We start from the raw sequence: 56,599 nt of genomic DNA, 5'->3' as shown, positions 1-56,599 counted from the left end.
ATCGCCCGCGCCGCTGCCCACCGCGCCCACGTAGTCGGCGTCGTAGACCTTGTGGAAGACGGTGGGCGGCAGGGGAGTGGTGACCAGCACCTCACCGCGGCGCGGGCGGATGTCCAGGGGGACGCCGAGCCGCCGGGCCACCTCGCCCGCCCACGGCCCGGCGGCGTTGACGAAGACATCGGCCTCCACCGGTCCGTCCGCCGTGCGCAGCGCCGTCAGCCGGCCGCCGCGCGTGACGGCGCCGAGTACTTCGCAGCCGGTACGCAGACGGGCTCCGGCCCTTCGGGCGTCGGTGAGCAGGGCGGTGGCCGCGCCGGCCGGCTGCACCTGCGCGTCGTCGGGGTAGTACACGGCGGCGGTGCGTCGCTCGGTGAGGAAGGGCTCGGCCTCGGTCAGGGCGGCGGAGTCCATCGGCTCGGCCCGTACCCCGGCCGCGCGCTGGGCCGCGGCGAAGGGCAGCAGGGCCTCGGCGCCCTCGGGCGTGGTGGCCACGACGATGCCGCCCTTGGGGTCCCACTCGACCGGGTCCGCCTCCGTGTCCGTGTCCTGCGGGGAGGGTGTCCGCCGGGCGATGGCGGCCAGTACCTCGGGCCACAACCGGCGGGACAGCTGGGCGAGTTCCAGCTCCGGACCGGGGCCCTTGTCGGAGAGGAGGATGTTTCCCTCGCCGTGCGAGGTGGTCGCCGCGGCGGCCCCGGCACGGTCCAGTACGAGAACGTCGAAACCGGCGACGGCCAGTTCGCGGGCGCAGGCGGCACCGATGATCCCGGCACCGACGATGACGACTCGTGTTCGGTTCACCGGACCTCCACGTTCTGCATAACGAACGAAGTTGAGGCTATGGCGAGGTGCCGGAGGTGTCAACGACACCTCTTGGTACTGCTGCCGGCACCGCTGCTAGTGAGGCGTGCCCGACGCCTCGTGCGGGGCATCGCCCCCGGATCGGTAGTGCAGGAGCAGCACCGACCGCACCGGCCCGTCGTGCGCCGCGTAGCGGTGCGGCAGGGAGGCGTCGAACGACACGTAGTCGCCGGGTCCCAGCTCCACCTGGTGACCGTCCACCTCGACGGAGAGCGTGCCGCTCTGCACCACGGTGTGCTCGGTGCCGGCGTGACCGAGCGACGGCTGCCGCGCGTCGGCGCGTACCTGCTGGTCGTACACCTCCATGATGACCCCGCCCGCCTCGATCCGCCGGAGCGGGCGCAGGTCCACGCCCTCGCCGCTCAGCACGTCCACGTCGGCGGCCCGCACCACGGTCATCGCCTCCGCGTGGCCGGTGTCCAGCAGGTCGGAGATGGGCACGCCCAGGGCGCGGGAGAGGCTGAAGACCGTCTCGATGGTCGGATTGCCGGCGGCCGACTCCAGCTGCGACAGGGTTGCCTTGCCGATCCTGGACAGTCGCGACAGCTCGGAGAGCGACAGGCCGCGCTGCTTCCTCTCCCGGCGGAGATTGGCGGCGAGCGTGCTTCGGACCGGGCTGCTGGGGGGCATCGGGCGATCTCCTTCGACCGTCAGGTCGGGTCTGGTCTGTTCGCTTCAGTGGGTGGTGGGGAGGTGGTGGGAGGGGAAGTGCGTTCGATATTACGAACGATCTCCGGTGAGGGGCATCGTACCGACACCCGGGTGGCGGCGGGTCTTCAATGTGGTGACGCCTGAGATCAGCGGCGGGGGAAGCTCAGCTCCGCGCCGGCGAGGATTCTGTCGAGTTCCGGGCCGGCCAGGTACCGGCGGTCTCCGTGCGACATCTCCCAGGACGCGTTTTCCGGCTCCTTGGGGACGGTGATTCCGAAGTCCGGGTCCGCCAGCCGTTCCGCCAGGGCGAAAGGGACCGCGTCGGGCAGCCACTCGGCGTACGTCAGAGGCGCCTGCGCGTGACAGCTCTTCCACGCGGTGACCCAGCGAAACGCCTCGTCGTTCGCGAACAGTGCCGACCGCCGTAGCAACTGGCTTGCCACCACCGCCGATTCAGGTCTGTCCACCTCACCGGTATCGCGCGACCACCGGGGGTTCATCGCGAGCCAGCCCACGCCCCGGGCTTCTATCCACCTCGCCATGACCGGGTCCACCGGACGTAGTCGTGGCCGTGGATACGGCGGGTGTGCGCGGGCGGTAAGGGGCGACCGTACCCGTACGACGACACGCGCCCCCGGAGTCGTACGCTCGTCCACCAGTTCGTACCGGTCCCCGGCGGGCAGGTCCCCCTCGATGAAGCCCACGTCGGCGAGGCACCGGGTGAATCCGTGGGAGTGGACCACCAGTTCCAGCCCGGTCGCGGTGGGCCGCACCTTCTCGATCCCCAAGGACGGGGCGTAGTCACGGAAGTAGAGAGGGGGCATCCAGGTTCTCGGGGCGGTGCCCGAAGCGCTCGCGAGGGCGACCATGATCCGTGACTCCAGCAGACGCTGGTGCGCGTCCGCCGCCTCGGGCAGCGGGGTCCGGCAGGCGCGCAGCGCCTCGCACGCCTCCTGGTAGCTCTCGCCCGTGTACGCCGTCCGCCGTCGCGCCAGTTCCTTGCGCGTCGTGTGCGGCATCACGAGGCCGTCTCGTCGCGGTCGCCGCGGATCTCCCCGCTCCACGCGCGTACTTCGCGCAGCAGGGTGTGGAAGTGCTCGTACCTTGAGGGACGGAACACCGCGGTCACGCCGAAGAGCAGGAGCAGCAACGACGTACCCAGCAGCGGCAGATGGACGAGCACCGAGTTGAGCGCTCGCGCACCCCGAAGTGCCGGAATAATTGGCCACATGACTCAACCCGTTCTCACCAACCCGGCTTGGCGATCACTGGTCAGGAGTCGGGAACCGACCGTGCGCCGTCGTGGAATCCAGGGGGCCCGAGACCCTTCGGCCGTCTCCTCGGGAAGTTCCGGGCTCCCGAACGGCCTGGCTTCTGTGTCGCCAGGATTCGGACGCTAGCACGGAACGGCGAGCCGCAGAAAGGGAATTGGCACAATCGACCGTCAATCGACCTTCACTGAGCACGCTCGCCGAGCACGCCCGCCGGGCCGGCCGCCGGTACCCACCAGGTGGTCACCCCGTGCCGAAGGGAACCGTCAGCCACGGGCTGTCCGGCGTCGTCGTCAGCGCCCGGTGGGCGTCGAGCACGGTCGTGTACCAGGGGCCGAACTCCTCCTCGTCGAAGTGCAGACACCGCCCCAGCACATAGCCGGCGGAGAACTCCTCCCACGAGCCGTACGCCGCCCGTGCCGCCCCCGACGCGCGCTCAAGCGCCGCGTACATCTCCGCCTCGGTGGCGTACCGGGCACCCCGGCCCCAGCGCGCCATCTTGGAGCCGCGGCCGATGTCCCACGCGGCGACCGACCGGACGACACCGTCGGGCGGCAGGAGACCGTCGGCGCGGAAGCGGGACTCGTAGCGCAGCAACTTGCCCACCAGGGAGCGCAGATGGGCCACGAAATCGTCGAACTCGGGGTCATCGGTGGACGTTCCGGTGCGGGCCGCCTGGTCGCGCAGCGTGGCCTCCACGCAGTCGCGCCACTGCTCGGGGTCGACGCGGGCGCCCTGCGCGTCGATCAGCGCCGCACGCGCGCCGAGGACGAAGTCCCAGTACCACGGGCTGACTTCGCGCTCCAGCAGCCGCTGCTCTATCCCGAGCCAGTCCTCGCGGTCATGGACGTCCCACGACTCCGAGACGCGCTCCCGCTCACCCTGGTAGCCCATGCCGTGCCAGTACGTGGTGTTCCACGCGTCGCCGTTGGTGAAGCACAGGTGCGCGCCGCAGGCCAGACCGTGCAGCAGCGGTCCGGTCGGCAGGACGCCGGAGCGCCGGGTCACCACACGGTCCATCAACTCGTCGGAGGAGAACAGCTCGTGGTGCAGGTCCAGCCAGGCGTCACGCTCCTCGTCGTCGACGGGGAAGTGCTGCTCGCAGGGTGTGGCCGGATTGACCGCGAGGATGTCCACACCGGCGGGGAGTATCTGAGCCAGCTCGCCCAAGGTCGCGTACTCGTAGACGAGATACGGGTGGGGCCGGGGCAGCACGCCCGCCGTGAAGACCGTCGCCACCGTCCGGCCGTCGGGGACGTCGGTGGTGAGCATCGCCTGCTTGCCCTCGTCGGCCGCCGACGGCTCTTCGAGCCTGGCCGGGTAGTAGGCGCCCTCGATGGCGACGGCACGCAGATACGCCAACGTGTCGCCGGTACTGGCCAGCCTGTACAGATACTGCTCCAGATCGGCGGGTGCCTGCCAGCGGGTGCCGTCCTGCGGGGTGGGGACGATCGGGAAGAACTCGTCGTGGACCTCGTCCTCGGTCGCCGTGTGCATGGGGTCCCCTCCGCGCCGTACCGGTACCGGCCTGGCTCAGGCCGCAAGATCGTCTCCCTACGGTACCGGGACCGGCGAACGCCTCTGCCGACGGCCCTCGTACCGTCAACCGCCTCCAGGCGAAGGCGATATGGCGGCCGTCAGCCGACGGGCTTCTCCCAGACCGAGACGTGCCGGACGCTCTCGCCGGTGAATGGCTCCCGCTGCCGGCCCTCCCGCCGGTCGCACAGCCGCATCCCGGCGAGCTGCGCCATCAGGTCGAGTTCCGCCCGCCAGACGTACCGGAACGGCACCGACCAGTAGGAGCCGCGCCCGTCGACCACCTCGACGTAGTTGGAGCTCATCTCCTGCGTCGCGACGTCGTAGACGTCGAACGACCAGCGGGTGGGGCTCACATGGAACGGCACCAGGTTCTGGCCGGCCGGGAGCTTGCGCAGCTCCGGCACCATGGTCTCGATGACGAAGCGGCCGCCGATCGCGTCGCCGCCCGGCTTGGCACCCATGCGGGCCACCATCGCCCGTGACAGATCGATGGCGTGGACCGGGACTCCGCGCTCCGCGAGGGGGAGCGCGACCCGGCCCGTACGGATGCCGAGTTCGAGGACCCGGCCCCCGCCGGCGAGACCCGCCAGCAGATCGGCCCATCGGGGCCAGGGTGTCCGGATGGAACTCCCGTGCCTCCGGATTGTCGTACGTGGCCGCCAGGCGCTCGCCGAAGTACCCGTCCTCATCGTCCATGGGCCGGACCGCGGGGCAGCGAAGGCCGGGGCGCCCGCGATTTACCGCGCGTATCGCGTCACCCGCGTCACCCGAGTCATCCGCGTACCCGGCTGCCAGCGCGTGTTCTTCTCCATCGCCGGGATGTGGCTGCTGGGCGCCGTGGTGCCGGCCGCCTTCCGTCCCCGTATGAGGCAGGCACGGATCAATCCCGGACAGTCGGCGCGACCGGCGAAGGCGGTGACCTGAGCCTGAACTCTTCTGCTCCTTACGTCAGTCGCTGCCGAGCCCCGGCAGTGCCCGCAGGAAACGCAGTTGCTCCAGATCCTGGAAGTAGCCGCCGCCCTCGTGCCGGTTCCACGGCCAGACCCGGATGTCCTTCGGCCCCGACCAGTGGTTGTACGCCGCGAATACCGTGGACGGTGGGCAGATGTCGTCCGTCAGCGCCGCCGAGAACAGCGCCGGGGCGCCCGCGCGGGCCGCGAAGTTGACCCCGTCGAAGTAGGACAGTGTCCTGAACACCCGCTCCGCAGACTCCCGGTGGGTGCGCAGATACGTCCAGATCTCCCGGTACGCGTTGCCCTCCACGACCTGGAGCGCGCGCCGGTAGTGGCACAGCGAGGGCTGGTTGACCAGTGCGGCGCTCACGTTGTCGCTCAGCGCCGACGCGGCCAGCGCGATGCCGCCGCCCTGGCTGCCGCCGGCGATGACGATCCGTGCCGGATCGACCGCCGGATGGGCGCGGGCGGCGTCCACGGCCCGGACCGCGTCGGTGAAGACCCGGCGGTAGTAGTAGTCCGCCGGGTCCTCGATGCCCCGGGTGACCATGCCCGGCGACGACGCGCCCCCGCTGCCGTGCGGGTCGCCCGTCGCGCCCGGCTGGAGCGAACCGCCCTGGCCCCGGGTGTCCATCAGCAGATGCGCGTATCCGGCGGAGGGCCAGGTCAGCCACTCGTACGGGAAGCCGCGCCCGCCGCCGTACCCGAGGAAACCCACCACGCACGGCAGCGGTCCGGTGGCGGAGGCCGGGACCAGCAGCCAGCCGGCGACCGGGTCGCCGCCGAAGCCCGGGAAGCTCACGTCGAAGACGTTCACCTCGGTCAGGCAGGCGTCGTACGGCGTGAAGACGGGCGGCCGGTCGTGGCTCCGCGCCTGGTCGAGGGTGTCGGCCCAGAAGGCGTCGAAGTCCGACGGCTCCTCCCGGTCGGGGAGGTAGCCGCGCAGCTCCTCCAGGGGCAGGTCCATCAGCGGCATGGCGGCGTTTCCCTGTTCGCAGGTGGGTGGTTCAGGCGCGGTCGGCGCCGTGCACGGTGAGCGTGTCCGGTGCCTCCACGTGGACCCGGCCCGCCGCGTCGAGCCGTACGGCCACCGGCGCGCCGGCCACCCGCAGACCGGTCAGGTCCAGCGGGCCGATGCCCTCGGCGGCGCGGGGCGAGAAGCGCAGCGTGCCGGCCGGCACATCGGCCTGAAGGCCGAGCGCGGCCTGGAGCAGGGCGACGGCGGACGCCGCCGACCAGGCCTGCGGGCGGCACGAGGCCGGATACGGGGCGGGCGCGCTGTCGGTGGCCGAGCCGTGACCGGCGAACAGTTCGGGCAGCCGCCCCTCGAACGCCGCCGACGAGGCGACCAGACCGCCGGCCAGCGACGCGGCCTCCGCCGGGAAACCGGCCCGGACCAGGCCGTGCACGGCGATGGCGGTGTCGTGCGGCCAGATCGATCCGATGTGGTACCCGAAAGGGTTGAAGCCGGTCGAATTCGTACTCAACGTACGCAGTCCGAACCCGGAGTTCAGCTCGGGTCCCGCCAGCCGGGCGGCGAGCAGCGCGCTCTCCTCCTCGTCGAGCAGACCGGTGCCCAGCAGATGCCCGAAGCCCGAAGTGACCGAGTCCACCGGGCGCTTGGCGGCGTCGAGCGCCACGGCCGGGTAGCGGCCCGTCTCGTCCTCGACCCAGAAGCTCTCCCGGAAGCGGCGCTTGAGCCGGTCCGCCCACTGCTCCCAGCGCTCCGCGCCCGGCCGCCCGAAGGCGCGCAGCAGCGCCGCGCCGCCCATCGCGGCCTCATAGCCGTACGCCTGGACCTCGCACAGGGCGATGGGGGCCTCGGCGAGCCGGCCGTCGCGCCAGCGGATGGCGTCGCCGGAGTCCTTCCAGCCCTGGTTGGCGAGCCCATGGCCCGAGACGTCGATGTATTCGAGCAGGCCGTCACCGTCCGCGTCGCCGTACGTGGCCAGCCACTCCAGCGCGGCCTCGGCGTGCGGCAGCAGATCCCGTACCTGCTCGGGGTCCAGGCCCCAGCGCCAGGCGTCGTGCAGCAGGATCACCCACAGCGGGGTGGCGTCCACCGTGCCGTAGTAGACCGGCGGCAGCGACGGACCCTCGTTGAGCTTCAGCCCCTCGCGGCGCACCTCGTGCAGGATCTTGCCGGGCTGCTCGTCGCTGCGGGCGTCGGTCGTGGTGCCCTGGCGGCGCGCGAGCGTACGCAGCGTGCCCGCCGCCAGTTCGGTGCCCAGCGGCAGCAGCATCCGCGCCGCCCACAGCGAGTCACGGCCGAACAGGGTGAGGAACCACGGGGATCCGGCGGCCAGGAACTGGTCCTCCGGGTGCTCCGGATCGGCCAGCAGCAGCCGCTCCAGATCGCCGACCGACCGGGCGAAGAACTGGTCCATGCGGTGGTCGGCGCTGCGCAGTGCGGTGGGTGACCACGGCACCGCGTCGCGCGCCACGGCCGGGAAACGCAGGGGCTCGTCGTCGGTGACGGTGCACTCCAGAGCCGTACGCCACGACTCGCGCGCCGCCAGCGCCACCTCGAACCGCAACTCGCCCGCGCCCGCGTCGATGTGGGGGGAGCCCGACGAGGCGCGCAGCCGGACGGCGACCCCGTCCCGGCGCCAGGCCAGCGCGTCGCCGTCGATCGCGTCGCCGTCGATTTCGGCGGGCAACGCGGGCGACGGACGGCCGGACTTGACGTCGATCATGCTCGCGAGATCGCTGCCCGCGGCGACGACGACCACCACCCGTATCTCCTTGACGCCCGCGTTGGCGATCTCCAACTTCTCGCGCAGCACGCCCGGTTCGACCGAACGCACGCGGTGCAGCGTGACTGCCGGGTCGGCGGTGTGCTCGCCGACGCCGCGCAGCACGGCGCGGAAGCCCGTCCGGTCGGCGGCGGCGAGGGTGTTGCTGACGGGGAGGACGGGCACGCCCTCGACCCGGACCGAGAGTCTGGAGAGCAGCCGGCGGTCACCATGGAAGAACCCGTCGGCCCCGCCGGCGATGTCACCGGCCGGCCGGGACAGCACCAGGCTGGGCGCGTAGAGCGTGGTGCAGACGTCGTGCAGAAAGGGCTGAAGACCCTCGGTGACGACGTCCGCGGGCGGCTGGTGACCGGTGGGGTTTCCCTGGACGACCGTGTTCACTGTGTGGCGCCTCTCGTGATTTGGATCGATCAAAATTCACCTTAACCCTTGCCAAGCTGCCATGGGGAAGAGTTTTATCGATCCATTGCAGCTGCGGCGCCGCATTTCGAGCGGCTGCCGTCCGAGGAACGGAGGCCGTTGGTGGCACGTACGACGTCGGCAGGCGGGCGCAGGTCGGGGCCGGTCACCCTGGCTCTTGTGGCCCAACGGGCCGGGGTTTCCACACAGACGGTCTCCAACGCGCTCAACTCACCCGAACTCCTCGCGCCCGCCACCCTGAAGCGGGTCCGCGAAGCGCTCGACGAGCTGGACTACCGGCCCCACCAGGCCGCCCGCTCACTGCGCACCCGCTCCAGCCGACTGATCGGTTACGGCGTCCAGCCCACGCCCCCCGGCCTGTCGACGCCCGTGTCCGACCACTTCCTGCACGCGCTCTCGGACTCGGCGGACCAGGCGGGCTACCGGATACTGCTCTTCGCCGCACCGCTGGGCGCCGACGACGAGGCCGAACGCTACGACGAACTGCTGCGGGAGCACTCGGTCGACGGGTTCGTCCTCAGCAACACCTACCGCGGCGACAAGAGGCCGGGCTGGCTGCACAAGAAGGCGGTCCCGTTCGTCGCGTTCGGCCGGTGGTCGGCGAAGGACACCGGCGACTGGGTGGACGTCGACGGAGCGCACGGCGCCGCCGCCGCCGTCGACCACCTGGTGGCGGCCGGGCACCGGAAGATCGCGTTCCTGGGCTGGCCGCGTGGCTCGGGCGTCGGTGACGACCGGGCCGGCGGCTGGCGCGAGGCGATGCGCCGGCACCAACTGCCGGTCCGTGACCTGCGGGTGTCGTCGGTGGACGACGTCGACGCCGCCCGCGGTGCGGTCGCCCGAGTCGTGGGCCGCGCCACCGCCGTGGTCGCGGCCAGCGACACCCTCGCGCTCGGCTGCTACCGCGCACTGCGGGACGCCGGGCTGAGCCCGGGGCGTGACGTGGCGGTCGTCGGCTTCGACGACTCGCCCGCCGCCGGTCTCCTCTCGCCCGGTCTCAGCAGCGTCCGCCAGCCGCTGGACGAGGTCGGGCGGGCCTGCACCCGGATCCTCATGGCCCGTATCAAGGACCCGGACTCCGCACCCGAGCGCGTGCTGCTGACGCCCGAACTGATCGTCAGGGAGAGCTCGTCGGCCGAACCCCGGCCCTGAGCCCTCCCGGCCCTGAGCCCAGGCCCTGAGCCCTCCCGGCCCTGAGCCTCACCCTCAACCCGGCCATCCCCGGCCTCCCGGCCACCGCCCCCGACAGCAAGCCCCCGACAGCGACAGCTGGAGAGAGAAGCAGATGAAGAAGAACAGAGCCGCGACTGCCGCCGCCGTGTGCGGCGCGCTCCTGATAACCGGATGCTCGTCCGACTTCGGCAGCGACAGCAGCGCCGAACAGGAAACCTCCGGCAAGCAGAAGCTCACCGTGATGATCGGCTCGTCCGGCGACGCCGAGACCAGCGCCGTCAAGGCCGCGGCCGCCGCCTGGGCGAAGAAGACCGGCAACACCGTGACCGTCACCCCGGCCCAGAACCTGGACCAGCAGCTCGGCCAGGCACTGGCGGGCGGCAAGCCGCCGGACGTCTTCTACGTCGGCTCGTCGGTCTTCGCCAACTACGCCAAGGGCAACTCCCTTTACGCGTACGGCGACAAGCTCACGGACAAGGAAGACTTCTCCGCCACGCTGCGCAGCTCCTTCAGCTACGAGGGCAAGTCCTACTGCGCCCCCAAGGACAGCTCCACCCTCTCCCTCGCGATCAACACCAAGATGTGGAAGGCCGCCGGGCTCACCGACGCGGACCACCCCAAGACCTGGGACGACCTGGCGAAGGTCGCCAAGAAGCTGACCACCGACAAGGTCAGCGGCCTCGTCGTCAACAGCTCGTACAACCAGCTCGGTCCCTTCCTCAAGCAGGCCGGCGGCTGGATCACCAACGCCGACCAGACCGAGATCACGGCCGACAGCCCCGAGAACGTCGAGGCGCTGACGTACGTCAAGAAGCTCCTCAACGACAAGGTGCTCACCTACCCCAAGCAGGTCGACGCGGGCTGGGGTGGTGAAGCGCTCGGCAGCCAGAAGGCGGCCATGACCATCGAGGGCAACTGGCTCTCCGGCGCGATGACCAACGACTTCCCGGACGTCGACTACCAGGTCGTCCCGCTGCCCGAGGGCCCCAAGGGCCAGGGCACGCTCTCCTTCAGCACCTGCTGGGGCATCGCCAACAAGAGCAGCCACCACGACGCGGCCGTCTCGCTCGTCGAGGCGTTCACCACCGCCGAGCAGCAGGTGAAGTTCGCCGACGAGTACGGCGTGATGCCCTCGCGCACCAGCGCGCTGGCGACGTACGCGAAGCAGCACCCGCAGGACAAGGCGTTCGTGGACGGCTCCGCCTACGCCCAGGGACCGGTCACACTTCCCGGCTTCACCAAGGTGCTTGAGCAGTTCGACACGGACCTGGCCGGTCTGGCCACCGCCGACCCGGAGAAGATCCTCGGCGACCTCCAGACCAATGGCGAGCAGATCCTCAAGAACAACGGCTGACGGACCGGTCCCACCCCGCACGACACCCGCCGGGGCGCACGGCCCCGGCGGGTGCGGGAGAGAGAGAAAGACAATGAGTCAGTACGGCAGCGGCAGCGGCTCTGTCGCGGCGCCGCCCGCCGCGGCCGAAGGCGGTGGACGGCGCCCGCGCCCGCGCCGCGGGTCGGCGTCCGGCATCAAAGGCCGGCAAGGACTGTGGGGTTGGCTCTTCGTCAGCCCGATGGTGCTGGTCCTCGGACTGTTCCTGCTGCTGCCCATCGGGATGGCCCTGTGGGTCAGCCTGCTGAACTGGAACGGGCAGTCCAACCCCTTCACCGGCGCCGCCGACTTCATCGGGGTCGACAACTACTCCAACATCCTGACCACCGACGGCCTCGACCGCACGCTGTTCATGACCTCGGTCCGCAACAACCTCTACTTCGTCCTGCTGGTCGTACCGCTCCAGACGATCCTCGCCCTCGCGCTCGCCGTCGCGGTCAACAGCCGCCGGATCAAGGGCAAGAGCCTCTTCCGGACGATCTTCTACTTCCCCTCGGTGACCAGCTCCATCGCCATCTCCACCGTCTTCCTCTTCCTGTTCCAGGGCAGCGGCGCCGTCAACGCGCTGCTGAAGTGGGTCGGCATCACCGGACCCAAGTGGTTCACCGACGCCAACGGCCTCGTATGGACCGTGCTCGGCGGCCTCGGCATCGTCGACCCCGACAGACCGACGGCCGCGCTCGCGTCCAACGGCTTCCTCGGACTGTCCTGGTGGGACTGGCTGTCCGGCCCCTCCATCGCGATGTGCACCATCATCGCGCTCATCGTGTGGACCTCGTCCGGCACCTACATGCTGATCTTCCTCGCCGCGTTGCAGGACGTGCCCGCCGAGCTGGAGGAAGCCGCCCTGCTGGACGGTGCCGGCCGCTGGCAGTCGTTCCGCAACGTCACCATCCCCGCGCTGCGGCCGGTGATCTTCCTGGTCCTCACACTCGGTCTGATCGGCAGCTGGCAGATCTTCGACGCCGTGTACGTGATGAGCCAGGGCGCCCCGGGCAACACCACCCTCACCCCCGCCTTCCTCTCCTACACCGCGGGCTTCCAGGACTCCGAATACGGCCGCGCCGCGGCCATCGCCTTCATCCTGCTGGCGATCATCATGGTGATGACCCTGATCCAGCGCGTGCTGCTGCGCGACCGCGACAAGCCGGCCAGGACGGGCAGGCGGTTCGGGGCCATTCGCCGGAGGGCTTCATGAGTACGGTACCGACGACCCCGCAGACGCGGAAGACCCCACCGGCGAGCCAGGCGAGCCCGGCGGACCCGGCGAGCCGGGCGGACACGGCGGCCTGGCGGCCCCGGACCACCGCGAGCAGTCCCGCCGGGCGGCGCGTGCCGCCCAGCACCGGCCGCCGGATCTTCCTCGCCTTCGTCTATCTGCTGCTGACGGCGGTCGGGCTGGCGTATCTGCTGCCGTTCGTCATCCAGATCGTGACGTCCTTCAAGACCGATCCGGACGCGGCGGCCAATCCGCTCGGCCTGCTGCCGAACCCGTTCTCGCTGGAGTCCTACCGGCGGCTGTTCGGGCTCGGGAACACGGGCGACGCCGTGCCGTTCGGCACCTGGCTGAGCAATTCGGTCCTCGTCACCCTGTTCATCACCGCCGGGCGGGTCTTCTTCGACTCGCTGGCCGGCTACGCGCTGGCCCGCCTCGACTTCCGCGGGCGCAACCTGCTCTTCAACGGTCTGCTGACGGTGATGGCGGTGCCCGGCGTGGTGCTGCTGATCCCGAAGTTCCTGGTCCTCAACCAGTTGGGCATCTTCGACACGTACGCGGGCATGGTCGTCCCCCTGCTGGTGGACGCGGCCGGGGTGTTCATCATGCGGCAGTTCTTCCTCTCCGTCCCGAAGGAGGTGGAGGAGGCAGCCAGGATCGACGGCGCCAGTGTCTTCCGCACCTTCTGGTCGGTCGTGCTGCCGATGGCCAGGCCCGCCCTGATCACCCTGACGATCCTGTCGTTCCAGGGGTCCTGGAACGAGTTCACCCACTTCCTGGTCGCCACACAGTCGCCGCAGTACCAGACACTGACGACCGGGCTCGCGTCCTTCGTCTCCGGCAGCCTGAGCAGCGGGACGCAGTATCCGCTCAAGCTGACGGCGGCCCTGCTGGCGACGATCCCGGTCGCGGTGCTCTTCTTCGCCTTCCAGCGCCACTTCGTACGCAGCGCGAACTCGGGTGCGGTCAAGGAATAGGTCAAACCTTCGCGGACCGGCTGCGATCGGGTCGGACGGATGGTCAGAATGTGGCATGGTCAACCGCCGTCTCAGCTACCTGCTCGACCGGGAGCCGGACACCGGCAGCGTCCGTCTTCAGCCGCTCCGGTCGCCCGAGCCCCCGCCGTCAGGGGGCGAACGGGCCGCCGAGGATGACGACCTGCTCGATCCGCTCGCGCAGGTGCGGCAGGTCATCGCCCTCACCCACCACTGGACGCCGCACGGAGCGTTGAGTTGCAGTCGGCTCCCGGACGGCGGCAGCCTCCTCTGCGACAGCCGTACGGATGGTGAACGACCCGACGAGCAAAGGCAGTTCATCGAAGCCGTGCACCTGCCCGCGGGTGCCGCCGGGTTCGACCCGGTGTGGCCGATCGACACCTGGCGCTCCCGCTCCTGGGACACCCCCGGCCCGGCCGACGGGCACGGGAACGTGCTGCCCGCGCCCGAAGGGCACTTCGACCCTCCGCTGCTCGTCCGGTTCGCACAGGAGCGTGCGGCGCGCGTCGCGCCGTTCCTCGCCGACGTACGACGCCTGTGGGCCGACCCTGCGGGACGGCAGATCGTCATCGCCGAGGAGGACCCGGAGACGGTCGTCCGCTGGATCGCCCTCGCCTGCGCGTCGCTGCCCGAACACCACGCCAGGGAGCTGACGTTCGTCACGCGCGCCGACGAACCCCACGAGGCGCCGCAGCAGATCGTCGGCATCGGCCCGGAGTCGGCCTTCGACCGGCACGACCCGCTGCTCGTCGAGCATCTGTACCGCGTCCACGACGGCCTCGGGGGACCGGGCAGCCCTTACGTCCCCGATCCCTGGGCCGAGTTGACGGCCGCGCTCTGGCGGTCGGGCACCCCGCCGGTCCCGCCGGCGTCCGGTGCGGCGGACGACGACGACCCGTTCGCCCTCGCGGCGCTCGTACCCCAACTCCTGCGGCTGGGAACGGCGTCGGGGGACGGGCTCACCGCACTGCGCGGAGACTCCCTGCGCGCCGTCGTCGCCACCCTCGCGTCGGCCGCCCAGGACCAGGCCCAAGGCTCCCCGGCCATGGAGGAGTTGACCCGCGTCTGCCAGGAACTCGGCAAGCACTGCGCCGATGGCGTCACCGACCCGCTGGCGCTGGCCCTCGCCCGCCGGCGGCTCGCCGCCGCCCTCGACCAGGACACGGGACCGCGGCACGACCCACTCGCCGGCCTGCCCCTCGGGGAGGCGGCACGACGGTCGCTGCGGTCCGAGTTCGGACCCCGATTCGATCAGGGCCTGGAGCGCGGGCTGCGCGGCCCGGTCGCCGCCTGGGCGGGACCACTGCGTCACGCGCTTGAGCTCCACGGCCACCAGGGCGCCGGCGTCGAGGACGCGGTGAACAAGCTCGTCCGCGCACTGCTCCAGCCCCGTGGTCCCGAGCGCGCCGACGCCGTCACCGTCCTGAAGAGCGTCGGCCACCACGGACTGAACCGGCGGGTCCTCGCGAAGATCGCCGCCGACACCACGGGCCGCCGGTCCCACCTCCTGCGCGAGTTGCTGACGTCGCCCCAGGGCGAATGGGTACGGTCCCACCGCGACATCGCCCCGCCCTCCGTACGCCTGGTCGAACAGGCGGTGTGGTGGGGCGGGTCGCCGCACCACCTGCGCGGTGTCGAACTGTTCGCGAAACTCGCCGAACCGGCCCCCGGCGCGGCCGTGTCCGCCGCGACGGACCCCTCGACACTGGACGCCCTGTGGGGGCTCGTCTGGGGAGCCGGCCAGCCCGAGCGGCCGGACTTCCCGCGTATCGTCCGGATCTGCGGCGCGGAGGCGGTCCTCGGCGCCAACCTCGGCACCCGGTTCCTGGCATGGCTCACCTCGCCCGGACGGTTCGACCGCGAACTGGTCGACTTCGCCCGTGCCGTCCACCGCAGGGCGGAGCTGACCGTACGGGAGCGCGCCACCGCCCAACTGCTCGTCGTCGCCGACGACTTCGCACGCACCAGCAGCTCACCCAGGGACGTCGTGGACAGCGTCGGCGAGCTGCGCCGGGCCGGCTCGCCGGTGGACCCGGCACTGTGGGACGGCGTCCAGTACCTGCTCGCCCGCGGCTTCGCCGGCCTCCCGCCGAACGAACTCTACGAGTCGGGTGCGCTGTCGTTCCTCGCCACCGCCGAACCGGCGTTGCAGCGGCACTACCGCGCCGCCGTGCTGGCCGATTTCGCCGACGAGGCCAAGGTGAGCCGCATGGCCGCGCGGCCCGAGATCGTCGCCGATCTCTTCTACGTCTGGCGCAAGGAGCTGACCAGAACCTCCCGCGAATGGCACGTCGTGGTCGAGGACTTGCTGCGGCAGACACTGGGCGTCGTGCTGCGCCGGATGAACGACGAACAGCGCGGCGTGGTCGCCACCCGACTGGTGGGGCGGTCGGACGACTGGCTCCGCAGGTGGCTGCGGTGGGCGAACGAGATCAGAGGCGGCGGCGCGTACCCCTCACCACCACCACCGCCCGCCCGCCGGCCCGGCCATGTCCCGGGTCAGCCACCGCCACCGCCGCAGCCGGGTGAGTTGCCCACGTACCCACCCGAATACCCGCCCGGATACTCGCCGTCGCACCCGCCGCGCTGACTGGAAGGCGCTCGATATCCCTGCTCAGCCCACCTACGGAGGAGCCCTCAACTAGGCTTTCGACCGCGGCTTTCAACGGCACCGGACCGCACCGCGGCACCGCACCACATCACACAGTTGGAACCAGGCGTGCGCGAACGGGACGCCTCGGGGGAGAGGACCAGCGTGACCATGATTCTCGACGTGCCCGGCGGCAGTATGGCCAGCCGCCCGGCACACTTCATCTGGATGCTCGACTGCTCGGGCTCCATGGGAGTGAACGGCAAGATCGGCGAATTGAACTTCGCCATCCGTGAGGCCATTCCGGAGATGCAGCAGGCCGCCGAGTCCAACCCGGCCGCCACCCTGCTCGTCCGCGCCATCTCCTTCGCGAGCGGCGCGAGCTGGCACATCCAGGAGCCCACCCCGGTGGACCGGTTCACCTGGGAGGACGTGCACACCTACGGCGGTACGGACATGGGCGCGGCCTTCCGAATGGCCGCCGCCGCGCTCCACACCCCGCCCATGCCGCAGCGCGCCCTGCCGCCCGTCCTGGCCCTGGTCTCGGACGGCCAGCCGACCGACGACTGGCGCTCCGGCCTGCGCGCGATCGACGACACACCGTGGGGCAAACGCGCCGTGCGGGTCGCCGTGGCGATCGGCGACGACGCGGACAAGAGCATGCTCAAGGAGTTCCTCGGCAACCCCGAACTCGAACCGCTGCTGGCCAAGAACCCCCGCCAACTGGCCGCCGCCATCCGCTGGATGTCCACCGCGGTGGTGAAGGAGGCCTCGGCGCCGAAGATCGAGGACGCCACCACACCCGCGAACGTCTCGCCCGTGGTGCCGCTGACCAAGGACGAGACCGACATCTGGTGAACGCCACCGGGACATCGACCGCTGCGTGGGAACTCCTCGACTCGGGCGTCAAAGGGGTCGCCAAGAAGTACAGCCAGGACCGGGGCACGGCGCTCACCACGGCCGACGGCCGCGCCGCCGTGCTGGCCGTCGCCGACGGGCACGGCTCGCGCGCCCACTTCCGCAGCGACCTCGGCGCGCGCTGGGCCGTGGAGGCGTTCACGACCTGCGCCCGGGTCTACGCGCACGAGGCGCTGCGACGCGGGGACGACGCGGCGAACTGGCCCCGGCTGCTCGCCGAGGCCCGCACGCTCCCGCAGCAGGTCGTGCACGCCTGGCGCCGCCGTGTCCTGCTGCACGAGGCCAACTCGCCGGCGCACGGCGGACATGCCACGCCGGCCGGCACGGCCCCGACCACCACGGGAACCGCCACCGCGCCCCCTGCGGGAGCCACCGCCGGCCCCACCGCCGGACCCGCCTCCGGGGCCGACCTCGCCGTCTACGGCAGCACGCTGATCGGCGCCGTCCTCACCGAACGGCTGCTGATCTGCTGGCAGTTGGGAGACGGCGACATCGTCCTCGTCGACCCGGACGGCACGACCCACATGCCGTTCTACACCGGCCCCGACATGGGCGACGAGACGGAATCGCTCTGCGAGCCCGAAGCCTGGCGCAAGGCGCGACTGCACTGGCAGCCCCTCACCGGCGGCCCGCCCCCCGGCGTGCTGCTCTCCACCGACGGACTCTCCAAGAGCTTCGCCGACCACGAGGGATTCCTGGCCTTCGCCAGCGGGGTCCGGTCGCGCGCCGCCTCCCACGGCGTCGCCGCCGTCCAGGCCCAACTACCCGACTGGCTCGGCCACGCGGCCAAGTACTCCGGGGACGACGCGACGCTGGCGGGCGCCTTCCCGGCCACCGGCCCCGGCACCGCGCGACCCCACCCCCACACCGACACGCACTGAAGCAGAGAGGTACAGCATGGCGAACGGCATGCTCGCAGCCGGACAGATCCTGGTCACCGAATCCGGGGACCAGATCACGGTCGCCGAGCTCTTCGGCTCGGGCGGCCAGGGCGAGGTCTACCGGGTGCGGACGCCGCACGGCGACCGGGCCGTGAAGTGGTACTACCCCCAACTGGCCGACGCCCGGCAGCGGCAGATCCTCGAAGGGCTCATCCACCACGGCTGGGGCGACGACCGGTTCCTGTGGCCGCAGATGGTCGTGATGGACCCCGCGGCCTCGTACCCGGGGTTCGGCTACCTGATGGACGTACGGCCCCAGCGCTTCCACGACCTGCCGGCGCTGTTCCGCCGTGACCCGTCCGTGGCGGCGACCACACTGCGTACGCTCGTCGCCGCCGCGCTGCACACCGTCGAGGCGTACTTCACCCTGCACTCCAAGGGCATCGCCTACCGCGACATCAACTGGGGCAACATCTTCTTCGACCCGGCCACCGGCGACGTGCTGGTGTGCGACAACGACAACGCAGTGGTGGACGGCGAATCCGCCGCCGTCGCCGGGACGATGGACTTCATGGCCCCCGAGCTGGTCCGCGGCGACAAGGGCGCGCTGCCCGGCATCCAGAGCGATCTGCACTCGCTCGCCGTACTGCTGTTCCTGCTCCTGATGAACCATCACCCCCTCGACGGCGCACTGGGATTGAAGATCCGCTGCATGGACGAGGCGGCCAAGCGCAAGATGTACGGCACCCACCCCGTGTTCATCTACGACCCCGCCGACACCAGCAACAGGCCCGTGCCCGGCGAGCACCCGACCGTCATCGCCACTTGGGGCGCGCTGCCGAAGATCCTGCGCGACCTGTTCGTCAAGACCTTCACTCACGGGCTCAACACACCGACGACGCGCGTCCGCGAGTCGCAGTGGCGGGACGCGCTGAGCCGGGTACTCGACGCGATCACGGTGTGCGCCTCCTGCGGCCGGCAGAACATGACCCAGCCCGACGGCCCCGCGCCCGACTGCTGGAAGTGCGGCAACGCCGTACTGCTGCCCCCGAAGCTCGAAGTCGTCACGGGCCGGGGCGCCCTGCGCACCCGGCGCGGCATCCGGCTCGACCCGAAGGCGCGGGTGTACGCGCACCACCTGGTCGACGACCCGGAGCGGCACGACTTCACCGCCGTGGTGGGGGAGATGACCGAACACCCGCAGCAGCGCGGCCGGTTCGGCCTCACCAACCGTACGACGTCCGGCTGGACCGTGCGCCGCGACGACGGCACGGTCCAGGAGGTCGGCCCCGGCCGCACGGTGGCACTGCGCCCCGGCCTGCTGCTGGAGTTCGGCGGCGGGACGGAGGCGGAGGTCCACGCCTAGGCTGTGTTTGAGAAGTCCCGCCTGCCGCGCGACGCCCGGCACGCACTCCCCCGTAGCCCCGAGGGGGCACGGAGGTGCCCCTCGCCGCGTTGTCTTCAGTCGCCCAAGTACGCCCAGCACGAGGCCCCGAAGTCCTAGCTCAGACACCAGGGGACAAGTAACCCACTGGTAGCTCTCTGGGCTTGGTGGCAGTGGTCTTCTTCGGCTGGCGGGGCAGGGTCTTCTCCCGGTCGAGGTGTCCGTACACCGTCGGCCGGGGGACACCGAACATGTCGGCGATCCGCTGGACGGTCTTCTCCCGCTCGTCGTAGAGCCGCTGGGCGAGCGCAGCCTGGTCCGCGGTCAGCCTCGGCCGGCGTCCGCCGATCCGGCCGCGGGCCCGCGCGGCGGCGAGCCCGTCGTTGGTGTTCGCCACGATCAGCTCGCGCTGCGGCTCGGCCGGCACGGACAGCATTGCGAACATCGCCCGCCCCTCCGTCGTGGAGGTGTCGATGCCCTGCTCGATGACGTACAGCTCGATGCCGCGCCCGCGCGGATCGGCGCCGAGGGTCACCAGGTGCGGCACGGAGCGGGAGAGCCGGTCGAGCCGGGTGACCTTCGGCGTGTCGCCCTCGCGCAGCAGCCGCGGGGCGAGATCGAGCTTCGGCCGGGATGCCTTCGCGCCACTCGCGAGATCGACATGAATGTTGTCGCGGTCGACGCCGGCCCGGATGGCGGGGCATGCCGGCTGCTCAGCCATGCCGACCGACCCTGGTGATGAGTTTTCGCGACCGCACCCGTCACATGTATGACCGGACAGGGTGAGACGGAAGGATGATGTGATGAGTGCGGACACCATGCTGGAGGAGCTGGGTATGAGCGGGCTGGGTACACACGGTCTGGGCGAGGCCGACGAGTCGGGGTTTTCGGGGCTGGCCGAGCGGCACCGGCGGGAGCTGCACGTGCACTGCTACCGGATGCTCGGGTCGTTCGAGGACGCCGAGGACACCGTGCAGGAGACGTTCCTACGTGCCTGGCGGCGGCGGGAGACCTTCCAGGGGCGGTCGACGTTCCGGGCCTGGCTGTACGGGATCGCCACCAACGCCTGCCTGGACCTGCTCGCCAAGCGCCGCCCCGAGCCCGCGACCGGCGGCGAGGCGCGGTGGCTGCAGCCCTACCCGGACCGGCTGCTCGACGAACTGCCCGCGGGTGAAGTGGACGAGCCGGAGACCGTCGCCGTCGCGCGGGAGACGATCGAGCTGGCGTACCTGGTCGCGGTCCAGCACCTCGCGCCGCGCCCGCGGGCGGTGCTGATCCTGCGGGACGTGCTCGGCTGGCCGGCGAAGGACGTCGCGGAACTCCTCGGCGACTCCGTCAACTCCGTGAACAGCGCGCTGCAGCGCGCCCGGGCCGGGATGCGGGAGCACCTGCCCGCGGAGCGGCAGGACTGGACCGGCGGAGAGGAGGACGCCACCATGCGTGAGCTGGTGCGCCGCTACACCGAGGCCAGCGTGGCCACGGACGTCAAGGCGCTCGCCTCGATGCTGCGGGACGACGTCCGCTTCTCGATGCCGCCCACGCCCGGCCTGTACGTCGGCCGTGACGCAGTGGTGAACTTCTTGATCGAGAGCGGCTTCGAGGGCATGACCGGCCTGCGCGCCGTTCCCACCTCGGTGAACCGGCAGCCCGCCCTGGCCTTCTACCTCTGGCAGCAGTCCGAGGGCGCGTACCTGCCGCTGACGATCGACGTCCTGCGCGTTACCGGCGGGACGATCACCGAGATCACCACGTTCCACGACGACCAGTTCCCGCGGCTCGGACTGGCCGAGCGCCTGCCGGCCGACGGCACCGAGTAACCCGGTGCAAACGCTCGCGCTGCGCGCCGGCGCACGCGTCGCCGTGATCGCGGAGGAATGGCACAACGCGTTCTGCGTCGTCACCCGTGGCCGGGTGCGGCTGGAGCTACGTGACGGCGAGCCGGGGCCGGTCCTCGGACACGACGCCGCGTTCTGGCTCCGCGGCACCGGCGTCCGCGCCCTGCACAACCCCTACCGTCGCACGGCCAGGGTGCGCATCATCACTCCGCCCGGAAGCCGGGCCCTTACCGAATGACGAGAGGAACGACATGAACAGCATGAAGGAAACCGCCGTCGTAACCGACCCGGGCGCCGACCGCACCAGCCACCCCCACCGACTCCGCCGCCTCGTCGGCACCGGCTTCATCGCCACGCTCGCAGCGGCGGCGGCCACCACTCTCGCCGCCGCGCTCGCCCGGGCCGCCGGCGCCGACTTCGAGGTTCATGGTGGCGAGACCATCCCGCTGTCCGGCATCGCCGTCGTGACCGGCTTCTTCTCGGCCGTGGGCATCGTCATCGCCGCCGCCCTGCTGCGCCTGAGCGCTCGCCCCGCCGAGCGATTCATGTGGACGGCCATGTCGCTGACCGCCATCTCGCTGATCCCGCCCCTTCTCTTCGGGGCAACCACGGCCACCACCACCGCCCTCCTCGGGCTACACCTCGTCCCCGCAGCGGTGATGATCCCGACCCTGACGCGGAGTCTGGGCACCCGAGCGGGTTGACGATCTCCAACGGACATCTCCATCGTCGGTGCCCTCGGCCCGGTCTTCCTCCCTACACCAGCCCCCTGCCGTCGGCTCCACAGGCATTCACCCGATCAGCCCAACGAGGGCACCATGCACCGGCCCCGCCCTTCGGGCGGACGGCGCTACTTTCGCAACACGCCCCCGGACCGCCGGGCGGGGCGGCCCGGCGGGGGCGCCCGCCCCCCGTGGCCCCTCAGCCTCCGGAGCGCGGGCGCCACCGGCGCCACCACGGCCGGCCGCGAGGCGCGCCCGGGGCGCTCCACGGCGTCCAGGGGAACGACAGCAGAGCGAGGGCGCGGCTGCCGCGCGGCGGCTGCGCCGGCGGGTCGGGGAGATGGGCCAGGGACGTCGTGGCCGAGGCCGTGGGGATGGACACCGCGTCCGGGCGGGGCACCGCGCTCACCTCGATCCGGCACGGGCTCCCGGTCAGCGGGAACTCGACACGCCCCTCGGCCAGACAGCGACTGCGCGCCACCCGCATCTCCCGCCGTCGGCCCTCCTGCTCCCACGCCACCAGGACCAGGACCGCCGGATCGGGCCAGCGGAACCGTAGCTCCGCCGTGCCCGGCGCGAGCCGTCGGGCCGTCAAGTCCTCGACGAGACCCGGCCGTTCGACCAGCACGCTCGGCCCGGCCACAGCCCGGTCGCCGAGCACGCTGACCGCCGTCAGCCGGACCCGGGACCGCGCCTCGGGCACCACGCTCACCGGCCCCTCACCCGGCGCCGACCGCGCGGCCGGGGTGCCCGACACATCGTCACCCGACGCCGTGGGCAGACCGGGCCACTCCACCAGACGGCCGTTCCCGCGCGCCGGGGGACGCCAGTCGATCGTCACGGTGCCGTCTTCGAGGCTCCGTACGGTGACGTCCTCCACCGGCGACGGCCACTCCACGGACGTCGCCGCGACCCGCAGCCCCGGCGACCACACCAACTCCCCTCCCTCGCCCGGCAGATCGGGCACCGCCGGATAGCCGCAGGAGATCTCGTACAGATACGTCCCCGGCCGCAGCGGACGGTCCACGAACCCCTTCCGCCCGGCCGGCACGGGCAGCCCGTCCACCGGCACACCGTCAGTCGGCTGCCCGGATCCCTCCGACAGCCCGGCCCGCCGCGCGGTCGAGCGCACCGCCCTGAACCTCGTCGCCGCCGGGTGCGCGCGCCACCGGAGCCGTACGCCGTCGGGCACCGGCACCGCACGGACCTCCTCCACGTCCGGCACCAGCAGAACGGCACCGGTCACGCGCGGCACCCCCGCCAACTCGCCCTGGCGCAGCGGCAGTACGGCGTACCGCACCCGCCTGCCGATCGGGGCGTCCAGATCCAGCACCGAGAGCGAGGAGTCCGTGTACGGCACCTCGACGGCGCGCTCCGGCGCCCCGTCCGGGAAGCGCAGCACCCGGTACGACACCGGCCATCCCCGGCCCTTCCTCCCGGTCCCGCCGGTGTCACGCGGCAGGCGGGCGGCCGTCCACCGCAGGGTGACGGCCCGCCGCTCGACACCCACCCGCACCGTCGAGTCGGTGGGCGAGGGCGCGTCGGGGGAGTGCCGTTCGTCGGAGAGCAGCGTGGCGGCCCCGAGCAGTCCCGCCAGCGCCTGCTCGTCGTCGGTCGCCCGCCGTACGGCCGCGAGCCACGAGACCGTCGCCGCGCGCAGCTCACCGAGCTGCCCGAGCCGCCGCGCCTCCTCCATCAGCCGGTCCACGGCCGCCGCCCGCTCGTGCAGCCGGGCCAGGAAGTTCGCCAGGACATGGTCGGTGGGGTGCGACGGCAGGAGCCCGGCGATCCGCAGGGCCTCCCGCAGCCGCGCACCGGGCCACACCTCGTTGACGGACTCGGCCGCGTCACGGGCCGGCCCCCTGCCCGGAAAACCGGCCGCGACGGCGGAAGCGAGCGGCACGGCGTCCGTACTGTGCACACCCAGCGCCTCCGCCGCCCCTGCGGTCGGTCCGCCGGCCCCGTCCTTCAGCTCGCGGCACACCTGCCACAGCACGATGCGGCGCGGCCCCATCGGATCGTCGCGTACGACGGTCTCCATGGTGTCCATCAGCGCCGCCGCCGTACCGCCACGCGGATCGGTGGAGGTGCGCCACCGCTCGGCGGTCTCCTGGATGTGGCGCAGGTCCACCCGCGTCCACGCCCGCCCCCGGGCGGGGAACCAGAGGCCGTCCAGGATCCGGAACCCGTCGTCCGCCGCCGCCTTCGGCAGCGTCGCGAACACGCTCGTACCGGCCTCTACGGCCGGGCCGCGCAGGAGATCAGCGGCATGGCGGAAGCCCAACCGGCTGATCACCGAGTCCAGTTCGGCGAAGCCGCGCATTCCGGGGAACTGCGGCAGGATGGGCAGCGGCAGTCCCCGCCCGTCCGTACCGCCGCTCGCGTGCTGCGCTCGCGCGCCGGGCCGCCACCGCTCCACGCCGTGGGTCCTCTCGTTCGTCACGGCCCTGCGGCCGCCCGGTCAGCTGGGCGAGGTGTAGAAGTAGATCCTGATGATCGCCGTGTTCGACGGTTCGCCGAGATCGTGGAAGTCGTCCGTCGCCGTCTTCTTGGAGAACATCTCCGGACGGGCCTTGCTGAGCAGCGAGTTGACGCGGTGCGCGTACTCCGTACCGCCCTGGCTGCCGCCGAAGGTCAGGACCAGCGCGGCCGTGCGGCCCGGCCACTTCTTCGTGCCCTTGTTGATCTGGGCGACGATGTCCTTGCTCGTGCCGCCCTTCACCCGGATCTGCTGGGGTTTCAGCTCCACCGACCTCGGCCCGACGGGGGACGGTGTCGGTGACGGCGACGGGGAAGAGGAGTTGGACGGCGAAGGTGTGCCCGCCGGGCGGGCGGCCAGTGGGTCCGGCCGGTCCGCCATCGACACCAGCGCGAGCACCAGCACCAGGTCGGCGAAGAGCCAGCCGGCCAGCACGACGACACCGGGCCGCCCACCGCGCCGTACCCGTCCGGCCAGTTGGCCCACGCGGCGTACGGGACGGCTCACGAGCCCACCCCGTCCTGCGGCGGATACGGCGGGCGGGCCGGGCGGCCCTGCCCGGGCACGCCGGGAACGGTCGGCGTGTCAGGCCCGGTGCCCGCCACCCCGTTGGAACTTCCGTCAGCGCTGCCGTTCGCCCCGGCCGGCGCCAGCCGCTCGGTGGGCGTGTCGTACTCGAAACCCGCCCCGTACGCGCTCCCGCCCGCGAGCGTCGGCGCGGACGCGGACGCGTACGCGTAGTCGGGTACCGGCTCCGGTCCCGAGCCGGGCACGGCTCCGGCGGACCCGACCTGAGACACCGTCAGTCGGCCCAGCCCGCTGTCCAGTCGGGCCGCCGCGTCCTGCCAGTGCGCCGCCGCCGCGTCCCAGCGCTCGGTGGCCTCGCGCATCCCGTCGACCGCGTCGTTCGTCCGCCCGGCGCTGTCCACCAGCGCCTTGGACGCGCGCTCGGTGGCCTGCGCCACCGTCTCCGACTTCGTCGCCAGTGTCTGTTGCGCGGCGGCGAGCGCCTTCAGCGACGCCTCCACCGTCTCGCCCGCCGACTTGATCCGGTCGGCGATCCGGCCGGCCGCGGCCTGGTTGTCGGCCCCCGCCCGCGCGGTCGCCGCCTGCCCGCCCCGTACGGCCGCCTCGATACGGTCCGCCGCCGTGCCGAGCTTCGGCAGCTCGCCGGTCAGCGCCAGAGCGGCGTTCTCCAGCGAAGTGGTCGCGTCCTGAAGCGACTTCGCCGAGCTGACCAGCGAGCTGTGACTGCGGTCGGCGCGGGACGCCAGCGACTCCATCCGGGTGGCGGCCTTGCTCAGACCGGCCGTGAACTGCTGCGGAGATGCCGCGCGATGCGGTACGAGCGACAGCTGGATCCGGGTGAGCAGGGACGCCAGCCGCCCCAGCAGATACTCCTGCTCCCCGTTGAGCTTGGCCTCCACCTGGTCGGCCCGCGAGCGGGCCCGCGCGTGCCAGACCGAGAGCACCACCAGCAGGCTGATCAGCACGACGGCCATCAGCGCCACGTTCTCGAACCGGCCCGACGACGAGAGATGACCGCCGAAGCCCGTCTGCCACAGCTGGAGGAACGGCCGGGTCGCCTCCTTGGGATTCTCCTGGCTCAACTCCCCGTAGGCGCGCACCGCTTCGCGCAGACCGAACCAGGTGATGAGCAGCGGGACGAACACCAGCACGCCCAGCGTGGCCTCCAAGGCGCCCTCGCGTACGGGCCGTTGGCGCACTTCTTCCCGCACCACCCGTACGAGTGCCCCGGCGCCCGCCTTGGCCGCCAGCGCCGTCCGGAGCTGCGCGTGGAGCGGCGCGCGGCGGGCAGGCGGTGGCTGGGCCAGACTCTCGGGACGTACGTACGCCTGCACCAGGTCCACGTCGGCCCAGCGGTCCAGACGTGTGTGCTGCTCCAAGTCATGTGCGAGGTCGATGAGTTCCGCACTGCGCAGTTCGAAGGCGGGCTCGGCAGCGAGAATCCTCAGTTCCGCTGCCAGTTTCCTCTGCTGTGGGTCCGCCTGCGCCGTGTTGGGTGATACCTGTGCCAACCCTGTTTCCCCCTGAATCGGGTGTCCCCGTGAACGGGCGCCGTCTCGCGGCCCGGTCGCCTGCCTCGCCGCGACCCTATGGGGGGACGTCCCCGCGATCGCGGCGGTTCCTCGCGTTGTGCCCCGGTCGTTGCGAAAGTGGTTCGGCCGGGCCGGGTCGAGGATCCCACAAGCGGCGCACCCGCCGTTGACACGGACCCGGGGTGGACCTACGTTTCCGGTAGAAAGCGCTTACTCGTCCGGCCCGAAGGGGAGTGTTGACGACGTCCCGCACCGGCTCATCCGCAGTTGCGCCCACCGACACCGACACCGACACCACCGGCCCGGCCTCGGGGTTCGCCGGGCTGCCCGGCGCCGTCGCCGTGTCACAGCTGACCGTCTACGACTGGGAGGCCGCCGACGGCCTGCGCGGTGGTACCCCGCATCTGCATCTGACCTGCTCCGAGGGGTATGTGGTGACCGCGGGACGCGGTGCCGTGCAGACCCTCACCGCCGAGGGATTCGAGAGCACGACGCTGGAGCCGGGCGCCCTGGTGTGGTTCACCCCCGGCACGATCCACCGCCTCGTCAACGAGGGCGGCCTGCGGATCGTCGTGCTGATGCAGAACAACGGGCTGCCCGAGGCCGGGGACGCCGTGCTGACCCTGCCGCCGGAACACCTGACCGACCCCGAGACGTACGGGCGCCTCGTCCGTGTCCCCCAGGGCGCCGAGGTCGAACAGGCGGCGTTCGCGCGGCGCAGGCGCGACTTGGCGGTCGAGGGGTTCGCGGCGCTGCGCGCGGCGTGGGACGCCGGGGACGAGAAGCCGCTGCTGGACTTCCACCGGGCGGCCGGCGCGCTGGTCCGGCCGAGGCTGGCGGACTGGCGGGCGCGCTGGGAGTCCGGTGCGGAGCGGGCCGCGCGCCAGACCGGCGTGCAGCTCGACCGGCTCACCGAGGGGGACGCGTCGCATCTCGCGGACGCGCGGGTACATGCCCGACTGCCGGACGCGCGGGGGAGGTTCGGGATGTGCGGGCGGCTCGACACCTACGCGGTGTGACGGGGTGGCCGGGGTGGTGCGCCGGTCGGTCCTGCGCACCACCCCGCCTGGAGACAGTCGGCGTATCAGTTGGCGTATCAGTCGGCGTAGACCTCCAGTTCGGAGAGCTGCGCGGCCGGCCGGCCGGTGTTGCCGGTGACGGTCACCCGTGCGTAGCGGGTCGCCGTGCCCGGCAGTGTGACGCTGGCGGTGTTGTCGCTCGACCGGTTTAAGGTGACGCCCGCCGACGCCTTGAGTGAGGTGTATGCCGAGTTGTCGGTGCTGCCCGAGACGCTGAGGGTCTGGGTACGGGTCTGCCACGCGGCGGCCGGCGGCGGTTTCAGCACCAGCCGGCCGGCGTTCTTCGCCGCGCCCAGATCCACGGTGATGGACTGCGGGAAGGCGTTGTCCACCGGTGGTTCGGGAGTTTTCCGTACGGCTCCGGGTCCGCAGAACTCTCTCCGATCGCAGCAAGAGGCGATGGCGCGGCAGGCTCTCACCTCAGCCCCTTACGTACCTCTTGTAAGCCCTCCGGGGTCGGCCCTACGATTCTTGACACGGGATATGAAACGATTCAATCAAAGGGGCGGGTATGGGCATGGGCTGGACACGCAGAGGTCTCCTGGGCACTTCCGTGGGCGCTGGCGCCGGGATCGTCTCGCTCGCGGCGGGTCCGGCGGCCTCGGCCGCCACACCCGGGAAGGGTGGCGCACCCACGGGCGCCGACCGCGGCGGCCTGCGCGTCGTCGCCGCGAAGGTGGAGTACGCGCAGCACGTCCTCGGCACCGACAACCCCACCCCCCTGCTCTCCTGGGAGCTGACCGCCGACGGCCACGGCGCCCGGCAGAGCGCGTACCAGATCAGGGCCGCCACCGACCCGCGTGACCTCGCCAAGGGCCGCCAACTCCTCTGGGACACCGGCAAGGTGACCTCCGCACGCGGTGTCGCCGTCCCCTACGCCGGGCCCGCGCTGCCGCCCCGTACCCGCTGCCACTGGCAGGTACGCGTCTGGGACGGCGACGGTGACGTATCGCGCTGGAGCAGGGCCGGCTGGTGGGAGACCGCCCTCGGCGACGAGAAGTGGGGCGCCCGGTGGATCGGCGCCGACGCCGCCGCCGCGCCCCCCGGCTTCGACGGCGCCTCCTGGATCTGGACCGAGGGCGCGACCACCGGCGACGCGCCCGCCGGACCGGCCTGGTTCCGCGCCGCCCTCGATCTCCCCGCCGGCGCGACCGTCGCACACGCGACCGTCGTCGCCACCGCCGACGACGACTTCACCCTCCATCTCGACGGCGCCCAGGTGGTGCACGCCCCCCAGCAGCAGGACGGCTGGCGCACCGGCAGGACCGCCGATGTCACCGAGGCCGTCAAGGCGGCCGGGCGGCGCGTCGTCCTCGCCGCCGTCGCCACCAACCGCGGCGGCGCCTCCGTCAACCCGGGCGGATTCCTCGCCCGGCTCGTCGTGGAGACCACCGACGGACAGACCCGGGAACTCGTCACCTCCGACAACTGGCGGACCGCCAAGGGCGAACAACAGGGCTGGCAGCGAACGGACTTCGACGACAGCGGCTGGACGCGCGCCACGGTCCTGGCCCCGTACGGCGAAGGCGCCTGGGGCGACGGCGTGTCCGTCGCCCTGCCCGAGACACCCGCGCCGCTGCTGCGCCGCGAGTTCGCCGTACGCAAGCCCGTCACCCGCGCCCGCCTCTACATCAGCGGACTCGCCTACTACGTCGCCGAGTTGAACGGCAGGCCCATCGGGGAGCAGGTACTCGACCCGGCCTTCACCGACTACGACGAGACCGTCATGTACGCCGTGCACGACGTGACGTCCCTGCTGCGCCGCGGCGGCAACGCCATCGGCGTCACCCTCGGCCGCGGCTTCTACGGCATGACCACCCCCAACGTCTGGAACTGGCACAAGCCGCCGTGGCACGGCGAGCCCCGCCTGCTGTGCCGGCTGGAGGCCGAACACCCGGACGGCTCGCGCACCACCGTCGTCTCCGACACCGACTGGCGGATGACCGAGGGACCCACCCTCACCAACTCCCTCTACGCCGGCGAGACATATGACGCGCGTCTGGCCCCCACCGGCTGGACACGACCAGGCTTCGACGACCGCGCCTGGCGCGCCCCCGGCGCCCAGCAGGCCCCGAAGGGCGCGCTGCGCGCCCAGCCGCACGACCCCATCGAGATCATCGACACCATCACGCCCACCGCGATCAGCGAACTGCGCCCCGGTGTGTACGTGGTCGACATGGGCCGCACCACCGCCGGGTGGACCCGACTGACCGTCAAAGCACCCGCCGGGACGGCCATTTCACTGATCCACGGCGAGAAGCTCAAGGACGACGGCAGCGTCCACGCCGAGACCGGACACGTCCCCGGCCGCTTCCAGCGCGACGAATACATCTGCGCGGGCGGCGGAAAGGCCGAGGTGTGGGAGCCGTCGTTCTCGTACAAGGGCTTCCGCTACGTCCAGATCGAGGGCCTGCCCGCCCGCCCCGAGCCGGCCGACGTGCTCGGCCGGACCGTCCACACCAAGGTCGACGAGGTCAGCTCGTTCTCCTGCTCCGAGCCCTTCTACGAGACGCTCGACAAGGCGATGCGCCGCACACTGCTGAACAACCTGCACGGCATCCCGACCGACACCCCCATGTACGAGAAGAACGGCTGGACCGGCGACGCCCAACTCGGCGCGCCCTCCCTCGCGTACGGCTTCGGCGTCCACCGCTTCCTCTGCAAGTGGCTGGACGATCTGAAGGACAGCCAGAACGCCGCAGGGCAACTGCCGGTGATCGTCCCGAGCGGCGGCTGGGGTTACGGCGACCTCGGCCCGTCACCCGAGTGGACCACCGTCTACCCGTTCCTGGTGCGCGAGATGTACCGGGTGTACGGCGACGACCGCGTCGCCCGGCAGCACTGGCCGGTCCTCACCCGTTACCTGGACTGGGAACTGGACCGCCTCGTGGACGGCCTCGCCATCACCGCCCTCGGCGACTACCTGCCGCCCGGCTACGGCGGCAACCCGCCCGAGGACACCCGGCTGACGGCCACCGCCTATCTGTACCGCGCCCTGGTGAACACCGCCGAAATGGGTGAACTGCTGGGCCACGACGACGTGTCCGCGCGCTACCGCACGGCCGCCAACGGGCTCAAGGACGCCCTGAACGCCGAATTCCTCAACGACGCCGGGCACTACAGCACAGCGAAGGACCCGGGCTACCGGCAGACCTCCAACGCGATCCCGCTCGCCTTCGGCCTCGTCCCCGCCGGCGCCCGCGCCTCCGTCGTGGACAGCCTCGTCGCCGACATCACCGAACGCGGCAACCACCTCAACACCGGGGCGCTGGGCACCAGCGTGCTGCTGCGCGTCCTGTCCGCGCACGGCCACCCGGACATCGCCCACGCCATCGCCACCCGGCGCACGTACCCGAGTTGGGGCTACTGGTTCGACAACGGCGCCGACACCATGTGGGAGATGTGGCAGCTCGACTCCCGCTCCCGCGACCACTACTTCCAGGGCACCGTCACCCAGTGGCTGTACGAGAACGTCGCGGGCCTGCGCCCCGGCGACGACGGCTACCGCACCTTCACCGTCCGCCCCGACGCCCGCACCGGGGTCGACTGGGCGCGCACCTCGATCCGTACGGTGCGCGGACCGGCCTCGGTCGCCTGGTCCAAGGTCGGCCGTGATCTGCGGCTGACCGTGAAGGTGCCGGTCGGGGCGAGCGCGGAGGTCCATGTGCCCGCCGACCGGAAGGAGAAGGTGACCGCGCCGAAGGGGGCGACGTATCTCCGTACGGAGCCGGGCTTCCAGATCTACCGCGCGGCCCACGGCGCGTGGGATTTCGTGGCCCGGGGCTGACCGGACGCCCTCGATCGCCGGACGGGCTTGAGCAGCCCGCCCGGCGATTGAGGGCAGCACACCCGGCCCGCCCGGCGATTGAGGGCAGCACACCCGGCCCGCCCGGCGCTTGAGGACAGCGCGGCGTGATGCCGGGGCGTCAGCTCCGGTGCCCGCCGCCGGCGCGCGGCATCGAGGACTCTCGCACCACCAACTCCGGCTGAAGCACGATCCGTTGATGCCGGTGCTCGGCCGCCGACTCGCCCGTCTCCTCGATCAGCAGCTCCGCCGCGAGCCGCCCCATCTGCGAGGCCGGCTGCCGCACCGACGTCAGCGGCACCGCGGCGGCCGACGCGAACTCGATGTCGTCGTACCCCACGAGCGCCATCTCGTCCGGGACGGCGACCCCCGCCCCGTACATCGACTGGAGCACCCCGAGAGCCAGCAGGTCGTTCGCGCAGAACACCGCGCTCGGCCTGCTGTGCATCCCCAGCAGCCGCGCGCCCGAATCACGCCCCGCCGACACGTCCAGCCGCTCCGCCTCCACCACCCGCAGCCGGTCGGCCGGCAGCCCGGCCTCCTCCAGCGCCAGCAGCGCGCCCACCCGCCGGTCGCGGCACTGCGAGAGATGCAGCGGCCCGCTCACGTACGCGATGTCGGTGTGCCCCTGCGCGAGGAGATGGCGCATCGCCAGCGCTCCGCCGGTGACATCGTCCACGGACACCGAGCAGCCCTCGTCGCTCGACACCACCCGGTCCACGAACACGAACGGGATGTCCTGCCGCCGGAAGGTCTCCAGATTCCGGCCCGTCTCGTCGGTCGGTGTGATCAGCACGCCGCGCACCCGCTGCTCGCTGAAGAGCCCCAGATACTCGGCCTCCTCGCTGCTGCTCTGCGCGCTGTTGCAGAGCATCACCCCGAGCCCGGACCGCCGGGCCACCCGCTCGGCACCGGTGGCGACGTCCACGAAGAACGGGTTGGCCATGTCGAGCACCAGCAGCGCGATGATGCGGCTGCGGCCGGCCCGCAGATGGCGGGCCGACTCGCTCCGTACGTAGCCCAGGCGCTCGATGGTGGACAGCACTCTCGCCCGCGTCTCCTCGGCCACCGAGTCCGGCCGGTTGATCACGTTCGACACCGTGCCGACGGAGACGCCCGCCACTCGGGCGACGTCCTTGATACCCACCGATTGCGTCATCAGTCAGTGACCTCCACCAGCTCCAGACCGCTCAGACCGCCCAGCGCGCGCAGCTCCGGAATGATGTCGCCGGTGGCGAGCGCCCAGTGGTGCCCCACTCCGCTCGCACTCCACGCGTCGGTCCACTCGCCCGGGTCGCGGCCGAAGTCGACACGCGAGGTGGTGTTGCCGATTTCCAGCAGCGGGCCTTCGACCACTTTACCCACCGAGGCGACCAGCCTGTAGCGACCGTCCCTGGACTGGCCGAGTCCCACGAGCGTCACCGGCCCCCGCCGGACGTCGCACTCGACGGACACACCCCAGCCGCGCTTGCCGTGGTACACCCCGAGGCCGCGCAGCACCGGGCGGCGCGCGCAGACCGTGAGGTTGGCCGGCCCGTCGTGGCCCATCTCGACCACGCCGTCCCGGAAGTTCAGCGCCTGGAGCTCGGTGAAGGTGCCGCCCGCGCCCAGCCGGTCCGTGATCAGCATGGCGAGTGACGTGCGCAGCTCGTACTCCCCGCAGGCGGGTACACCGCGCGCCGTCAGCAGCGACGAGCCGAGGATCATGCCCGCGCCGAGGCGTTCGTGGATCTCGCCCTCCAGACCCCGGTGGTAGTACGCCAGCGAGTCGAGCCCGAAGTCGGCCACCAGCCGGTCGAGGCCGACCGACACCCTGGCCGCCCACACCAGGTCCTCCTCGACCACGGAGTCCGCGATCTCGAACGCCGCGCGTGTTTCGGCCAGCTTCGCCGTCACCGCCGCGTCGTCGGCCTTCACGGCCCGAACACGCAGATCGTCGAATTCCAGGACCTCCACATGGCCGCCGAGGTTCGCCGGCACCATCGTCAGATCCGTCGACACGTCGTACATGCCCGGATAGAGGTGCCCCATCAGACCGTGCCGGCCCGTACGCAGCGTGCCGCGCACCCCGGCCGCCCTGATCCACCGGCCGATCCGCTGCCACGCCCGCTCGTCCTCCAGATACCCGGAGACGGAGCGGAAGGGCACCCCGACCCGTTCGAAGGAGTTCGCCATCTCCGGCAGGGGACAGGCGCCGCAGTACGCCAGCCACTCGCCGGTGCCGAACGTCGCGTGGTCCATCGCCTCGGTGGGCTGGAGATTGATCAGCAGCACCGGCGCGCCGCTGCGCTGGGCGACGGGCACCAGCATGGTCGCCGTCATGTAGGTGGTGAGGAAGCCGACGATCAGATCGCAGTCGGCGGCGCGCAGCTTCTCGGCCGCCGCCGCCCCTTCCTCGGCGTCGGAGATGAATCCGACGTCCACGACCTCGGCGTCGAACTCGGTCAGACGCTCCGTCACCCGCCGTGCTGAGAGCGTCAGTTGGGGAAGCAGATGGGGGAACTGTGGCCAGTACGCGCCGAGTCCGCCGGAGACGAGGCCGATCCGGGTACGGCGCGGGTTGGTTGGTGCGTTCATGGCGCTGCGCTCACTCTCTGTTCAGTCGAGATGGAAGACCTCGGTGAGCGGCACCATCGCGTCGTCCGGTCCCGCACCCGCCGGCGCCTCGAAGAACGGCGCCATCTCCGCCTGCCAGCGGGCGTTGACCTCCGTCGCCGCCATGGCGGCCCGCGCGGCGGCGAAGTCGCCGGTCACCAGATAGCCGACCAACAGCCCGTCGTCGCGCAGGAAGAGCGAGTAGTCGCGCCACCCGGCCGCGCTGAGCGCCGCGAGCATCCGCGGCCACACGGCCGTATGACGCTCGCGGTACTCGGCCAGCCGCTCCCGCCTGACCTTCAGCACGAAGCACACGCGCTCCATCGCGTGCTCAGAAGTCGAAGTCGCCGATGTTCTTCGCGTCGAAGACCGTCGGCGGGCCGAGGATGATCTCACCGTCCTTGCCGACCGTGTACTCACCCAGGTCGCCGGCCTTGAACTTCTCACCCTCGGCCCCGGTGATCTGCCCGGACGCCAGCGCCGCCGCCGCGTATGTTCCGAGGTAGCCGAGCTTCTTCGGGTCCCACAGCGAGAACTGGTCGAGCGTGCCGTTCTCGATGTACTTGCGCATCTGGTTGGGCGTGCCGAGGCCGTTGAGGACGACCTTCCCCTGGTAGGAGGAGTCGCCGATGTAGCGGGCCGCCGCCGCGATGCCGACCGTCGTCGGCGAGATGATGCCCTTCAGATTCGGGTACGCCTTGAGCAGCCCCTGCGTCTCCTGGAACGACTTCTGGTCGTCGTCGTCCCCGTACGCGACCTTGACCAGCTTCATGTCCTTGTACTCGGGCTTCGTCAGCTCGTCCTTCATGAACTCGATCCAGGTGTTCTGGTTCGTCGCGTTCTGTGTCGCCGACAGGATCGCGATCTCGCCCTTGTTGCCGAGCTGCTTGGCGATGTTGCGGACCTGGCTGCGGCCGATCTCCTCGGAGCTGGCCTGGTTGATGAAGAGCTGGCGGCAGTCCTTGGCGGTGTCGGAGTCGTACGCGACGACCTTGATGTTCTGCTTCATGGCCTGCTTGAGCGGGCCGCACACCGCGTTGGGGTCGTTGGCCGCGATCAGGATCGCGTCCTGCTTCTGCTGGATGAGCGTGTTGATGTACGACACCTGCGAGGACGCGTTCGCGGTGGACGGGCCGACCTCCTTGCCGGTGGCGCCGATGTCCCCGGCCGCCGCGATGCCCGCGTCGTCGACGATCTTCTCGTACGGGTTGTTGATCTGCTTGGGCAGGAAGGCGATCTTCAGGCCCTTCTTGAGCGGGGCGTCCGGATTCGCCTTGGCGTTGCCCGACTTGGCCGGGCCGTCCTCCTTGACGGAGTCCTTGGTGGTGCCCGAGCAGCCGGTCACGGCGAGCGTCAGGGCGCAGAGCGCGGCGGATGCGGCGACGGCGCGGCGTCGGGTGCGGGCCTGCGACAGCATGGTGGGTGCCTTTCGGGAGGGTCGGAGCGGGGAAGTCGGAGGGTGGCGAGGCGCGGAAGTCGGAACACGGAACACGGAAGCCGGAAGCCGGAAGTCGGTGAGTAGGTCAGGGCGCGGACGTCACGGCGCGGCCGAGACCGGGACGGATTCCTCGGCCGCCCTGCGCCGGTGCCGGCGTTCGGAGACCACGGAGATGATCCGCGGCGTCAGCACGGACGCGACGAGCAGCAGGCCGGTGACGATCACCTGGATCTCGTTGGAGATGTCGTTGAGGGTCAGCAGATTCGTCAGGAGCCCGATCAGCAGCACGCCCGCGACGGCGCCGCCGAGCGTGCCCTTGCCCCCGTCGAAGTCGACACCACCGAGCAACACCGAGGCGATGACGACCAGTTCGAGACCGAGCCCGTTGTCGGCGCGTGCGCTGCCGTAGCGCAGCGTGTAGACGATCCCGGCGAACGACGCGACGAGACCGGACACCACGAACAGCGCCAGCTTGAGCCGCTTGACGCGGATGCCCGCGAACCACGCGGCGTCCTCCTGGGCACCGATCGCGAACAGCGAACGGCCGAAGCCCGTGCAGTGCAGGGCGATCGCCGTGCCGACCGCCAGCACGGCGAACAGCGCGACCGGATACGGGACGAACGTGCCGGGCACCGTCTCCGTGTACGCCGCGTACTTCGCGTACGTCTCCGGGAAGTCGGCCACCGCCTCGTCGCCGAGGATGACGGACGCCAGCCCGCGGTACAGGGTGAGCGTGCCGATGGTGACGGCCAGCGAGGGCAGCCCGACGCGGGTCACCAGCCAGCCGTTCAGCAGCCCGCCGGCAGCACCCGCCAACAGGCAGATGGGCACGATCAGTTCGAACGCGAAGCCCGCCTGCCAGAGCGAACCGGCGAGCGCGCTGGACAGCCCCAGCATCGACGCGACGGAGAGATCGACCTGCCCCGCGACCACCAGCAGGGTCATCGGCAGGGCGATCAGCGCGATCTCGGAGACATCACCGAGCGCGGCGGAGAGATTGTCCGTGTTGGCGAACCCCTCCGTACTGCCGCTGCCGGCCAGGAAGACCGCGATCAGCAGGATGCCGACGGTCGTGTCCCAGCGCAGATACTTCGTCAGTGCGGTCATCGTCGGCTCCTCTTCCTGAGCGCGCTGGTGGTACGCACCCGCAAGACGCGGTCGGTGGTGATGGCCGCGAGCAACAGCACCCCGGTGATGGCCTGTTGCCAGAAGGAGTCGACCTTGAGGACGACCAGTGCGCTGCCGATGGTGGTGAGCAGCAGCGCGCCGAGCGCCGCGCCCCAGACGCTGCCCGTGCCGCCCGTGATGGCGACGCCGCCGACGACGACGGCGCTGACGACGGTCAGCTCCCAGCCGTTGGCCGCGTCCGCGACGACGGTGCCGAAGCGGGCGAGCCACAGCGCGCCGGCGAAGCCCGCGATCGCGCCGGAGAACGCGTAGGCGGCCAGGATCCGGCGCCGTACGGGAATGCCCGCCAGCCGCGCGGCGTCCGGGCTCGACCCGATCGCGTACAGCTCGCGTCCGCCGCGGTACGTGCGCAGGTAGTAGCCGGTCGCGGCGAGCACGGCGGCGGAGATCAGCGGCAGGTAGGGAATGCCGAGGACGCTGCCGGAGCCGAGCGCGAGCACACCGTCGGGCACGTTGACCGCGTTGATCTGCTCGCCGTGCGCCCAGGCGTGGTCGATGCCCTGGATGATGTAGAGCATGCCGAGCGTCACCACCAGCGCCGGCACCCGGCCGAAACTGACGAGCGCGCCGCTGACCAGCCCGCAGACGGTGCCCAGCGCGATACCGAGCAGGACGACGGTGAGCGCGCTGTGGTCGGTGCCGGAGACGAAGTGGCCGCAGGCGAAGGCGGTGAGACCGACCACCGAGCCCACCGACAGGTCGATGTTGCGGGTGATCACGACAACGGACTGACCGACGGCGAGCAGCACCAGGATCGAGGAGTTGAGGAGCAGATCCTTGATGCCCTGGTCGTCCAGGAAGCCGGGGTTGGCGATCCCGGTACCCAGGATCAGCACCGCCAGCGCGCCGCCGATCGCGATCTCCCGGGCACGGAAGACGGCATCGACCAGCGACCGGGCCGACCGGCCGTCCTCGGCCGGAGCCTCCGGGCCGTCCGGGCTGTCCGGGGCGGGTTTGTCGAGCGTGGTGGTCATGGCGTCGGCTCCTTTGCCGCCGTACGTCCGGAGTCGGGATCGGAGTCGCGGCCGGGGCCGGGGCCGGTGTTGGTCCCGTCGGGGTCTCTGCCCGGCGTACGGCCGGTCGCCGCGGCCATCACCACCTCCTCCGTCGCCCGCTCACGCGGGATCTCGGCGGTGAGTCGCCCCTCGTGCATCACGAGGATCCGGTCGGCCATGCGCAGCACCTCGGGAAGATCGGACGACACCATCAGCACCGCCAGTCCGTCCGCGGCCAGGGACGAGAGCAGCCGGTGGACCTCGGCCTTCGTACCGACGTCGATGCCGCGGGTGGGCTCGTCGACGATGAGTACGGCCGGATCGGTCGCCAGCCACTTCGCGAGGACGACCTTCTGCTGGTTGCCGCCGGACAGGACGGACACCGGATCGGTCAACTTGTTGTATTTGAGCTGGAGTTTGACCGCCCAGTCGGCGGCGCGCCCGTGTTCGAGCGCCCGGCTCACCAGTCCGCGGCGGCGGAGGCCGCGCAGTCCGGTCAGACCGATGTTCCGCTCGATCGACATCTCCATGACCAGTCCGCGCAGCCGCCGGTCCTCGGGAACGAGCGCGAGCCCGGCGTCCATCGCGGCGGTCGGCGAACCGGCGGGCAGGGCACGGCCGTCGACCCGCACCTCGCCCGCGTCGGCGCGGTCCACCCCGAAGACGGCCTGCGCGACCTCGCTGCGCCCCGCGCCCACCAGCCCGGCCAGGGCGACGATCTCACCGCGCCGTACCTCGAACGAGACGTCCCTGAAGACACCTTCGCGGGTCAGCCGGCTCACCGACAGCGCCGTCGAGCCGGGCTCGGCCGCCGCCTTGGGATACAGATCGTCCAGGTCGCGGCCGACCATACGGCGCACGAGGTCGTCCTCGGTGAGCCCGTCGAGCGATTCGGAGGCGATGTGCCGGCCGTCGCGCAGCGTGGTGACGTGCGAGCAGAGGCCGAAGATCTCCTCCAGCCGGTGCGAGATGAACAGCACCGCGGCGCCTTCCGCCCGCAGTGACCGTACGACGGAGAACAGCCGGGCGGTCTCGCCGCCGGTGAGCGCTGCCGTGGGCTCGTCCATGATCAGGACGCGGGCGTCGAAGGAGAGCGCCTTGGCGATCTCGACGATCTGCTGGTCCGCGATGGACAGTCCGCGTGCGGGGCGCCGCGGGTCGAGCGCCACCCCGAGCCTGCTCATCAGGTCGGCCGTCGCGCGGTGGACGGCCTTGCGGTCGATGCGCCCGGCCGAGCGCCGGGGCTGGCGGCCCATGAAGATGTTCTCGGCGATGGACAGATCGGGGAAGAGAGTCGGCTCCTGGTAGATGACGGCGATCCCGGCGTCCCGGGCGTCGGCGGGGCCGTGGAAGACGACGGGCGCGCCGGCGAGCAGGATGTTTCCCTCGTCGGGGCGGTGGACTCCGGCCAGGGTCTTGATAAGGGTGGACTTGCCCGCACCGTTCTCGCCGGCCAGGGCGTGGATCTCACCGGGCCGCAGATCCAGGGAGACGTCGTGCAGGGCCCGTACGGCTCCGAAGGATTTGGAGACTCCCCTCAGCGCCAGGACAGGGGCCGGGCCCTTGTCGGGCTTTTCCATGGCGGGCTCCTCGGCGGGGCTGTGTGGTCGGTCATGAAGTCAGTCGTGCGTTCGGGTCATGCGGTCGGTCATGAAGTCATCGCTCATGAAAGGATTCAACTTTTCCGGAAGCTAGACGGGCCGAGCGCTTCGCGTCAATGGGCGTGCAGCGGAAACCCGCGTCTCTTCGGTGTGATGTGCCCGCCGGTCCGGTGTCGGTGAGTCGGGGCCTTGACACGCAGGGTGGCCCGGCTCATCATCGCCCATGATGAATCGATTCATGGTCTGCCGAATGGAGCGTTGAGAGATGACGAGCCGATCCGACATCTCCGCCGTGAAGGCGGCCCTCGCGGCCCAGTCCGTCGAGACGCCGTCCTGGGCGTACGGCAACAGCGGGACCCGGTTCAAGGTCTTCGCCCGGCCCGGTGTCCCCCGTACCCCCGAGGAGAAGCTGGACGACGCGGCCCGCGTGCACGCCCACACAGGTGTCGCGCCCACGGTCGCGCTCCACATCCCCTGGGACAAGGTCGACGACTACGGCGCGCTGGCCACGCACGCCCGCGAACGCGGCGTGAAGCTCGGCACCGTCAACGCCAACGTCTTCCAGGACGACGACTACAAGCTCGGCAGCGTCTGCCACCCGGACGCCACGGTGCGCCGCAAGGCGCTCGGGCACTTGATGGAGTGCGTCGACATCATGGACGCGACGGGGTCACGGGACCTCAAGCTGTGGTTCTCGGACGGCACCAACTACCCCGGCCAGGACGACATCCGCGCCCGCCAGGACCGCCTGGGTGAGGCGCTGGCGGCCGTGTACGAACGGCTCGGCGACGACCAGCGGATGCTGGTCGAGTACAAGCTCTTCGAGCCCGCCTTCTACGTCACCGACGTCCCCGACTGGGGAACGGCCTACGCGCACTGCCTGCGCCTCGGCGAGAAGGCCCAGGTCGTCGTGGACACCGGCCACCACGCTCCCGGCACGAACATCGAGTTCATCGTCGCGATCCTGCTGCGGGAGGGGAAGCTCGGCGGATTCGACTTCAACTCCCGCTTCTACGCGGACGACGACCTGATGGCCGGCGCCGCCGACCCGTTCCAGTTGTTCCGGATCATGTACGAGGTGATCCGGGGCGGCGGCTTCACCCCGGACATCGCCTTCATGCTCGACCAGTGCCACAACATCGAGGAGAAGATCCCCGCCGTCATCCGCTCGGTGATGAACGTTCAGGAAGCCACGGCCAAGGCGCTGTTGGTGGACGCCGCCGCCCTGGCCGCCGCCCAGCGCGACGGCGACGTCCTGGCGGCGAACGCGGCGCTGATGGACGCCTACAACACGGACGTACGCCCGCTGGTGGCCGAGGTCCGCGTCGAACTGGGCGCGGACGCGGACCCGGTGGCGGCGTACCACGCGTCGGGCTACGGGAAGAGGATCGTGGCGGAGCGGGTGGGCGGGGAACAGGCGGGGTGGGGCGCGTAAGTTCCCTTGGCTCAACTGCCCGTGCCGAAGGCGGAGATGTCCGCCTCCGGGCCGTCGTTGCCGATCTCCCAGTCTCCGCCGGTACGGGCGTTCTTGGGCTTCAGCGTGAACGCCACCTTGTGGGTGTGGGCGGCGCCGCGCCCGGTCTCCGCGTCGGCGGAGAACACCCAGGCTTTGACACCACCCTTGACGTGGGTGTCGTGGCGCAGTTCGACGGCGAACTCCATCTGGATCTCGCCCACATCGAAGCGGAGGTCCTGGCCGTCGCTCTGCGAGGCGGCGGCCATGAGCTGGTCACGGATGACCTGGACGGCTTGGGTCAGGTCGATGCGGGGGAGGTCGGCGGGGGGCATGAGGGGTCCTTACTCGGGTGGTGACAAGTGGCGGATGGAGAGGAGTTCGTAGCCCGTGAGACGTACGGCGCCGCCGGTGATCGTGACATCGACCTGGGGAACCCAGGTCAACGCCGAGAGGTCCACGGTGACCGGTCCCGCGGACTCCAGCCGCAGGAGCAGCTGTCGCAGATTCGGGAAGAGTTCCCGGAGCCGGCCGGCATCGGTGTCCCGGTGGATCCGCAGGACGAGGTGGAGCCGGGTGACGGACGCGAGAGCGGGCAGACTCAAGGGCAGAGCCAGTGTGTCCGGCTCCCCCGAGCCGCCAAAAATGCTGAGTGTGAGCGCTGGGAGGTCGGTGACGGCACCGAGCCCGGACAGGTCCTGTGCGGGGTGCACGTCGTACAGACTGAGCTTCCGCAGGCCGAGGTCGGCGACACCGCTGTAGTCGTTGACCTCGACGCACGACACCAGGATCAGCTGGGTCGGCGAGACGGCCTTCTCGGCGAATGCCCGAAGATCCTTCAGCCGGCTGTTGTCGGAGATGGTGACCCGGTCCGCTCGCACCGCCCGGACGGCGCTCGCGATCCCCTCGGGACTCAGCTCGCCATGAAAGGCCACATCGGACGCGACCCCGACCAGGTGCAGGGCGGCGAGCAGTTCCGGGGAGTGCACCGGGACGGTCAGATCGTCGGTGATCATACGGGCGAGGACGAGTCCGGCGAACGCGATCGTGTCGAAGGACTCCCAGGCGCGGACGAGTTCGACCCGTACGCCGTGCGCCGGATGCTCCGCGTACTCTCGCAGCACCTGCAACGCGTGGTCGCCGCCGATCAGCCGGGCGGTCGTCACGACGGCCGCCGCTACCTCGTACGACAGGCCGCCCGGCCCCGGCAGGAGATCCAGCACAAGGGGGCCGGCGTAGGACAACCACTGCGCCTCGTCGCCGTTCCTCGGTGGGATCAGCGCGGCGGCCCGCAGCTCCACCTCCCTGCGGACCGCCGGATCGAGGCTCGTCGCGTGCTCCAGACTGGCGGCGGCCAGCAGATGGATCCGGACCTTGACGTCGTGCGAGGACTCGGGAACGGCGTCCCCCCGAGCCACGAGCTGCTTCAGCAATGTCGCCCGCTCGGCGTCCCGGGCGTGGCCGACAGCCATCCGGACGATGTCCTCCCACTGCGGTTCATGGGCGTGCGCGGCGATCATGTTGATGTCCTGTGCCTCGATGGCCGCCCGCGCCCCGAGATAGTCCAGAAACGTCCGATGAATGAAGTCCACCGTGCCCGCCGCAGGCGCGCGCAGGACGCCACTGCGATGCAGCAGGAACCGGAAGACCTGTGAGGCGTCGTCGGGCGCCGCGACCTGTGGCATGGCCGGCAGGAGCCGGTGGATCAACCCGATCACGTCCCACTGCTCCGCCTCGGCGATCTCGTTGCGGATCATCCAGTACGCGATCTCCTGGAGGATCTTCTGCTGCGTCTCCTCGGAGAGCGTCAGCCCCTCCGGCGCCCCGATTTCCCGTTCGTGGTCGCGCCGAATCAGGAGCATCGTCAGCGCCGCGCCGTACAGCTTCATCCTGCTGTCCGGCAGGAACCCGCGCCGGTCGCGGTACAGGGCGCAGATCATCGCGCACATGAGGGGGTTGGTGGCGAGCCGGGCCAGGTCTTGGGTGCGCGGCAGCGTGGACATCAACTGCGCCTCGTACGAGTCGAGTTCGGCCCGCTCGGACGTGCGCGGGGTGATCGAGCGCGCCGCGTTGTGCCAGCGCTGTACGAACGCGGTGACGTCCCGCCGGCTCATCGGCAGCAACTGGAACTCGGTGAACTCCCCACGGCTCAGCCAACCGTCGTCCACCGCCGTCGGCCGGGTGGTGACCACCACGGCCGTACGCGGATAGGCGATCAGCAGATTGACCAGCCACCGCTTCGTCCGGGCGCGGTCCGCCTCCGGCATCTCGTCCACACCGTCCACGAGAAGCAGCCCGCGGCCCTCCGTGAGCACCGCGTCCATCCACCCTTCGGGAGGGTTCAGCGGATGCCCCGCCGCCCTGAGGAATTCAGCCGGAGTGGGCAGCGCCGCGCCGCGCACCAGCGTGCGCAGCGGCAGGACGACGGGGATACGCCCGTCGAGGTGGGCGAGCTGCCCACCGAAGGAATCCCGCGCGGCGTTCACCGCCAGCCACTGCACGAGCGTGGTCTTGCCGGAACCGGCCGCGCCGCGCAGCAGCACACGCCGCCGGTCGCGCAGGACCGACTCGACCCGGCCGCGCTCGGGGGTCACGCCCTCCGTGGCCTCTCCGTGGCCATGGACGAGTTCGAGACTGAGGTAGGCGGAGTCGAGCGGCCACCGGGCGTGTTCGGACCGGCTGAAGTCGAGTCCGAAGATGCTCAGTTCGCCGAACGCCTCCGCGATGTAGGCGCGGTACCGGTCCTCGAACTCGGCCGAGTGGTCCGGGGTACGGCGCAGAGTGGTGAAGCTCGTGGGCTCGCGGAGTCTGAAATGGCACGCGTTGGCGAAAGTGGGCACGGAGAACAGCCTGAACAGGGACACCGCGTTGAGCCGGCCGTGCTGCCAGCCCGCGGAGTCCTTGGTCACCACACCGATGATGTGTCTGCCTACGAAGACAGGCGCGCCGGACATTCCGGCCCACGGCGACTCCCCGTCGTCGCGCACGGCCGGGGGAGTGCCCGTCCCCTCCACGACATACGTGCCGCGCACGCTCCCCGAACCAGGCTTGATCGTGCCGAGGAACTGCTCGGTGTCCAGCTTCTGGCCGTCGTACCGCTGTACTTGGGGATATCCGAGGGCGTAGCAGTCCAACAGCGGAGCGAGACCGTCGACGCTTCCGAACCGGTTGGGCTGGAACGCCTCTGCGGTCTCAGGCGTCACCAGGTCCTCGTCCGCGAGCAGCAGCGCCGCGTCGCTCTCCTCCTCTTCGGCCTCACCGGCCCACAAGGTCCGGCAGCGGATACGGCCGCGCCCGCCCGGCACGACGACCGTCGTTTCCACGTTCTCGTTCACGAGATGGCGTGCGGTGAGGACGAGGCGCGCGGCGAGCAGATAGCCGCTGCCCTGTGTGACTCCGAACACGGCGGCGATGCGGTCCTTGATGACCCCTGACCCCCCGATCAACGACGGCGCCCCGACCCGCCGCCGTTCCCCAACCCTCATGCTATGACGGCACGTTAAGGGCATGGCCTGAATTTGGGAGACTCGGCGGGTGATCCAATTTCGGTTCGGACTGCGGCCGGTCGACGACATCCGGCCGTGGGGTGGCGAGACGCCCTACCTGAGCTGGTTCAGCCTGACCGACGGCTGGTACGGCCTTGAGGCCGACGGCCACCACCTGTTCCGCTACAGCGACGGCACGTACGTCGACTACTACGTGGTCCGGCTCTGGGAAGACGTGCTCGTCGCCCTGCCCGAGGCGTTGGAACCGGTGCCGAACGATCTGCTCCCGTTCGTCGCCGATGACCACTCCGCCTGGCTTCCCGTCGACAACCCGGAGACCGAGGCGGAGACCGAGGCGGCGGTCGGCTGGTACGGCCAACACAGCCTCGACATGGGGTACTTGCGGTCCGCGCCGCACATCCGCTGGTGGCGGACCGTGGGCGGCGTGTCCGGCGGCGTGTCCGGCGAGGCGTCGGCGACGACCTCATGACCGTCACCTGGACCGGCGCCCAGGACGACTGCCACGGCCGCGTCACCGTACCGATGTCCGCCTTCACCGACGCCGTGACGGCCTTCGACCACGACCTCTTCGCCGCCATGGAAGAGCGCGTGACCGCACTGGAGGCCACCGGCCCCCCGCCCGGCGTCGGGATCGACCTCCACCATCTCCGCCACGAGCAGCGGGACCGCGCGACCTGGCTCCGCCGCGCCCTGGACCCCGAGTACGACACCGGCTGGGCGGCCGTACGCGCCGGGGTCCGCCTCCTTGCCCCCGTGCCACCCCCGTAGCCTCGTCCGTATGTCCGACATGCCCCACGACCTGCGCGTGCTGATCCTCGGTGGCACCACCGAAGCCCGTCGTCTCGCCGACGCGCTCGCCGCCGAAGCTCCCCACGCGCACGTCACCACCTCCCTCGCCGGGCGCGTCTCGAACCCGGCCACGCCCCTCGCCGGTAACGTCCGCGTCGGCGGCTTCGGCGGACCCGATGCCCTCGCCGGGTGGCTCCGTGCGCACCGCATCGATGTCCTCGTGGACGCCACGCACCCCTTCGCCGCCACCATCAGCGCCCACGCCGCCCAGGCGGCAGCCGCCTCCGGCACCGACCACTTCGCGCTGCGCCGCCCCGGCTGGCCCGCCGACCCGCGCGACCGCCGCCACCCCGCCCGCTCGCTCGCGGACGCCGCCGCGCGGCTCCCCGTACTCGGCGGCAGGCGCGTCTTCCTGACCACCGGCCGGCAGGGCCTCGCCGCCTTCGCGGGTCCCGAGCTGGACGGGCTGCACTTCCTCGTACGCACCGTGGAACCGCCCGAGCCGCCACTGCCCCGCAGCACGCACATCCTGCTCGACCGGGGTCCGTACACCCTCGAAGGCGAGCGGAGGCTCCTGCTCGAACACCGCGTCGACGTCCTCGTCACCAAGGACAGCGGCGGCCGGGCCACCGCCGCGAAACTCGCCGCCGCCCGAGAACTCGGCCTGCCCGTGGTCATGGTCGAACGGCCGCCCGCACCCCAGGGCGTACCGGAAGTCCCCGACGTACGCGCCGCACTCGCCCGGCTCGGGCTCAGTCGCGAGGCGTGTCCCGAGGCGTGTCCCGAGGCGTGTCCCGACGCAGCAGATACGTGTCCATGATCCAGCCCTTGCGGGCGCGGGCTTCCGCCCGTAGCTCCACGATCCGGTCCGCGACCTCCGCCAGCCGCCCCGACACCAGGATCTCGTCCGCCGTCCCGACGTACGCGCCCCAGTGGATGACCGGGTTCTCCGTCAGGTAGTGGCGGAAGGACTGGTGCCCGTCCAGCATCACCACCACATCGTCCACCCCGTCCGGCCACGCCTCGGCCAGCCTCCGGCCGGTGGTGATCTGAACCGGGCGCGCCACCCGGTTCAGCCCCGTGCGGTGCTTGGCGAGCAGCGCCGAGACGCTGCTGATGCCGGGAATCACCTCGTGCGTGAAGCCGACCGCACCGCGCGCCAGGATCTCGTCCAGGATGCCGAGCGTGGAGTCGTACAGCGCGGGATCGCCCCACACCAGGAACGCCCCGACCTGGTCCTCGCCCAGCTCGTCGGTGATCATCCGCTCGTAGATGTCGGCGCGCCGGCTGCGCCAGTCCCCGACGGCGGGGGAGTAGTCGGCGCCGCCCGCCGTCCGGTCCCGGTCCGGGTCGCGCGCCTCGACCAGCCGGTACTCCCGGCCGTCCGCGATGTGCTCCGCGAGGATGTCGTGCCGCAGCCGGATCAGGTCGGCCTTCGCTTCGCCCTTGTCGAGGAGGAAGAAGACGTCCACCCGGTTCAGCGCCTTGACCGCCTGGAGGGTCAGCTGGTCCGGGTCGCCCGCGCCGATGCCGATCACAAGAATCTCTCTCACCGGCCCGAGTCTGCCTCACCACTCCACCGGACCTTCAGTCACCGTCGATACATCGGATGACTGCGCGGGTCTTACGTTCGCCGCAGGTCGCGGCATATGCTCCGGCCATGCGTGTCGCCCTCTTCGTCACCTGCGTCAACGACGCGGTGTATCCGTCCACCGGGATCGCGACCGTGCGGCTCCTCGAACGCCTCGGAGTGGAGGTCGACTTCCCCGAGGCGCAGACCTGTTGCGGCCAGCCCCAGTTCAACACCGGCTACCGCAAGGAGACCGAGCCGCTCGTACGCCGTACGGCCGCCGCCTTCGAGGGGTACGAGTACGTGGTGACCCCCTCGGGATCCTGTGCCGCCATGGTCCGGCAGCACTACCCGAAGATCGGCGACGCCTCGGCCGCGTCCCTCGCCACCCGCACCTACGAGCTCACCGAATTCCTCGTCGACGTCCTCCAAGTGACCGACGTCGGCGCGTACTTCCCGCACACCGTGACCTACCACCCGTCCTGCCACGGCCTGCGCCTCCTCGGCCTCGGGGACAGACCCCGCCGCCTGCTGGAGGCCGTCGAGGGACTGGAGCTGCGCGAACTGCCCGGCGCCGACGAATGCTGCGGTTTCGGCGGCACATTCGCCGTCAAGAACTCCGATGTCTCGACCGCCATGGGCCAGGACAAGGTCAGCAACGCCGTCTCCACCGGCGCCGACGTGCTGTGCGGCGCCGACAACTCCTGCCTCATGCACATCGGGGGCGTCCTGCGCCGGGAGAACGCACCGCTGCGCGCCCTGCATCTCGCCGACATTCTGGCGAGCACCCGAGAGGAGCCCCTCGTATGAGCGGGACGTTCGTCGGTATGCCGTCCTTCCCGCAGTCGGCCAAGGAGGCCGTGCACAACAAGACCCTGCGCGGCAATCTGCGCCACGCCACCCACACCATCCGCGACAAGCGCGCCAAGGCGGTGGCCGAACTCGCCGACTGGGCCGAGCTGCGCGAGGCCGGGAAGCAGATCAAAGACCACACGCTGCGCCATCTCGACCGCTATCTCGTCCAGTTGGAGACCCGGGTCACCGAGGCGGGCGGCACCGTCCACTGGGCGGCCGACGCCGACGAGGCCAACCGGATCGTCGCCGATCTGGTCAAGGCCACCGGCGAGAGCGAGGTCGTCAAGGTCAAGTCGATGGCCACACAGGAGATCGGTCTCAACGAGGCCCTGGAGGCCGAGGGCATCGCGGCGTACGAGACCGACCTCGCCGAACTGATCGTCCAACTCGGCGACGACCGGCCCTCCCACATCCTCGTCCCCGCCATCCACCGCAACCGCGGCGAGATCCGCGACATCTTCCGCGCGAAGATGGCCGACTGGGGGCGCGCCGCGCCCGACGGGCTCTCCGACATCCCGGCGGACCTCGCCGAGGCCGCGCGGCTCCACCTCCGTGAGAAGTTCCTGCGCGCCAAGGTCGGCATCTCCGGCGCCAACTTCATGGTCGCCGAGACCGGCACGCTCGTCGTCTTCGAGTCCGAGGGCAACGGGCGGATGTGTCTGACGCTGCCCGAGACGCTGATCTCCGTCGTGGGCATCGAAAAGGTGGTGCCGAGCTGGCGGGATCTGGAGGTGTTCCTCCAGACGCTGCCGCGCTCGTCGACGGCCGAGCGGATGAACCCGTACACCTCGACCTGGACGGGCACCGCCGACGGCGACGGGCCGCGGACCTTCCACCTCGTCCTCCTCGACAACGGCCGCACCGGCACCCTCGCCGACGAGGTCGGCCGCCAGGCGCTGCGCTGCATCCGCTGCTCGGCGTGTCTCAACGTCTGCCCGGTGTACGAGCGGGCGGGAGGGCATGCGTACGGCTCCGTCTACCCGGGACCGATCGGCGCGATCCTCAGCCCCCAACTCCGGGGCACCCAGAGCGAGATCGACGCCTCACTGCCGTACGCGTCGTCGCTGTGCGGCGCCTGCTACGAGGTGTGCCCGGTGGCGATCGACATTCCGGAGGTACTGGTCCACCTGCGGGAACGGGTCGCCGACCAGGGCGGCAAGGGCCACCGGCTCGAAAAGGCCGCGATCAAGGCGGCGGGTTGGGTGCTCGACCATCCCGGCGTGCTGGGGGCGGGGGAGCGGGTCGCGTCGAAGACCCGCAAGCTGCACCCGTCGAAGCTGCCCGGCGCGGGGGCGTGGACGCGGAGCAGGGAGCTGCCGGAGATGCCGGCGGAGCCGTTCCGCGACTGGTGGAAGAAGAACCGCAAGCCGAAGACGGACGGGAAGAAGCCCTGATGAGCACCGCCCCGGAAGCCGGCCCGTCCAAGACCGGCCCGTCCGCGACCGATCCCTCCGCCACCGGCCCGTCCGTAGCCCCTCGATCGGGCTCGCGCGAGCGCATCCTGGCCAGGGTCCGCGCCGCCGTCGCCGACGCGCCCGACGCCCCCGAGGTCACGCGCGACTACCTCGACACGCACACCCCCGACGCCGGCATGATCGACCTGCTGCACGAGAACCTCGCCGACTACCGTGCCGTCGTCCACCGCACCGACTCCGCCGGACTCGCGGAGCTGCTGATGCGCCTGCTGGCCGAGCACGGCTCCCGCACGGTCCTGGTGCCGCCGGGCCTGCCGCCGTGGTGGCTCGCCTCCGCCGATCCGACCCGGATCCATGACCGGGAAGCGTCCACCGCACAGGAGTTGGACGAGGTCGACAGCGTCGTCACCGGCTGCGCCGTGGCCATCGCGGAGACCGGCACGATCGTCCTCGACGGCGGTCCCGACCAGGGCAGGCGCCGGATCTCGCTCGTCCCGGACCACCACATCTGCGTGGTCCTGGCACCGGAGCAGGTCGTCGCGTCCGTACCGCAGGCGATGCCGCGGCTGGACCCGACCCGGCCGCTGACCTGGATCTCGGGTCCTTCGGCCACCAGCGACATCGAGTTGGACCGGGTCGAGGGTGTCCACGGCCCGCGCACGCTGGAGGTCGTCCTGGTCGAGGACTGACAGTGAGGATGTGTGGTTGCTTCCCCCCGTCACGCGTCGGGCACCCAACTGCCGTGGAATCCCAGGGGTACCCGGCCCGCCAGATGAACACGCGCGACCGGCCGTCCGGTGAAGTCCCGCACCACCCGGCCGGTGTGGTCGATCACCAGGTGCCGCACATGGTCCAAGGCCGGGTAGTAGGAGATGCCGTGCAACTCATCGGCCTTCGCGTCGTACTCGGTGTGTGCCGTGAACGCGCCTTCGAGCGTGGAGCGGAAGTCGTACGGGCGAACGGTGTTGAGGTCGCCGTCGAGTTCGTACGGCAGTGGCCGGCTCTCCTGGAGGGCGAGGACGCGGCCCTTGTACGGGATGACGTGGGTGTAGGCGGGGAAGTCGTCGCCCTGCATCCAGTGGTGGGCGCGCGGATCCTCCAGCCCGAGCACGTTCGGGCCGACCCGCGGGTAGTGGCCGTTCAGCTCGCGGGGGATCCGGCCTGTCACCGTTAGACCGAAGGCGGACGCATCCGCTACGGGTACCGGTATCTGTTCGACAAGGAAGATCCTGCTGGGGATCGCCGTGCGGGTCAGGAGGTCTGAGGACCGGACGAGGGTGTAGCCGGACACCCTGTCCCGGAGTTCACCCAGCGCCCTTCGGTGGCCCTGCGGGCCGGTCGGTCCGCGTCAGGCGCGGCGCCTCGGCAGCCGCGTCCACCGGGGCGTCCGCGACCCGTTCCGCCAGCTCACGGGCCCACGAGGTGAGTCCGCGGACATCGATCCCGTACGGCGCCCCGTACCCGGAAATCCGCTCGGCGCCCCGCAGCAGCAGCCGTGCACCGCCCGTCGTATTGCCCCGGGCGGCGTGCGTCAGCCCCACCGCGAGCTGCGCCATCCCGCGCCACAGCGCCTCCTCGTCACCGGGCCCCGACTTCCACGCGTCCTCGAACACCTCGTGCGCGTGGAACGGCATCCCCGCGTCCAGCAGCCGCTGCGCCTCCCGCAACGTCTCGTCGGGCGCCCGCACCACCCCCTCGGGCTGCCGCTCGACCCCGGGCGCCCCGTAGGGCAACGGCCGCCCCAGCCCATCCCGCGGGCGCGCGTTCCGCGCCCGCCCTTCGATGTCTCGATCCCGCCGGTTCTCCGTCATGCCCCGATTGTCTCCCCGGCCACTGGCGGCCGGGCGTCGGCCGGGCGTGGGGTAATGTTCTCCACTGTGGCCGCCGGGAAATCTCCCGGACGGCGGAGCAGCGGGACGTGGCGCAGCTTGGTAGCGCACTTGACTGGGGGTCAAGGGGTCGCAGGTTCAAATCCTGTCGTCCCGACTGGAGACAGTCGCAGATCAGGGCCGGTTTCGGAGCAATCCGAGACCGGCCCTTGATCATTTCTGGGGACCAGTTGGCGACCAGTTGGGGTCCGGCGCCCTTGACCGGGTCAAGGTCATGACGATGGGGCTCGGCAGTGAGCGTGGTGCGCGCGGCACGTTGAAGTGAGCAGAGAGCGCCGCCCCGGCAGCCGTGATCTTGTGGACGTCGGGGTGCGGGTAGCGCTGGGTGGTGGTCAGTGAGCCGTGGCCGGCGATTCTGCGGAGTACGTGTACTTGGACCCCGGCGCCGGCGAATCAGGTCAGTCCGGTGTGCCGGAGGTCGTGGCGGCGCAGGTGTTCGTAACCGAGTTTGGTGACGACGTCGTCCCAGTGGGTTGCGTCACGCAGGACTGCGGTGGAGATGCGTCCGCCTCGGGGACCGGTGAACAGGCGGGCGGCGGGGTTCGGCCCGGCGGACAGGAGGCGTTGGGCGACGAGGGGGCGGATCTCCTCGACGATGGGGACCTTGGGGGCCCGCTTGCCCTTGGTGCCCTTGTCGGTCAGCCCGCCGGGTGCGGGTGTGGTCTGGCGCCGTACGGTCCAGATCCACTGGTCGGTGTCGATGTCCCCGACGCGGCAGCCCGAGAACTCGCCGATCCGCGCGGCCGTGCACGCGGCGAAGACGACCACGTCTCCCCAGCCGCGGTACTGGTCGTGCGAGGCGGCCACGAGCGCGTCGGCCAGCGCCACGAGGGTCTCCCAGTCGGGCAGAGCCAGCGCCCGTGGGTCGTGGAGTTCGTCCTCGGCCTGTTTGTAGAGTTCTGCCAGCCCGTGATCCGGGCGGGGTTGACCTTGATGAGACCGTCACGGACTGCCTGCTCCATGACGCGGACCAGGACCGCGATGGTGTTCTTCACCGTGGAGCGGCTGAGCTCGTCGGCGATCCAGTGCTGCACGGTGCGGTCGATCGCGCCATTGGTGATCATGCGGACCGGGACGTGCCCGAGAGCGGGGACGACGCGTTGCCGCCACCCTGAGAGGTAGGGGTCGTGGGTCTTCAACTCCGGCCCACGCAGGGCGAGATCCATGTTGGCTTCGCCGTAGTCGGCGAGTTTCATGGTGGCGAGCGACGGGGACAGACCGGCCTGAGCGGCCTCGATAGTGGCGTCCAGCCACTCCTGCGCTTCGTCCTCGGTGTGCTTTCCCTCGGACAGTGACAAGCGGCGCTTCGAGACGGGAACGAACCAGCGGACACGGGCCCGGTAGGGGGCGGGACGGTTGGGGCGGTGTTCGATATCAGTAGAGAGCCGGACGCCGACCGGCACAACGGTCTTGTCGGTCATCAGGCTTCTCGGCGTGGGACGGTCCGGCGGCTGCGCAGCCATTCCTCGACGTCGAGCGCGATGTACATGACGACGCGTTCCGAAACGGAGACGAACGGCGGCCCCTGGGGTGGGCGGTGCGCCAACGACGCGGAGTCGAGGCGTCGACGTGCAGGCAGGCGGCGAGGTCACTGGTCGAATACCAGTCGCTGGCCAGGAGGGACGAACGGCTCTCATCGTCAAGGGAAGCAGAGCGTCCGCCTACGGAGGGCGTCACGCCCTCCTCCTGCATGGGCGGCTGATCATTCGTGGAAGTTGTTATCGGTTCGGGGGGCAAGTTCGGTGGATCTCCAGGAGATGTGGAGCACCAGAGGGCTACAGGGGGAGGAACCTTCGGCGACAGACGACACGCCCGCACACGGAGAACAGAAGACTCCACCTCCGTAGTGTTGGTGACATGCCGCTGACGGATCGATCCGCAGTGATGCTCGGGACAGACAGGGCACAACAATCGTCTGCGGAAGCGCCGGTTCGGCCAACCGGTGACGCGCGCCTATGTTCCCTTCGCCCGTGAGTGATTGCCCGAGTCCGACTCTCATGCGTGACGAGAACCCCGGATACGTCGTTCACGCTTTCCCGATGACGCACCACGTGGAGTGCGTTGCGATCCTGGAGCCCATCGCGAAGGCGGCCTGACCTGCGGGTTTGGGTAGTGTGCGTTATGTGCGGTGTGTGCGTTACGGGCGATATCTCGACGCTGAAATGACGCTCTACGAGGCATCTTGACGCTCATTTGACGCTCGTCCTGATGGGTCATCAGACACGTTGCCCCGCTGGTCATGCGCCTCCTGGCTGGGCGGGAATGACAGGATGCCGGGAATTTCGTGGTGCAGAGCGGCCCCACTCGGTCACCCGCGCAGAGTGGCGACAGGCGGCCTGCGACGAGTTCTGGCCGCGGCTATGCGGGACAGAGATCGCTGGGCGGGGGCCCTGCGCCTGCGGGCATTCGCCAAGAAGCCTGCTCGCAGTCGCCAGGTGAACCACCCGTGCGCCTTTACATCTGGCTCTGGCGTCGCGGTGGTCGCGATCCCCATCGCGTGAGCCTTCAAGCCGAAGCCCGATCCCTCGGCTTGAAGGCTCACGTCCGTCCTGGGTTCAGGTCAGGCCCAGTTGGGCAGCGACGACGGATCCTTCCGCGTAGCAGTCGAAGCGCTTGATCTTGCCGTCGGGCAGCTCGAACACGTCGCAGCACGGGGCATCCATGCGTTTACCGGTTGGCGGGACGGTCCCCGTGGGCAGTTCGAGCGGACCGAGGTGGGTTCCTTGCAGGCGCAGTTGCACGATGGCCGTGTCACCGGTCACGTGGAACTGGTCGAGCTCACGGTGCATGTCGGGGAACGCCTTCGCGTAGACCTCGACCGTCTTGCCCAGCTCTTCCGCGCCGCGGTAGGTGTGCGGGATCGATTCGTCGGTGAAGGTCCCGTCGTCGGTGAAGGCCGCGATCCATCCGGCGATGTCTTGGTCCTCGGCGAGTCCACGATCGGCGGTCGACGCCGTGGCACCCACACGGCCTCGCGGCTGACGCAGAGATCGCGAACAGCAGCCCCTGAGACCCCGTCTGTTTGTGACGCACCGCTCCGCGCCGTGCGGTCTACAACCTGCGCCTAGGGCGTGTATCGGAAGTGCCTGGTGAGGATGGCGGGGAGCTCGTTCGTGATCCAGAATGATCGGATGGTCACACGTGAGACTCCTCGTCTGATCCTGCGTCGCTGGCGTGAGGAGGACGTCGCGCCTATGGCCGCTGTCAATGCAGACCCCGAGGTCATGAGGTGGATCGGCGATGGCAGCGTCCGTGACGAGCGCCAGACCCGCGACGGGATCGAGGCGATGGGGCGGGAGTGGGACGCGCACGGCTTCGGCCTGTTCGCCGTGGAGATCCGCTCCACCGGGCAGATGGCCGGGTTCACCGGCCTGTCAGTCCCCGACTTCATGCCGGAACTGCTGCCCGCGGTTGAGGTCGGCCGGCGACTCGGTCGATCCCACTGGGGGCAGGGCCTGGCGACCGAGGCCGCCGCGGCCGCTGTGCGGTTCGGGTTCGAGGACCGAAGGCTGGAGCGGCTCGTCAGCGTCGCCCAGGTCGGTAACGGCGCATCCGGGCGGATCATGGCCAAACTCGGGATGCACCTGCTGTGCGAGACCGTTGATACCAGCTGTGACCGCCGAGTGAGGGTGTTCAGCCTGTCGTCGGACACGCACGTCACAACCACTCGTTGATGGCCGCGACCAGGACGGTCGCTTCGTAGCGGACCGCGAGTTTGTCGTATCTCGCGGCCACGGCACGGTGCCTTTTGAGGCGATTAATACCGCATTCGACCGTGTGCCGGGCTTTGTAGTCCTGGGCGTCGCACCTGGGGGGCCGGCCGCCACGAGAGCCGCGCTTCTTGCGGTGGGCCGCCTGGTCGGCCTTGTCCGGGATAGCGCAGCGGATACCGCGTCGCCGCAGGTAGGCACGGTTCTTGCGGGAGGCGTATGCCTTGTCGGCACGGATCCGGTTGGGTCGGGTCCGCGGACGTCCGGGCCCTGGGCGGGCGACGCGGACCTTCCTCAGGACCGGCTCGAACTGCGGGGAGTCGCCGCGCTGCCCGGCCGTGATCACGATGGACATCGGTTTCTGTCCCTGCTCGACGGCCAGGTGCGGCTTGGTGGTCAGGCCGCCGCGCGAGCGGCCGAGGCCGTGGTCGTCCGGCTCGACGCCGATTCCGCCGGGCGGCTCGACCTGAAGGTCCCCCTTTCCGCGCGCCGGCGGCGTGCTGGGGCCCGGCACACGGTCGAGTGTGCGACATCCCGCGAGTTCCCCTGAGCCCTACTGAGTCCATGTCTACGTGGCCAGGGTGTTCTGCCTCCTTGGGGTGTTCTTCGAGCTGGTGATGTAATTTCAGGATTCTTGAAGCGTTCTCACTTCGTCCGATCGATCCGTTATCGGGGTGAAGGTGAGGGGGCTCGGGTTGGGGCTGGCAGCCGTACGCGACCTGCGCGAGTTCCGCGATCCGGTCTCGGCGGAGGAGCTGGAGCAGTTCGAGACCGACGTGCTCGCGGGGTTCGTCCTCGCGCGGGCTTCGGCGGGGCTTGCGGACGGCACCATCCGCGGGGACGTCGGGCACCTGGACCAGATGCGGGCCTGGTTGGGTCGGCCGCTGTGGGATATGGAGCCGGCCGACGCCGATGTGGGCGATCGCGTTATTCCCCAGGCGGAAGTTCACGTAATTCCCCAGGCTCCCGTCGTGGCCCAGGCGTCTCGGGCCGAGGACGCGGCTCGTTAGAGTGCCTGCGTGTCGAAGACGAGCGTGAGCAACGAGACAGACAGCCTGCTCTGCCTCTGGGTGGAACCGTGGGGAACTGACCACTGGATGCGTCCGGGTGAGGAGTTCACCGTCGTGACCGAGAAGGAGCCCGAGGAGTCGCCGTTCAACGTCGTCGTTCATGATCAGGGCATCACGGTGTGGGTGAATTCGGGAAGTGACGCCGAGGTCTTCGACAAGATCGGCAATCCGGCGCCGTGCGGGCATCAGCGGCCTGTCGACGCCGGATTCTGACCGGTCGGGCCGTCAGGTGAGTGGCTTGACCGGCTTGTCGGTGGGGTTCTTGGGTCGCTTGTTCGGCCGGTAGCTGGGGCCATTCATGATGACCTGGTGGCTGGTGTTGATCAGCCGGTCCAGGAGCGACTCGGCGACGACAGGGTTGGGGAAGAGCGGATACCAGTCGCTGGGTGCCCGGTTGCTGGTGATGATCAGGGATCTGCCCTGGCGCTCGCTGACAAGTTCGTAGAGGTCATCGGCCTGGGCCGCGGAGAGCTGGCGCATGGCGAAGTCGTCCAGGATGAGAACGTCGGGCCGTACCAGTTCACGGATTCGCTTTTCCCAGGTGCGATCGGCGTGGCCTCCGGCAAGGTCGGCGAGGATACGGCTGGTCTTCGCGAAGCGGACGTGGGCGCCCTGGCGGACGGCGAGGTGACCGAGGGCCTGAGCGACGTGGGTCTTGCCGACGCCGACGGGGCCGAAGAGGATGACCGACTCGCCGGAGTGCAGCCAGCGCAGGGCGCTAAGGTCGCGGATCTGAGCGGCGGGCAGCTTCGAGGAAGCGGTGAAGTCGAACTCTTCGAGGGTGACCTGCTGCTCGAACCTCGCCCGGGTCAGGCGCCGTTGGAAGGCGACGGTCTCCCGGCGGGTGATCTCGTCCTGGCAGAGGACCTGGAGGAAGTCGAGGTGGCCGAGCTCGCCGGCGTGCGCCTGGGCCAGGCGGGCGTCGAGGGTTTCGAGCATGCCCGAGAGCCGCAGTGACTTCAGCGACTCGCGCAGGGCGGTGTCCATCACGCTCATCAGATGCTTTTCTCAACGTCGTCGTGGTCCTGGTCGTCACGGAGTCCGTCCGTCGTCCCCGAGGGGATCGCGGAGGCGAACAGCTGCTGAGGTCCGTGAAGGAAGGCGGCGGCTCCGGCATCGCCGCTGGTCTCGGGCTCGGGATCGCTTTCGGTGCCGGCGATCAGGATGCCCTTCACGGTCCGGTAGGACGGGTCGCCGGCTGCGATCGCCCGCGCGCAGGCCGCTTCCAGACGGCTGTCCCCGTACTTTTTGCGCAGCCCGAGGACCCCTTGGGCAGCCCGGAGCCGGTAGAGCGCGTTGACTTCCAGCAACTGGTCGACGACCTCGCGGCAGTCGTCCCCGACCTCCGATGCCTGGGTGCGGCACCACAGCGGCGTGCGCATCTGGAAGGGGATCTTCTCCGGCGGGTAGTCGCTCTTGTCGGTCCGTTTTCCCTGCTCAAGTGCCACGTGGGTCTTGACCAGGTCGCCATCGAGGAAAATCTGGACCATCGTCGCGGTGGAGCGGACGTCGACTTTCCGGCCGATGAGTTTCCAGGGCACCGA

At 70.7% G+C, this 56,599-nt stretch carries 51 protein-coding genes, 1 tRNA gene and 3 pseudogenes (2 of these 55 only partly in view); 25 read left to right on the top strand and 30 right to left on the bottom strand.

The window, feature by feature from the left end; all coding sequences use genetic code 11:
• The 6 genes and pseudogenes from OG700_RS03955 to OG700_RS03930 form a co-directional block, all read right to left on the bottom strand.
• On the bottom strand, positions 1 to 801 hold the 5' portion of the coding sequence (locus tag OG700_RS03955) for an NAD(P)/FAD-dependent oxidoreductase (protein ID WP_405608926.1). Its footprint begins 417 nt before the window's first position; only the first 801 of its 1,218 coding nucleotides appear in the window; its start codon is at positions 799 to 801; its stop codon lies beyond the left edge, outside the window.
• 96 nt (positions 802 to 897) lie between these two features.
• On the bottom strand, positions 898 to 1,491 hold the full coding sequence (locus tag OG700_RS03950) for a helix-turn-helix domain-containing protein (RefSeq protein WP_405608923.1): 594 nt from the start codon (positions 1,489 to 1,491) through the stop codon (positions 898 to 900).
• Between the two features lie 167 nt (positions 1,492 to 1,658).
• Positions 1,659 to 2,531: a hypothetical protein gene (locus OG700_RS03945; protein WP_405608920.1), complete on the bottom strand. Its 873-nt coding sequence runs from the start codon at positions 2,529 to 2,531 to the stop codon at positions 1,659 to 1,661.
• Entirely contained in the window at positions 2,531 to 2,743 is a 213-nt protein-coding gene (locus OG700_RS03940) for a hypothetical protein (RefSeq protein WP_405608917.1), read from the bottom strand. Before OG700_RS03940 ends, OG700_RS03945 begins: the two co-directional genes overlap by 1 nt.
• A gap of 283 nt (positions 2,744 to 3,026) precedes the next feature.
• Positions 3,027 to 4,280: a DUF1266 domain-containing protein gene (locus tag OG700_RS03935; RefSeq protein ID WP_405608914.1), complete on the bottom strand. Its 1,254-nt coding sequence runs from the start codon at positions 4,278 to 4,280 to the stop codon at positions 3,027 to 3,029.
• A 140-nt stretch (positions 4,281 to 4,420) separates the two neighbouring features.
• Positions 4,421 to 5,018, bottom strand: a pseudogene (locus tag OG700_RS03930) (SAM-dependent methyltransferase).
• Here OG700_RS03930 and OG700_RS03925 point away from each other — a divergent pair.
• Complete coding sequence (locus tag OG700_RS03925; RefSeq protein WP_405622258.1) at positions 4,944 to 5,246, top strand: hypothetical protein; 303 nt, start codon at positions 4,944 to 4,946, stop codon at positions 5,244 to 5,246. The pseudogene OG700_RS03930 and the gene OG700_RS03925 overlap by 75 nt on opposite strands.
• 24 nt (positions 5,247 to 5,270) lie before the next feature.
• Here the strand turns inward: OG700_RS03925 and OG700_RS03920 are convergent, their stop codons facing one another.
• On the bottom strand, positions 5,271 to 6,251 hold the full coding sequence (locus OG700_RS03920) for an acetylxylan esterase (RefSeq protein ID WP_405608911.1): 981 nt from the start codon (positions 6,249 to 6,251) through the stop codon (positions 5,271 to 5,273).
• Positions 6,252 to 6,282: 31 nt separating this feature from the next.
• Positions 6,283 to 8,412: a glycogen debranching N-terminal domain-containing protein gene (locus tag OG700_RS03915; protein WP_405608908.1), complete on the bottom strand. Its 2,130-nt coding sequence runs from the start codon at positions 8,410 to 8,412 to the stop codon at positions 6,283 to 6,285.
• Positions 8,413 to 8,553: 141 nt separating this feature from the next.
• Between OG700_RS03915 and OG700_RS03910 the strand changes: the two genes are divergently transcribed.
• The 8 genes from OG700_RS03910 (at position 8,554) to OG700_RS03875 (ending at position 18,983) form a co-directional block, all read left to right on the top strand.
• Positions 8,554 to 9,603 carry a LacI family DNA-binding transcriptional regulator gene (locus OG700_RS03910; protein ID WP_405608905.1) on the top strand — a complete coding sequence of 350 codons (1,050 nt, stop codon included), beginning with the start codon at positions 8,554 to 8,556 and terminating at the stop codon, positions 9,601 to 9,603.
• 133 nt (positions 9,604 to 9,736) lie between these two features.
• On the top strand, positions 9,737 to 10,978 hold the full coding sequence (locus OG700_RS03905) for an extracellular solute-binding protein (protein WP_405608902.1): 1,242 nt from the start codon (positions 9,737 to 9,739) through the stop codon (positions 10,976 to 10,978).
• Between the two features lie 73 nt (positions 10,979 to 11,051).
• Positions 11,052 to 12,215 carry a carbohydrate ABC transporter permease gene (locus OG700_RS03900; protein WP_405608899.1) on the top strand — a complete coding sequence of 388 codons (1,164 nt, stop codon included), beginning with the start codon at positions 11,052 to 11,054 and terminating at the stop codon, positions 12,213 to 12,215.
• A complete protein-coding gene (locus OG700_RS03895; RefSeq protein ID WP_405608896.1) occupies positions 12,212 to 13,210 on the top strand; it encodes a carbohydrate ABC transporter permease in 999 nt (332 codons plus the stop codon). The genes OG700_RS03900 and OG700_RS03895 overlap by 4 nt, the downstream gene beginning before the upstream one ends.
• A gap of 55 nt (positions 13,211 to 13,265) precedes the next feature.
• The gene (locus OG700_RS03890) at positions 13,266 to 15,818 is read left to right on the top strand and encodes a GTPase-associated protein 1-related protein (protein ID WP_405608893.1); all 2,553 of its coding nucleotides are present in this window, start codon (positions 13,266 to 13,268) and stop codon (positions 15,816 to 15,818) included.
• A gap of 198 nt (positions 15,819 to 16,016) precedes the next feature.
• Positions 16,017 to 16,676 carry a vWA domain-containing protein gene (locus tag OG700_RS03885; protein WP_405621413.1) on the top strand — a complete coding sequence of 220 codons (660 nt, stop codon included), beginning with the start codon at positions 16,017 to 16,019 and terminating at the stop codon, positions 16,674 to 16,676.
• Positions 16,673 to 17,617 (top strand): protein phosphatase 2C domain-containing protein, encoded by a 945-nt coding sequence (locus OG700_RS03880; protein ID WP_405608890.1) that lies wholly within the window; start codon positions 16,673 to 16,675, stop codon positions 17,615 to 17,617. Before OG700_RS03885 ends, OG700_RS03880 begins: the two co-directional genes overlap by 4 nt.
• 16 nt (positions 17,618 to 17,633) lie before the next feature.
• A complete protein-coding gene (locus tag OG700_RS03875) occupies positions 17,634 to 18,983 on the top strand; it encodes a protein kinase domain-containing protein (RefSeq protein WP_405608887.1) in 1,350 nt (449 codons plus the stop codon).
• A 139-nt stretch (positions 18,984 to 19,122) separates the two neighbouring features.
• Here OG700_RS03875 and OG700_RS03870 read toward each other — a convergent pair whose 3' ends face one another.
• The gene (locus OG700_RS03870; protein ID WP_405608884.1) at positions 19,123 to 19,722 is read right to left on the bottom strand and encodes a recombinase family protein; all 600 of its coding nucleotides are present in this window, start codon (positions 19,720 to 19,722) and stop codon (positions 19,123 to 19,125) included.
• Between the two features lie 82 nt (positions 19,723 to 19,804).
• Here OG700_RS03870 and OG700_RS03865 point away from each other — a divergent pair, with 82 nt between their 5' ends.
• The 3 genes from OG700_RS03865 to OG700_RS03855 are packed head-to-tail and all read left to right on the top strand — an operon-like array spanning position 19,805 to position 21,540.
• Positions 19,805 to 20,818, top strand: coding sequence for an RNA polymerase subunit sigma-70 (locus tag OG700_RS03865; protein ID WP_405608881.1), 1,014 nt, complete (start codon positions 19,805 to 19,807; stop codon positions 20,816 to 20,818).
• Between the two features lie 4 nt (positions 20,819 to 20,822).
• A complete protein-coding gene (locus OG700_RS03860; protein WP_405608878.1) occupies positions 20,823 to 21,074 on the top strand; it encodes a hypothetical protein in 252 nt (83 codons plus the stop codon).
• A gap of 13 nt (positions 21,075 to 21,087) precedes the next feature.
• Positions 21,088 to 21,540, top strand: coding sequence for a DUF6069 family protein (locus tag OG700_RS03855; protein ID WP_405608875.1), 453 nt, complete (start codon positions 21,088 to 21,090; stop codon positions 21,538 to 21,540).
• Positions 21,541 to 21,757: 217 nt separating this feature from the next.
• Here the strand turns inward: OG700_RS03855 and OG700_RS03850 are convergent, their stop codons facing one another.
• The 3 genes from OG700_RS03850 to OG700_RS03840 are packed head-to-tail and all read right to left on the bottom strand — an operon-like array spanning position 21,758 to position 26,076.
• Complete coding sequence (locus OG700_RS03850; RefSeq protein ID WP_405608872.1) at positions 21,758 to 24,001, bottom strand: hypothetical protein; 2,244 nt, start codon at positions 23,999 to 24,001, stop codon at positions 21,758 to 21,760.
• An 18-nt stretch (positions 24,002 to 24,019) separates the two neighbouring features.
• The gene (locus tag OG700_RS03845) at positions 24,020 to 24,544 is read right to left on the bottom strand and encodes a hypothetical protein (protein ID WP_405608869.1); all 525 of its coding nucleotides are present in this window, start codon (positions 24,542 to 24,544) and stop codon (positions 24,020 to 24,022) included.
• The gene (locus OG700_RS03840; protein WP_405608866.1) at positions 24,541 to 26,076 is read right to left on the bottom strand and encodes a hypothetical protein; all 1,536 of its coding nucleotides are present in this window, start codon (positions 26,074 to 26,076) and stop codon (positions 24,541 to 24,543) included. The genes OG700_RS03845 and OG700_RS03840 overlap by 4 nt, the downstream gene beginning before the upstream one ends.
• 344 nt (positions 26,077 to 26,420) lie before the next feature.
• On the opposite strand from OG700_RS03840, the gene OG700_RS03835 reads away from it, so the two are divergent.
• The gene (locus OG700_RS03835) at positions 26,421 to 27,116 is read left to right on the top strand and encodes a cupin domain-containing protein (RefSeq protein WP_405621411.1); all 696 of its coding nucleotides are present in this window, start codon (positions 26,421 to 26,423) and stop codon (positions 27,114 to 27,116) included.
• 77 nt (positions 27,117 to 27,193) lie between these two features.
• On the opposite strand, the pseudogene OG700_RS03830 reads toward OG700_RS03835, so the two are convergent.
• Positions 27,194 to 27,505, bottom strand: a pseudogene (locus OG700_RS03830) (discoidin domain-containing protein); the annotation flags it as partial.
• A gap of 224 nt (positions 27,506 to 27,729) precedes the next feature.
• On the opposite strand from OG700_RS03830, the gene OG700_RS03825 reads away from it, so the two are divergent.
• Positions 27,730 to 30,963 carry a family 78 glycoside hydrolase catalytic domain gene (locus OG700_RS03825; protein WP_405608863.1) on the top strand — a complete coding sequence of 1,078 codons (3,234 nt, stop codon included), beginning with the start codon at positions 27,730 to 27,732 and terminating at the stop codon, positions 30,961 to 30,963.
• Positions 30,964 to 31,102: 139 nt separating this feature from the next.
• On the opposite strand, the gene OG700_RS03820 is transcribed toward OG700_RS03825, so the two are convergent.
• From OG700_RS03820 to OG700_RS03790, 7 genes are all read right to left on the bottom strand, one after another.
• Positions 31,103 to 32,140 (bottom strand): LacI family DNA-binding transcriptional regulator, encoded by a 1,038-nt coding sequence (locus OG700_RS03820; protein WP_405608860.1) that lies wholly within the window; start codon positions 32,138 to 32,140, stop codon positions 31,103 to 31,105.
• Positions 32,140 to 33,558 (bottom strand): arabinose isomerase, encoded by a 1,419-nt coding sequence (locus OG700_RS03815; protein WP_405608857.1) that lies wholly within the window; start codon positions 33,556 to 33,558, stop codon positions 32,140 to 32,142. Before OG700_RS03815 ends, OG700_RS03820 begins: the two co-directional genes overlap by 1 nt.
• Before the next feature lie 21 nt (positions 33,559 to 33,579).
• Complete coding sequence (locus OG700_RS03810) at positions 33,580 to 33,900, bottom strand: L-rhamnose mutarotase (RefSeq protein WP_405608854.1); 321 nt, start codon at positions 33,898 to 33,900, stop codon at positions 33,580 to 33,582.
• Between the two features lie 7 nt (positions 33,901 to 33,907).
• Positions 33,908 to 34,993 (bottom strand): rhamnose ABC transporter substrate-binding protein, encoded by a 1,086-nt coding sequence (gene rhaS / locus OG700_RS03805; protein WP_405608851.1) that lies wholly within the window; start codon positions 34,991 to 34,993, stop codon positions 33,908 to 33,910.
• 120 nt (positions 34,994 to 35,113) lie between these two features.
• Positions 35,114 to 36,121 carry an ABC transporter permease gene (locus OG700_RS03800; protein WP_405608848.1) on the bottom strand — a complete coding sequence of 336 codons (1,008 nt, stop codon included), beginning with the start codon at positions 36,119 to 36,121 and terminating at the stop codon, positions 35,114 to 35,116.
• A complete protein-coding gene (locus OG700_RS03795) occupies positions 36,118 to 37,176 on the bottom strand; it encodes an ABC transporter permease (RefSeq protein ID WP_405608845.1) in 1,059 nt (352 codons plus the stop codon). The genes OG700_RS03800 and OG700_RS03795 overlap by 4 nt, the downstream gene beginning before the upstream one ends.
• Positions 37,173 to 38,777 carry a sugar ABC transporter ATP-binding protein gene (locus OG700_RS03790; RefSeq protein WP_405608842.1) on the bottom strand — a complete coding sequence of 535 codons (1,605 nt, stop codon included), beginning with the start codon at positions 38,775 to 38,777 and terminating at the stop codon, positions 37,173 to 37,175. The genes OG700_RS03795 and OG700_RS03790 overlap by 4 nt, the downstream gene beginning before the upstream one ends.
• Before the next feature lie 286 nt (positions 38,778 to 39,063).
• Here OG700_RS03790 and rhaI point away from each other — a divergent pair, with 286 nt between their 5' ends.
• Positions 39,064 to 40,233 (top strand): L-rhamnose isomerase, encoded by a 1,170-nt coding sequence (rhaI, locus tag OG700_RS03785; protein WP_405608839.1) that lies wholly within the window; start codon positions 39,064 to 39,066, stop codon positions 40,231 to 40,233.
• Between the two features lie 11 nt (positions 40,234 to 40,244).
• Here rhaI and OG700_RS03780 read toward each other — a convergent pair whose 3' ends face one another.
• A complete protein-coding gene (locus OG700_RS03780) occupies positions 40,245 to 40,586 on the bottom strand; it encodes a trypco2 family protein (RefSeq protein WP_405608836.1) in 342 nt (113 codons plus the stop codon).
• 9 nt (positions 40,587 to 40,595) lie between these two features.
• Complete coding sequence (locus OG700_RS03775) at positions 40,596 to 43,655, bottom strand: NACHT domain-containing protein (protein WP_405608833.1); 3,060 nt, start codon at positions 43,653 to 43,655, stop codon at positions 40,596 to 40,598.
• Positions 43,656 to 43,785: 130 nt separating this feature from the next.
• On the opposite strand from OG700_RS03775, the gene OG700_RS03770 reads away from it, so the two are divergent.
• Genes OG700_RS03770 through OG700_RS03760 form a run of 3 tightly spaced genes read left to right on the top strand, consistent with a single transcriptional unit; the run spans position 43,786 to position 45,366 of the window.
• Positions 43,786 to 44,226: a DUF5984 family protein gene (locus OG700_RS03770; RefSeq protein WP_405608830.1), complete on the top strand. Its 441-nt coding sequence runs from the start codon at positions 43,786 to 43,788 to the stop codon at positions 44,224 to 44,226.
• Positions 44,223 to 44,525, top strand: coding sequence for a DUF5984 family protein (locus OG700_RS03765; RefSeq protein WP_405608827.1), 303 nt, complete (start codon positions 44,223 to 44,225; stop codon positions 44,523 to 44,525). Before OG700_RS03770 ends, OG700_RS03765 begins: the two co-directional genes overlap by 4 nt.
• Positions 44,526 to 44,544: 19 nt before the next feature.
• On the top strand, positions 44,545 to 45,366 hold the full coding sequence (locus OG700_RS03760; RefSeq protein ID WP_405621409.1) for a cobalt-precorrin-6A reductase: 822 nt from the start codon (positions 44,545 to 44,547) through the stop codon (positions 45,364 to 45,366).
• Here the strand turns inward: OG700_RS03760 and cobF are convergent.
• Complete coding sequence (cobF, locus tag OG700_RS03755; protein WP_405608824.1) at positions 45,299 to 46,099, bottom strand: precorrin-6A synthase (deacetylating); 801 nt, start codon at positions 46,097 to 46,099, stop codon at positions 45,299 to 45,301. The genes OG700_RS03760 and cobF overlap by 68 nt on opposite strands.
• 107 nt (positions 46,100 to 46,206) lie before the next feature.
• Here cobF and OG700_RS03750 point away from each other — a divergent pair, with 107 nt between their 5' ends.
• Genes OG700_RS03750 through OG700_RS03740 form a run of 3 tightly spaced genes read left to right on the top strand, consistent with a single transcriptional unit; the run spans position 46,207 to position 49,075 of the window.
• Positions 46,207 to 46,926 (top strand): (Fe-S)-binding protein, encoded by a 720-nt coding sequence (locus tag OG700_RS03750; protein WP_405608821.1) that lies wholly within the window; start codon positions 46,207 to 46,209, stop codon positions 46,924 to 46,926.
• The gene (locus tag OG700_RS03745; protein ID WP_405608818.1) at positions 46,923 to 48,365 is read left to right on the top strand and encodes a LutB/LldF family L-lactate oxidation iron-sulfur protein; all 1,443 of its coding nucleotides are present in this window, start codon (positions 46,923 to 46,925) and stop codon (positions 48,363 to 48,365) included. Before OG700_RS03750 ends, OG700_RS03745 begins: the two co-directional genes overlap by 4 nt.
• Positions 48,365 to 49,075 (top strand): lactate utilization protein C, encoded by a 711-nt coding sequence (locus OG700_RS03740; protein ID WP_405608815.1) that lies wholly within the window; start codon positions 48,365 to 48,367, stop codon positions 49,073 to 49,075. The genes OG700_RS03745 and OG700_RS03740 overlap by 1 nt, the downstream gene beginning before the upstream one ends.
• Positions 49,076 to 49,104: 29 nt before the next feature.
• On the opposite strand, the gene OG700_RS03735 is transcribed toward OG700_RS03740, so the two are convergent.
• Positions 49,105 to 49,554: a carotenoid oxygenase family protein gene (locus OG700_RS03735; protein WP_405608812.1), complete on the bottom strand. Its 450-nt coding sequence runs from the start codon at positions 49,552 to 49,554 to the stop codon at positions 49,105 to 49,107.
• Between the two features lie 136 nt (positions 49,555 to 49,690).
• Positions 49,691 to 50,197, bottom strand: a complete 507-nt coding sequence (locus OG700_RS03730; protein WP_405608809.1) for a DUF309 domain-containing protein — start codon at positions 50,195 to 50,197, stop codon at positions 49,691 to 49,693.
• Between the two features lie 101 nt (positions 50,198 to 50,298).
• Here OG700_RS03730 and OG700_RS03725 point away from each other — a divergent pair.
• Positions 50,299 to 50,372: transfer RNA gene (locus OG700_RS03725), tRNA-Pro, on the top strand.
• Positions 50,373 to 50,428: 56 nt separating this feature from the next.
• Here the strand turns inward: OG700_RS03725 and OG700_RS03720 are convergent.
• Positions 50,429 to 51,696, bottom strand: a pseudogene (locus tag OG700_RS03720) (tyrosine-type recombinase/integrase).
• A 1,134-nt stretch (positions 51,697 to 52,830) separates the two neighbouring features.
• Positions 52,831 to 53,241 (bottom strand): nuclear transport factor 2 family protein, encoded by a 411-nt coding sequence (locus tag OG700_RS03715; protein WP_405608806.1) that lies wholly within the window; start codon positions 53,239 to 53,241, stop codon positions 52,831 to 52,833.
• A gap of 165 nt (positions 53,242 to 53,406) precedes the next feature.
• Here OG700_RS03715 and OG700_RS03710 point away from each other — a divergent pair, with 165 nt between their 5' ends.
• Positions 53,407 to 53,949, top strand: a complete 543-nt coding sequence (locus OG700_RS03710) for a GNAT family N-acetyltransferase (RefSeq protein ID WP_405621407.1) — start codon at positions 53,407 to 53,409, stop codon at positions 53,947 to 53,949.
• Here the strand turns inward: OG700_RS03710 and OG700_RS03705 are convergent.
• Complete coding sequence (locus tag OG700_RS03705) at positions 53,933 to 54,499, bottom strand: IS5 family transposase (protein WP_405608803.1); 567 nt, start codon at positions 54,497 to 54,499, stop codon at positions 53,933 to 53,935. The two genes, OG700_RS03710 and OG700_RS03705, sit on opposite strands and share 17 nt — an antisense overlap.
• A 181-nt stretch (positions 54,500 to 54,680) precedes the next feature.
• On the opposite strand from OG700_RS03705, the gene OG700_RS03700 reads away from it, so the two are divergent.
• Both OG700_RS03700 and OG700_RS03695 read left to right on the top strand, forming a co-directional pair.
• Positions 54,681 to 54,995, top strand: a complete 315-nt coding sequence (locus OG700_RS03700; RefSeq protein ID WP_405608800.1) for an integrase — start codon at positions 54,681 to 54,683, stop codon at positions 54,993 to 54,995.
• 9 nt (positions 54,996 to 55,004) lie between these two features.
• Positions 55,005 to 55,268, top strand: a complete 264-nt coding sequence (locus OG700_RS03695) for a hypothetical protein (RefSeq protein WP_405608797.1) — start codon at positions 55,005 to 55,007, stop codon at positions 55,266 to 55,268.
• Between the two features lie 12 nt (positions 55,269 to 55,280).
• Here OG700_RS03695 and istB read toward each other — a convergent pair whose 3' ends face one another.
• Together istB and istA are read right to left on the bottom strand one after the other, a co-directional pair.
• Entirely contained in the window at positions 55,281 to 56,051 is a 771-nt protein-coding gene (istB, locus tag OG700_RS03690) for an IS21-like element helper ATPase IstB (RefSeq protein WP_405608794.1), read from the bottom strand.
• A protein-coding gene (istA, locus tag OG700_RS03685) for an IS21 family transposase (RefSeq protein WP_405608791.1) crosses the window boundary here: on the bottom strand, positions 56,051 to 56,599 show its 3' end. 1,047 nt of this gene lie beyond the right edge of the window; 549 of the gene's 1,596 nt are visible here — the last part of the coding sequence; its start codon lies off the right edge, out of view; it ends in the stop codon at positions 56,051 to 56,053. Before istA ends, istB begins: the two co-directional genes overlap by 1 nt.

Source organism: Streptomyces sp. NBC_01508, from assembly GCF_045040315.1.
Classification (GTDB): domain Bacteria; phylum Actinomycetota; class Actinomycetes; order Streptomycetales; family Streptomycetaceae; genus Streptomyces.
Note: the sequence above shows the minus strand (reverse complement) of the source record. Positions and strands in the feature narration are given on the sequence as shown.

Bases quoted from the DNA above. Each gene is read 5' to 3' on its own strand.
- OG700_RS03810 (WP_405608854.1), bottom strand. From the start codon at position 33,900: ATGGAGCGCGTGTGCTTCGTGCTGAAGGTCAGGCGGGAGCGGCTGGCC.
- OG700_RS03760 (WP_405621409.1), top strand. From the start codon at position 44,545: ATGCCCCACGACCTGCGCGTGCTGATCCTCGGTGGCACCACCGAAGCC.
- OG700_RS03750 (WP_405608821.1), top strand. From the start codon at position 46,207: ATGCGTGTCGCCCTCTTCGTCACCTGCGTCAACGACGCGGTGTATCCG.
- OG700_RS03820 (WP_405608860.1), bottom strand. From the start codon at position 32,140: ATGACGCAATCGGTGGGTATCAAGGACGTCGCCCGAGTGGCGGGCGTC.
- OG700_RS03890 (WP_405608893.1), top strand. From the start codon at position 13,266: ATGGTCAACCGCCGTCTCAGCTACCTGCTCGACCGGGAGCCGGACACC.
- OG700_RS03875 (WP_405608887.1), top strand. From the start codon at position 17,634: ATGGCGAACGGCATGCTCGCAGCCGGACAGATCCTGGTCACCGAATCC.
- OG700_RS03925 (WP_405622258.1), top strand. From the start codon at position 4,944: ATGGAACTCCCGTGCCTCCGGATTGTCGTACGTGGCCGCCAGGCGCTC.
- OG700_RS03920 (WP_405608911.1), bottom strand. From the start codon at position 6,251: ATGCCGCTGATGGACCTGCCCCTGGAGGAGCTGCGCGGCTACCTCCCC.
- OG700_RS03950 (WP_405608923.1), bottom strand. From the start codon at position 1,491: ATGCCCCCCAGCAGCCCGGTCCGAAGCACGCTCGCCGCCAATCTCCGC.
- OG700_RS03895 (WP_405608896.1), top strand. From the start codon at position 12,212: ATGAGTACGGTACCGACGACCCCGCAGACGCGGAAGACCCCACCGGCG.
- OG700_RS03710 (WP_405621407.1), top strand. From the start codon at position 53,407: ATGGTCACACGTGAGACTCCTCGTCTGATCCTGCGTCGCTGGCGTGAG.
- OG700_RS03730 (WP_405608809.1), bottom strand. From the start codon at position 50,197: ATGACGGAGAACCGGCGGGATCGAGACATCGAAGGGCGGGCGCGGAAC.
- OG700_RS03900 (WP_405608899.1), top strand. From the start codon at position 11,052: ATGAGTCAGTACGGCAGCGGCAGCGGCTCTGTCGCGGCGCCGCCCGCC.
- OG700_RS03740 (WP_405608815.1), top strand. From the start codon at position 48,365: ATGAGCACCGCCCCGGAAGCCGGCCCGTCCAAGACCGGCCCGTCCGCG.
- OG700_RS03870 (WP_405608884.1), bottom strand. From the start codon at position 19,722: ATGGCTGAGCAGCCGGCATGCCCCGCCATCCGGGCCGGCGTCGACCGC.
- OG700_RS03885 (WP_405621413.1), top strand. From the start codon at position 16,017: ATGGCCAGCCGCCCGGCACACTTCATCTGGATGCTCGACTGCTCGGGC.
- OG700_RS03945 (WP_405608920.1), bottom strand. From the start codon at position 2,531: ATGCCGCACACGACGCGCAAGGAACTGGCGCGACGGCGGACGGCGTAC.
- OG700_RS03865 (WP_405608881.1), top strand. From the start codon at position 19,805: ATGAGTGCGGACACCATGCTGGAGGAGCTGGGTATGAGCGGGCTGGGT.
- OG700_RS03790 (WP_405608842.1), bottom strand. From the start codon at position 38,777: ATGGAAAAGCCCGACAAGGGCCCGGCCCCTGTCCTGGCGCTGAGGGGA.
- OG700_RS03780 (WP_405608836.1), bottom strand. From the start codon at position 40,586: ATGCCCCCCGCCGACCTCCCCCGCATCGACCTGACCCAAGCCGTCCAG.
- OG700_RS03855 (WP_405608875.1), top strand. From the start codon at position 21,088: ATGAACAGCATGAAGGAAACCGCCGTCGTAACCGACCCGGGCGCCGAC.
- OG700_RS03800 (WP_405608848.1), bottom strand. From the start codon at position 36,121: ATGACCGCACTGACGAAGTATCTGCGCTGGGACACGACCGTCGGCATC.
- OG700_RS03815 (WP_405608857.1), bottom strand. From the start codon at position 33,558: ATGAACGCACCAACCAACCCGCGCCGTACCCGGATCGGCCTCGTCTCC.
- rhaI (WP_405608839.1), top strand. From the start codon at position 39,064: ATGACGAGCCGATCCGACATCTCCGCCGTGAAGGCGGCCCTCGCGGCC.
- OG700_RS03940 (WP_405608917.1), bottom strand. From the start codon at position 2,743: ATGTGGCCAATTATTCCGGCACTTCGGGGTGCGCGAGCGCTCAACTCG.
- OG700_RS03795 (WP_405608845.1), bottom strand. From the start codon at position 37,176: ATGACCACCACGCTCGACAAACCCGCCCCGGACAGCCCGGACGGCCCG.
- OG700_RS03935 (WP_405608914.1), bottom strand. From the start codon at position 4,280: ATGCACACGGCGACCGAGGACGAGGTCCACGACGAGTTCTTCCCGATC.
- OG700_RS03905 (WP_405608902.1), top strand. From the start codon at position 9,737: ATGAAGAAGAACAGAGCCGCGACTGCCGCCGCCGTGTGCGGCGCGCTC.
- OG700_RS03745 (WP_405608818.1), top strand. From the start codon at position 46,923: ATGAGCGGGACGTTCGTCGGTATGCCGTCCTTCCCGCAGTCGGCCAAG.
- rhaS (WP_405608851.1), bottom strand. From the start codon at position 34,993: ATGCTGTCGCAGGCCCGCACCCGACGCCGCGCCGTCGCCGCATCCGCC.
- OG700_RS03765 (WP_405608827.1), top strand. From the start codon at position 44,223: ATGACCGTCACCTGGACCGGCGCCCAGGACGACTGCCACGGCCGCGTC.
- istB (WP_405608794.1), bottom strand. From the start codon at position 56,051: ATGAGCGTGATGGACACCGCCCTGCGCGAGTCGCTGAAGTCACTGCGG.